This is a genomic window from Haliscomenobacter sp. (assembly GCF_033763495.1).
Lineage (GTDB): Bacteria > Bacteroidota > Bacteroidia > Chitinophagales > Saprospiraceae > Haliscomenobacter.
Map to the genome: position 1 here is coordinate 1 of NZ_JANRKL010000152.1, position 57,671 is coordinate 57,671.

Genomic DNA, 57,671 nt, shown 5'->3' on the forward strand with positions numbered 1-57,671 from the left:
GAAACGCTTTACCTTGCCGGATCCAGTCACCTTGAAACGCTTCTTGGCGCTGGAATGTGTTTTCATCTTTGGCATGGTTCAACAGTTTTTATGAACGAGGTGCAAATGTAGGAAGAACATTCAGTTTAATCTAGTTTTTTACCAAAAAAAATCTGGATACCTTTGGGGAAATTTATAACCCATGGATCGTTTCTGCGCCTGCCAGGCTGGTAAATTTATCTTGTTAGGATTGATAAATCTCGTCACAATCATCACTTTATACGCCCAACCCAGCGATTTGATTATTTCCGAATACGTGGAAGGTTCTGGCAACAACAAGGCCATCGAAATCTACAATGGAAGCAGTGCGACCATCAGTTTGAGTACCTACGTGATTCAATTGTACTCGAATGGGGCAAGCGAACCTACTGTTTCCTTGACTTTATTTGGTACCCTGGCAGCGGGTAAAGTTTTTGTCTTGGGGCGCACCGATGCCGACCGAGCCATCATTGCCGTGATGGATGTGGGATCGAGCAATCTGGTGGCTTTTGATGGAAACGATGCTATTGTACTGCGCAAGGGGGGAGCCAATGGCACTATCATTGATGCAATTGGGCAAATTGGTTCGAATCCGGGTAATGCAGGTTGGGGAACTGGCGGCATAACAACTACAGACAAAACCCTGCGGCGGCGCAAAGACATTTGCAAAGGGGATGTCGATGCCAACAACCCTTTTGATCCAGCAACTGAATGGGAGGCTTTTGCCAGCAACACCTTTGACGGATTGGGGAAACACGCCGTGATTTGTGGCCAACTGGATCAGGGACCACAAGTATTGAATACCCAACCCTTGAACAAAGCCAATGGTGTAGCTGCGAACACCAATATCTCAGTCAAATTCAGTGAAAAAGTAATTCTGAATGTCAATGCGCTGAACCTGACTGGTTCACGCAGTGGAGTACACGCCTTCACGCTCAGCCAGGTGGCGACCAATGATACTACGGATACATTTATTCTTGATCCTCAAACTGATTTTTTGGCCGGAGAAATTGTGCAAGTGAGAATCCAGGCTTCGGGAGTTCAAGACCAGGACGCCAATGACCCACCCGATAATTTGCCAGCGGATTACCTCTTTGGGTTCAGCATTATTAGTTCAACCACCTGCAACACGGAGGCCACTTGGATTTCGGAAGTGCAAGGCAGCGGGTCAAATTCGCCACTGGAGGGCCAGACCGTTGACGTGGAAGCCATCATTACGGCGGAATTTCAGGAACAGGAGGATGGCAGTTTGTTGGGCTTTTTTATCCAGGAAGAATTGTTCGACTACGATGACAATGAGCGTAGTTCAGAAGGCCTTTTTGTGTACAACAATGGTTTTGGCCCTCGCGTCAGCATTGGAGATCGGGTGCGCATCCGGGCTCAGGTAGCAGAGCGGGATGGGGCCACGATTTTGACCCAGGTAAAAGATTTGAAGGTTTGCGCCAGCAAACAGGATTTACCTCCCGCCGCGGTGATTCAGTTGCCTCAGGATTCAAGCACCGCCTTGGAAGTTGTAGAAGGTATGCGGGTCAGCTTTCCGCAAAAACTGACGATCGTGTTCAATCACGACCTGGGAGAAACGGGTGAATTGAGCCTTTCCTCCAGTGGGTTGCAATTGCAATACACCGAATTGAATGCACCCAGCATCAAAGCATTTGTGCCGTACCAGGCGCAAAAATTCAGCGAACGAATCATTCTCGATGATCGCTATACCAATACTTATCGGGTTCCCATTTACCACCTACAAGTGAACAAAGGCAATATGCTGCGCTTGGGCAACTCGGTAGAGGGGCTCAGTGCGGTCTTGGATTTCAGTAGTGGAAATTACCGGGTACGTCCTTTAGCCCCGGTTGCTTTTACCAATGACAACCCTCGACCTGCGGCACCCCGTCCGGCGGGCGATCTCAAAATTGCTACCTTCAACCTACTGAATTTTTTCAATGGAGATGGGACTGGCGGTGGCTTTCCTACGGCACGAGGTGCGCGTACCTTACCCGCCTTTCGCTTGCAAATGCGGAAAATTCTTCAGGCCATCATCCAACTAGACGCTGATATCCTGGGCCTGCAAGAACTGGAAAACGATGGCGGTGGCAACCGCAGCGCAGCCCAGGAACTGGTGGACTCCCTCAATGCCCTGCGTGGGCCGGGTACCTACGCTTTGAGCAGCCCGGGCATTCGCTACGGTGCCGATCAAATCGTAGTAGGGATCATTTACAAAACGGCCAAAGTAAGACCTGATGGAGGCCCGGTTTTTTTGAACTCTAGCAATGGTATTTTTTTACAAAACCGTCTGCCTCTTGCTCAAACCTTTATTGATCGACGAGACGAACGTTTTACCCTGATTGTCAATCATCTGCGATCCAAGCTAGGCGACGGAACCGGATTGAATGCCGATATTCTCGATGGCCAAAGCGCCTTTAATCAGGTGCGTACAGATGCCATTCAGGAAATATTGGGCTGGGTGCAAGGCGACCCAACCCGCTCAGGTGACCCCGATTTTGTGATGGTCGGCGATTACAATGCTTATGAACAAGAAGATCCTCTACGATTGTTAGAGGCGGCTGGTTTTGTGAACGTGGTTCCGGCCGGTCAGAGCAAGGATTTTGATGGGTTTTTAGGCGACCTCGACCATATTTTTGCTTCACCCAGCATGGCCCGACAGTTTTTGCAAGGAGCCAAATGGAACATCAACTCGGTGGAATCGCTGAGTTGCTTTCAGTACGATGCTGAGGACTTGTTGCCTGGTACTTCCGAAGATCCTATAGGTGATCCTTTCCGCTGTTCGGATCACGATCCGGTGGTGGCTGGTTTTACCCTAGGTTTTACCCGCAGTATGATCAACGGGGCGATCGTTAAACGCAATGGAGAACCATTTGCTGGTGTAAATGTGGCCCTCAGTGGCGCAGCTCAAGCGCAAAACAGCACCCTAATCGATGGCAATTTTACCTTTAGCAACCTCAATGACGGCACCTATACCTTAACTCCAGCTTTGGATGTTCAAGCGTCTGAAGGGGTGAGCATCAAGGACATCATTGCCTTGCAAAAGCATATTTTAGGGATAAAACCCATCCAAAATCCTTATCAGTTATTGGCCGCAGATGTGGATAATTCAGGGTCGATATCGGCACTGGATCTGGTGTTGATGCGGCGCTTGATCATGGGACTGGATACCCGCTTCAAAGGGGTGCCGAGTTGGCGTTTTGTGGATGCAGGGTATGTATTCAAAAATCCAGGTAGCCCCTGGAAGGAGGGTTATCCGACAAGTGTGCGGTTGAACAATTTGGCAGGGCAGGCTAAGGTGAAGTTTGTTGGGGTGAAAATGGGGGATGTGGAGTGAGGTACAACAAGAGAACGATTGAGGCATAAAAGGTCTATTCTCCAAATAATAAAACATTAAACATGAAAGCATTCACCCTTTTTGTTGAGCTGAGCACTTGAGTAGATACCCCAAAACCACTATTTTCCATTTTTTACCCCTCCCAGTACACATTTTCCCCCTTTCATACGTTATCATTGCAATGGTTTTTTAATCACTTTACACATAGTCCCATGCAACACGTTTTACCCAATCACCGATTTGGGCATTTTATGCGTTTATTCCTGTTTACGCTATGCCCCGTGTATTGCCCCCTGCAAAGCGCCACCATTTACCTGCCTCCACGTAGCTTTCTTCATGTTGATCCAAGGTTGAACTATCATCGGCCACAATTCTGGTCGGACAAACGCTAACCTGAGGGCTTGAATAAGCCCAATAGTTTACCTTTGTCCTTTTTTACATTCAGCTCTTTTGTGTTTTAAGAGGCTTTTTAACATACCAATACACCATGAGAGAAACTATACGCACCATAGTCCTATGGGCGATTTCTATATTTTGGGTCGGTACACAAATTCAGGCGCAGAGCTGTACGGCTTCAGCAGGCCAATTTTCCCCGGCCACATTAAGTCATTGCCCTGGTGATTCCATTCAGGTGAATGTGAATGGCGCGTTTGTGGGGGTGGGGTATACCACTGAATATTGGCTGACGGATACCAATCGGGTATTTTTGGCCAAGGCCAGTTCTACCGGAAAATTTGGCCCCCGAACCGCTGGAAAGTACTTCGTTTTTGCCTTCAACCACCAATTGAACAATTCCGCACAATTCCCACCGCAGGTGGACAGTACCGTGGCCAGGGTTCGATTGTCTACCACAGGATGTTTCGCCCTAAGTGATTCTTTGATCCTTAATTTGGAAGACCTCATCCCCCCGGTGGTACGCTGTAAAAATGTCACCTTGTACCTAGCTGAAGAAGGGACTGCCGATTTATTGGTGGCCAGTATAGAGGATGGCAGCTCTGAAGAATGTAGTGAAATCCGCAACCCAAGGCTGCGCAAAACTCAGTTTACTTGTGCTGATCTGGGTGAAAATACCAATACCTATTACCTGGAAGACGCCAGTGGCAACCTCGATAGTTGCAATTTTACTGTAACAGTGATCGACAACATTCGCCCGGTAGCCAATTGCCGCAATGTGACCATTTACCTGAATGCCAATGGCGTGGCGGTACTCAACGTTGATTCACTTAACCTGAACAGCTACGACAATTGCGGTGGAATCAAAAGCATAGAGGCCAGCCCCAATCGTTTTACCTGTGCCGATCTGGGGACAAACCTGGTCATTCTGACCGTAAAAGATTCCAGCAACAATGTGGGCTTGTGCTCGGCAACGGTTACGGTGCTGGACACCCTTCGTCCCACGGCCAATTGTAAAAACATCGAGGTGTTTTTGGATGAGGAAGGCCAGGCCAGTATTTTGCCCAGTGCAGTGGACAATGAAAGTGTGGATAACTGCGGCACCATTGCCAGCTTGGATTTGTCTCAAACCAGCTTTACCTGTGCTGATTTGGGGGAAAAGAGGCTCACGATGACGGTTACAGACCGCAGTGGAAACCAACAAACCTGCACCGCTATTGTTACGGTCCGGGATACCATCAAACCCCGGGTGCAGTGCCGCACGACCACCATTTTTTTGGGATCAGACGGGCAAGCCGTTTTAGTCCCCTCCTTAATCAATGCAGGTGGTAGCGACAATTGTGCAGGGTTGAGCTATCGCCTGAGCCGGGATCGTTTCTTTTGTGCCGATCGGGGGCAAGCTGAAGTAACCTTGTACGTTACTGATGCCGCAGGGAATACCGATAGTTGCAGCACCTTGATCACCGTGGTAGACCAGGTTAAACCACAAGCCCGCTGTAAAAACATAACGGTATACCTGGATGCGAGTGGAAAAGCGGAAATTACACCAGCAATGGTCAATAATGGGAGTACCGACAACTGTTTTGTAGACAGTTTGGCCTTGGATAAAAGCACCTTCAGCTGTGAAGACATCGGTGAAAATGCGGTATCACTCACGGTGTACGATGAAGAAGGAAACAGCAGTGTTTGTTTGGCGGCAGTGATAGTATTGGATACCTTAAACCCCAGTTTTCAATGTTCGGCCGACCTGATCATCAACTCCAATGCTGATGGTGACCAGGATTGCGGCTATACGGTAACCAACCGCCGTCTTAATCCCATCAACCGCAATGACAACTGTGGTATTAGTCGGGTGTATCACAATTTTACTGCTGCTCCCAGTGATACCACCTTGCTGGGCGCTACTTTTCCGGTAGGGCTTACCCAGGTGCTTTGGACCATCGAGGATGCCAATGGCCGCTACCAAACCTGTACGGTAAATGTTACAGTAAATGATGTGTTGCCCCCTGTGCCCGTTTGTGCTGATACGGTATTGGTGCAATTGGGGGCAAATGGCAGCCTGCGCATCGACTCCTCAACTGTGGATGCGGGCAGTTATGACAATTGTAAGATTGTAACTTTTGCTTTAAGTAAAGTGGACTTTAACTGCAATGACATAGGTTTCCACCGCATCACTGCAACCCTGCGGGACGCTTCGGGAAATACTGCGGATACTGTGGTGGTGGTGGGCATTATCGCTGGAGCTGCCTGTGGAAGCCCCAAGATCAGTAATGCTAAGGGGCCAAAAATTGGAGACCCCTGCTCTTGCCGAGGCAATGGCGCTTTTGATGAAGAAATTGTGATAGGACCTGCACTCCCCAATCAAATCTGGCGGGTGAAGAACACCACTTTGCGCGATTCCCTCAACCTGAATGTGTACCCAGCAGGTACCCAGTTCCGGGAAGTGAAAATTAAACCCGATTCCAGCATCTATGTGCTGCGTGGGGTGCACCTGGATGGGCAAGGCTATACTCTGGAGGCAGAGAGTCCACTCTTCCCTTCCACCTTGAGTATTTCCAACCTCTGCAAATACCCCAAACCTCAGGTGTTTGACCTGGATAACCCCATTTGTTTGTTTACACCAGCCATCACTTTGACTGGAAATGGGGGCACCGGAGTGCAAGGAACGGGTAGCTTCAAAATCAATGGCCAAACTGCCAGTACCTTTAACCCCAAAACCTTGGGCACAGGAACCCATCAGGTCACTTATACTTTTGACGCAGGAAACCCGGCGGGAAAACTGGAGCCCAAAGACGTAGGTTGTACCAGTACCTTGACCAAACAGGTGGTGGTCATCAAAAACGAACCTGTCTTTGCTTGCCGCTCCGACCTGAGCATCAATGTCAACAGCTCTTGTGAAGTGTTGATTACTCCAGGCATGCTGATGGTCAATAAATTTGATTGTTATGATGACTTCGAGGTGATTTTGAACTACAACGGAACCTTGGTGCCCAATCCTGTGCCAGGTAGTTACGTGGGCAAAACCATCACCGGGTACATCCGCTTCAAGCCCACTCCAAACATCATTTCTTGCAACGTGAACATCGTTTTGCAAGACATTACCGGACCTCAGATTATTGCTTGCCCGGAGGACAAAACAACGGGGCTCGTATGCACTGATTTTGACTCCATATTTAACAATGTCAAAACCATTGACCCCGCTTTCCGCAATTTTATGGGAAGACCCTTGGTCGAAGACAATTGCGGCGGAACCACAATTACCTTTAGTGATGCGATTTTTAATTTTGCAAATTGTCACCCCAGTTATGCCAAGGGAATCATTCGCACTTTTACGGTAAAAGACAAGTTTGGCAATGCCAGCACCTGTGTGCAGCAGTTCTTTTTCCGCCGCCCTGCGGAGATTTTTTTCCCAAAAGATACCCTGGTCAAAACCAATTGTGAACAAGCCGCGTTGCCAACGGATACCCAGGGCAACCTGAGCCCGACCATTTCCGGCAGGCCCTGGTTCATCAATGGTTTTGGTAAAAAAGTATACCTCGATAACAGTGCCAATACTTGCAACTACTCTGCGACCTATTCCGATCAACGGGTGACCGTATGTGGGACGCGATATGCCCTCATCCGCAACTGGAGACTGATCGATTGGTGTGACCCCAGTCGCATGCTAGAAAAACGCCAGTTGGTGGAAGTAGGTGACTTTGATGCACCTATTGTGAGCAGCCCGGAACTGGACCTTGACCGCAATGGGGTGATTGATGATACCCTACGTTATGGCGTAGCGCCCTTCAATTGTTTGGCTGCTTTTGCATTGCCGAGCCCCAAAATCGTGGATTGTTCAAGTACCACTTTAACGACTGAAATCTACTCCTGGCAGCCTGAAACCATCTCTGGTTTTCCAACTGGACGGATCATTTGGGTAAAACTGGATTTACCCGTTGTGAATGGCCAGGTACAAAACGTACCGTTGGGTACCCATTACTTTATTTTTACCGTTCGTGACATTTGTAACCAGGAAACCAAAGATACCGTGGCGTTCAAGGTGTTGGATCGCATTGCCCCAACCATGGTTTGCAATAGCGAGTTTGCAGTGTCCCTGGGCGGTGGTGGTATGGCCAGAATTACCACTGCCGATGTCAACAAAAGTAGCCGGGACAATTGCGACAATTCCCTGAAGCTGGAAGTTCGGCGTTTGATTCCTGCGGAATGTGCCCCAGATAGTGTGCCTGGATACAGCCTCTGGGATGCTTTTGTAGATATTTCCTGCTGTGATGTGGGGAAATTGGTCACCATCGAGCTGCGGGGCAGCGACAAATACGGCAATACCAATACTTGTATCACCCGCTTACAAGTGGAGGATAAATTGGCACCTTTCTGTACGCCTCCACCCAATCGGACCATCAATTGCAACGATATCCCTGATGGTTTGGATATCAGCAGCCTGGCGGTTTTGCAGCGCAACTTTGGTTTGCCCACTGTAGAAGACAACTGCGAAGTGACCTGGGAAGAATTGTCCCCGATTGTTGACCTCGACAATTGTGGGGTGGGCAGCATTACCCGAAAGTTCAGAGCCAGGGATGCAGCAGGAAACCTTTCCGAAAGCATTTGTGAACAAGTCATCACCGTCAATCCGGTCCACAATTACGAAATCAAATTCCCCAAAGATGTAGTAAGTTATTGTGGTACCCCATTGCCTGATACTTTGTTGTTGGATGAACTGGCTTGTGATGTGCTGGCCATAAATGTGGAGGATCGGCAGTTTACCATTCCCGGGGGCGGTTGTTATCAAATTTTCCGTACCTATCAGGTGATGAACCTTTGTGAATACGATGATATTTCGGCTCCGATCATCCTGAGCAGGGATTTGGATTGTGATTTGCTGCCAGGGGATGAAAACCTCTGGTTGATGGTTCGCCCCAATGGCGTGACCTACCTGGACAAGGACAACAACGAGAACAACGTTTTTCCCCGCAACAACGAACGGGGCCGCTCCTGCGATGGCCTTGGCAACCCCATTGGCCATTGGAGCAGCAGCAACATCAACCAATCGCTGAAATCGCGTGGTTTTTGGCAATATACCCAGCAGATTACAGTGATTGATACCGTCAAACCCGTGATCAATTACACCCAGGGCGCGCCATTTTGCAGCAATGACAACAGCACTTGTAATGGTAGTGTAGACTTGTTGTACACCGTTTTTGAAAACTGCACGCCAAATGGTTTGCAGCTGAGTGGCGGCGTCGACTTGAATAACAACGGCAGCATTGATCGGCAATTGAGTGCCAGTGAATTACAGGGTATCTACCCCAATTACCGCATTAGGGGCACTTTTCCCATTGGCACTCATAGTTTTGTAGTGCAAGTGAGAGATGCCTGTGGAAACATTGGTACCCGCAGTTTGACTTTCCGGGTGGTGGATTGCAAAGCCCCATCGCCCATCTGTAAAAGTGGGATCACGGTGACCCTGCAGGCGCTGAATCCGGTACGGGACATCAATGGGGATGGCAAAGAAGATCTGGCTTATGCGGTGGTCAAAGCAGCGGATTTTATTGCCAGCCCAACGACCGATTGTTCCGGTCCGATCCGCTATTCCATCAACCGTGAAGGCGCCATACCCAACATCAATCAGGATTCCCTCCTGTTGACCTGTACCGATGAAGGAACCGTAATTGTGGAAATATACGCCTGGGACAGCGCGAACAACCCCACTGCGATGCAGCCCGATGGTCGCCTGGGTGGACCGAATCATGATTTTTGCCTCAATTTTGTCACCGTACAAAACAATGGGGATATTTGTATTCCACCTCCGCAAGGCGTGCTAGGAGGCCTCATCCAAACTGAATCAAGGCAAGGTTTGCCCAATGTGGAGGTTACCCTCAGCGGGCAGGCTTCTAATCGCACGACTTCGACTCCAACGGGCAATTACGTTTTTCTCAATTTGGTAGAGGGCAATGATTACACCATTACCCCTCGACTCAATACTGACCACGTCAACGGGGTGTCGACCTTTGATTTGTTGTTGATCCGCAAACACATTCTGGGGGTTACAGCCCTGGATTCTCCTTACAAGTTGATCGCGGCGGATGCCAATGCTTCCAAATCGGTTACTACACTGGATTTGATCGCCATTCAAAAACTGATCTTAAACCTGGATTTGGCGTTTAAAAACAATACCAGCTGGCGTTTTGTCGATGCCAACTATCGTTTCCCTGACCCGGCGAATCCCTGGGCGCAACCTTTTCCTGAGTCCCATAGTGTGAATGACCTTTTCGGCCAGAAACTTGCCGCCAATTTTATTGCGGTGAAAATCGGGGATGTGAATGTTTCGGCAAATTTGGGCTTTAAAACGCCTGAAATTCGGTCGGAAAATGACCCAATGTGGCTAGAACTGGAAGATCAAAACTTACAAAGTGGGCAACTGCATACTGTAGCCATTCGGGTGAAAGATTTAAGCAACATCCAGGGCTATCAAATGGCACTAAGCTATGTTAACACGAAGGCCGAACTGGTCGACATCCAATACGGACTGGCCAAAGCGGAAAACTTCGGCATCTTCAAATCTGAAGGTTTGATTACAACAAACTGGTACAGCGATCAACCAAGCCTGAACCCGGATGCGGTTTTGTTTACCTTGGTATTTCGGGCAAAAGCCGTGGCGAAATTGAGCGAAATCATGCAGCTGAGCCCCGGACGTATGCAAATCGAAGCTTACAACTTTGCCGACGAACGCCTACCAATTCAAATGCGCTTCAACAACACTGAAATTCAGACACCCAATTTTGAATTGTTCCAAAACGTACCCAATCCATTTCAGGAAAGTACCTTGATCCGTTTTTATTTGCCTGAAGCGAGTGAAGGGAGGCTGCTGGTGTATGATGCAGCCGGGAGGTTGTTGAGGGAGATCAAAGGTGAATTTATACAGGGCCTGAACCAGGTTGAATTGAGGGATGAGGAGTTGCCGAGTGGGGTGATGTATTATTCGTTTAGGAGTGGAAGGTATGCAGCAACGCGGAAAATGGTGAAAAAATAAACGTAGGGGCAGCCCTTTGCGACTGCCCCTGATTTTTCGACAGGTGACCGAATGAGACGCCCACACAGGGGCACCCCAACAATCATTTCTCTGTAAACCACACTGGTTTGGTGTGGTAATTGGCATCATTCCCGCCAATGGTATTCAACGATTCCCGGTTCCATACATACTCAGAGTTAAATCGTGGACGGAAACGCTGAGCCAGCTTGCCACTGTTGTCGATGTACAGGGTAGTTGGAGGCGTAAAACCAGTATATACATCTGTACTGTAGTTGTAACGGCGCATATCCGCCCAGGTTTCAACGGCACCAATCACCCAGCAGGCAATGTATTTTTGCAACATGATATCGCTTAATTTCAATGCATCAGCTGTTTGTGGAACCGCTGCACTTGCCATATAGGCATCGCGGTTTGCTGCGGTGACTTTGGCCAAATCCATGTGGGCAATGACCCCTTTTTTGTATGCATCATAAGCGAGGGCTTTGTCTCCTTTGATAAAGGCAGCTTCAGCCTTGATGAACTGCATTTCAGAATAGGTAATCAGTGGGTGATCCGCCTTATCTGTAAAGAAATACTTGCCGGTAATTGTGGTAATCGCAGCGGATGGATTTGCCCCCCACATATTTGGAATACGCTTGGGATCCGTGTTGCTGGTGGTTGGGTCACCTTTACCAGCAACAACGCCACGGAAAGTACCATCTGCGGAAGCGGTAATCATTAAAGGCATCCGAGGATCAACCACGCCATTGAACACGGTACCGTTCAGCAAATTCAAAATATAGGTAGTAGGACGGAAAGACCCCAGGTTGTTACGGGTAGGACCGTAGAAATTACCATCCAAGGAGTTGGTTCCTGCATGGGGTACGTTAAAATTGTCCGCATTACTAGCGAGTGACTTGTCGCAGTATTCAATCACCTTATTGGGATCATACGTAGATTTGTTGGTCAGGCGATGAGCATTGTGGGCTAAAACAGCATAGACAAATTTTATCCACTTGGTGCGATCACCTTTGTAAGTCAAATCTCCACGGCCCAAATTGGCAGTACTTACGTTTCCATCGGTCCGATTGAGGTCTGCCAATGCCTCGTTAGACAAGCGAACTACTTCGGCATAAACATCCTGTTGTGAATCAAAATCAAATACATAGCGGTTGGGCTCCCAAGCTTGTTTGAAGATAACTTCGCCATGCACATCAGTCACCATTTGCCAACTCCAGGCACGAATGGCTTTAGCTACACCCACATAATCCCACTGTTGTTTGGCAGTTGCTTGTTCAATGATGATGTCCACATTTTTGCCAATCGACCAGTAATGGCTGCGCCAAATTTCACCACCTGCATCGCTGGCAGGAACGTAGCCATGTAAGTCCCAGGCATTGTTGGCAGAGACGAGCGCCCAATTTTGAGTGTATTGACCAGCAAAACGGGAATCAAAAGAAATTCCGCGGGCCATTTGGCTCAACATCGGAGGTAGAATTGCAAACCCTTCGGCAACCTGTGGGTTGCTGGGGTCAAAGTTGACGTCCAGGTAGTCATCACATGCATTGAAGACGAACAAACCCATCAACCCAATAAATGCAATAATGATTTTATTTTTCATGATTGAATGCACTTTTAAATGAACATTAAAACGTAATGCTGAGGCCTGCAGAAACCTGACGTGGCAAGGATGTTTTACCAAAGTCAATCCCGTAACCTCCGGCACCCCCTGTTGCAGGGCTGGTAATGCTCACGTAGGGGTCAGCACCGGTGTAATTGGTAATCAGGAAAAGGTCAGTTCCATTCACAAATATGCTCAACTCCTTGATGGCTTTACCACCTTTAATTGGCATGTTGTAGCGCAAGGTTACATCGCGTAAGCGCAACCAGTTGATGTCCCTTTCCACAAATTCTTCTGGTGCCAAAACGGTAGTGTAGTAGGTTTCGTTAGCACTGGGGATGATCTCCTTGGTGTTGACGGTTGGTGTTTCACTTTCCTCTTTTCCGTCACGGAGCACTCCAGGGAAAACGATTGGTTTGTCGCGGTCCAAAGTTCTTTTGCTCAGGCCATTCCTGGTCAGGTACAACTCATTTCCGTTGATGATGTCCCCACCTTTACGGATGTCCAACAAGAAGGAAAGGGAGAAATTTTTATAGGAAAAACTATTGACAATACCTACGGTGAAGTCAGGGTTGCGGTCTCCAATGGGCAAGAAGTTGGAATTCATGATCGGATAACCTGTTGTAGGATTGATCAAAATCTGTCCCTTGCTGTTACGCAGATAACTGAAGCCACCAATCGCAGTAGCAGAACCTGCACCACGGCTATTCAACTCAGGGTAAAAGCGGTTTGCCGCCTGGTTGAAACGAGCTGCCAAAAGATCGGCAGGGGCAAACGCACTGGCACGCACGTTGTCTATGGCCCAGGTATCAGAATTGTAGTATTCAGACTGATTTGCTGGTAGGCTAAGTACTTTGGTGTCGTAGTGGGTAAAATTGACATTCAATTCCCATTCAAAATTGCGGTTGCGCACTGGAATCAAGCCCAGTTGAATTTCATAACCAGTAGTGTTCATTTCGCCACCATTGAGCAAACCGAAAATAAACCCGGTACCATAGCTCAAGCGTTGAGAAATAATCTGGTCGATCAAGGTCTTGGAGAACCAACTTCCTTCGATGTTAACCCGGCTTTTAAAAAGAGCGATTTCTGTGCCGAATTCATAACTCCTTACGGTTTCTGGTTTCAACCCTGGGTTGTCACCAAAGAAGTCATACAAAAATCCTCCACCAGTAGAAGATTGAGGAACCAAACGTGCGCGGATTTTATATGCGGGTGCAGGGTTCCCTACTTCGGCAAAAGTAGCCCGCAATTTGAGCGCGTTGATAACTTTTGATTTCACCTTAAGGAATGGCATTTCCATAACGTTCCAAGCCAAACCTGCTGAAGGATAGAAGTAAGAACGGTTTTCAATAGGTAGGGTAGAAGACCAGTCGTTTCTTCCTGTTACATTCAGCGTCAGCCAGTTATCGTAGGTGAAGTTGGCTTGTCCAAAAGCGCCCAACAAACGGGTGCGGGTTAAAATGGTCTTGTTTCGCATGGTAGTAGGGTCAACGTTGTTGATGCTGTTGAAATCAGGCAAGAACAATTTTTCCCCATAAACAGAAGTCGTTTCATAGCTACGGTCATCCAGAGAACCCCCAACCTGTACGGAAACAGCTAATTTTCCAACTGATTTATTGACGCTCGCAAAGAAGTTGCTGTTGAGCAAACGACCAATGTCGGTGTAGTTTTCAATCCATCCGTTGCGGCTAAATCCGATGTTGGAGAATGGATGGAAAAAACGATTTGCTTTAGTGGTGTAAATATCGGCCCCGAAACGACCAGTGAAGCTCAACCACGGAGTGACTTCTGCTTTCAGAGTGATGTTCCCGTTAGTCCGGTCGGTTTGCTCCTCTCTGGCGCTGTTGTTAACGTTGAAAAAGGGGTTGTCGTTATCCGCACCAGGGTTGGTAGAGGGTAAAGTCAGAATCCGGGTGCCATCTGCGTTTTCATACAAGCGAGCATCCTTATCTCTGGGAAAACGCATCAAAGCCGTCAGATAACCTTGTGCACCTCCAGGAGGAAGAATATTGCGGTTTCGAGCATAACTGAAGCGGCTGGTCATTTTGAGCCATTTCAATACCTGAGCATCAGTATTCAAGGCTGCGTTGACTTGTTGGAAGCGATTGGTAGGGATGATCCCTTTACTGTCCAGATATGAAGTAGACATCCGATAGGTCAGGCGTTGAGTGCCACCTTCGAAAGCCAGGTCGTGGCGTTGATTGCTTCCTCTTTGGTAGAAATTACTTACGTTGTCGTAAAAAGTAGTACCATCAGCGTATTTGGGACCGAAAAAATCAGGGTCATTGGCTTCTACGGCACCGTTTCTACCACGACCATAAATGGTTTGAATTTCAGGGAAAAGGTACAATTCGGATGCAGCCAAACGGCTGGTATAGGTCAATTTACCAGTTCCTTCTTTTCCTTTCCGGGTTGTAATCAGGATAACCCCGTTGGCACCTTCATTGCCGTACAAGGCTGCCGCTTCCGGCCCTTTTAAAACGGTGATGTTTTCAATGTCGTTGGGGTTCAACTCCGCCAAGCGGCTACCAATGTCGTCGCGGTTGTTGTTGACGTTGCCATTGACACCCGTTGCATCAGAATGCAGATTGTGTTGGTCCAGGGTCCCACTATTGATGGGCAAACCATCTAAAACAATTAAGGGTTGATTGCTACTTCCCAGAGAGTTTACCCCTCTTAAGTTGAGCACAACAGATCCCCCGGCTACACCCGAAACAGGTGTCAGGCTCAGGCCTGCTACCCGACCTTGTAAACTCAAAAAGGCGTTATCGCGCTGGGTGCTGCGGATCTGATCTCCATCTACTTTTTGAGAAGAATAAGTGAGTTTCCTTTTGTTCGTTTCAATTCCAAATGCTGTGACGGTAACTTCGTCCAGGAGTTTGGTGTTTTCCAGCAGAGTCACATTAATAACGCTGCGGTTGTTGATGGATACGGTTTGGGTAGAAAAACCAGTATAACTGAATTCCAATACACCATTGCCAGGGACGTCCAGGTTGAATTCACCATCAACTCCGGTAATTGTACCACGAGAGGTCCCTTGTAGCAGAATATTTACCCCCGGTAGCGCACCACCTTCGGAGTCGGTCACTTTACCGCTTACTTGCACTTGTGCTGTAGCGGAAACCAGGAACCCGGTCATGAACAATAAAACACCCAACATCTTGCGCAACAAGACGGGTGTACTAGTGAGGTAATACTTGAGCATACTACTACTGTTTTAAATGATAGACATGTATTTGAGTCGTGCTGGCGAGTAGTTGTGAAGCCACTCACCTGGCGGCTAAGCTCTTGTTGAGATGCAGGTAAACAAACTTAGGGATTGAATGCAGTAGTCTGTAAGTTTTGTCTATCTATTTGCCAGCACAATGAGAAGTGAAAAACTGCATGGGATAAAGATATAAGCTTTTGGTATATTATTGCGCAAAAGGGTAAATTTTATTTGGCGCGCCGGGGTGTAATTCCAACGGTTTATCCCAAAATCATGTCTTTAGCGTAAAAAAGGGATCTGATGAAAAACTTGTTACTCATTAGTTGTCTTGCCTTTGGATGTTGCTCTTGCGCGAGCATTCTCAACCCAAGTTACAAGACCATGACGATTTACACCCCTGGCCCCAGCAAAATCATTCTCAAAAAAGACACTTTACATACGGAAGCCAATGAGGCTCATTTTTTGGTGCCGCGCAGCAAGGAAGCGCTTAGTTTACGTGTGATCGCGGACTCAAGTGATCAATCCCTGACGGTTAATGCCAAAAACTCCTTTGCCTACTACCTCAACCTGGCCTACAATTTTGGTTTGGGGATGTTGGTCGACCAAAACAACCGCAAACGGTATACCTATCCTCGCCGGATTTATCTGGACAGTACAGCCATAAGTGGGCTTAGGTATCAGCCTAGCCTAGGAACCCAAAAAGGGGAGGTCAATGTGCACCTTACCATGCCATTCCTTAATTCATTTGTGCAAAAGCCAACTCAAGATGGTTCCAAGGTTGGCATTGGACTTTTGGGCCTTGGGTTTGGTTTAGATTATTACCATCAGAATGACCAGTATTTAAAACTTGGCTTTTGTACGGTAAGTGATTTTTTTTCGCCCTTTCCTGCTCCTGTATATGTTGAAGGAGGGCGAGATTATTTGAACTCAGCCTTCGGATACCTAAGCAATCATCATCGGATCAAACGCTTGGATTGGGGGTATGGCATTATTTTGGCTGAAAACAAATGGACTGTGGATAATTACATCGATCAACCCGATAGCAACCCACCTCAGATTTCACAACGAAAAAGAAGTGTGTCGGCTGGACTGATCTTTTCAGGGCATTATTTTACTGGGCCAAGTTTCCACATGGGGCTTCAGTATTGTCCCAGCCTTTGGCGATTGTATGAGAATCCAGGTTTTCGTTATGAACATGTCATCGGTGTGGATTTGGCGTGGAAGATCAGGTTGTAAGTGAGATTGAAGGACAAACCAAAGCGACAAAAACTAGCACAAAGGACACCAAGGCAGCACAAAGGGCACAAAGTTAGACGTTGACGAGGCTTTTGCCCAAAATGAGATTTGATTAAAAACAAATTTCGAGCGCGTCGCTTTGTCAACGTCTAACTCTGTGTCCTTTGAGTCCTCTTTTTTTCCTTTGTGCTAATTTTTGTCGCTTAGGCATTGTGTCTTAGTGCCTTTGTCGCAAAACAAAAACACCTCACTCACTCCGCAACGAATCCAGTGGATTGCTCAATGCACTGCGCAAGGCCTGAAAACCAATCGTGAGCACCGCCAACAAACTCACTGCAACTCCTGCCAACACAAACACATCCCAACTTATTTGATAGCGGTACGCAAAATCTTTGAGCCATTCCTGCATCAGGTACCAGGCCAGGGGCGATGCGATCACCAAAGCCAATAAAACTAGTTTGAGGAAATTTTGTAAGAGCATCCCCAGAATACTGCTCACTGATGCTCCCAGTACCTTGCGAATCCCGATTTCCTTGCTGCGTTGTTCTGCCAGATAAGTAGAAAGGGCAAACAAACCCAGGCAGGCGACAATGATGGCCAACAACGCAAAATTGGTACAAATGCGCCCGATCCGTTTTACATCATTGTACATCTGGGCAAAACTATCGTCAAGAAAAGTGTAGCGAATGGGTTGGCTGGGGGCAATTTCTTTCCAGGTAGCACTGATGTCCTGCACTGCTTTTTGCAGCTTGTTGCTCTGTAGTTTTACCGCAATCATGTTCGGGCTACTGCCCAATACCAGGCACATGCCCTCGATGTTCTCACGCATGGATTCATAGTGAAAATCTTCCACCACCCCAATAATGGTCAATTTCAGATAACCATTGGTGATGCGCTCACCTAGGGGCTGAGCAAAATTGAGTTTTTTGGCCAGAGCCTGATTGATGATCACCCCTTGGGAATCGCTGCGCATGCCTTCCATAAAATTTCTGCCCTGGACTATTTTCATTCCCATGGTATGAATGTAATCGTAGTCAATTTGCCAGATTTGAGACCCGAAAGAATTGCCATCCTGCTCTTTTTTTTCATCCCACATTTCTGTACCATTTCTTTTTGCACCATTGATGGGCAAATAATCACTCACCGTCACAGCGTCCACTGCAGGCAACTGCTGCAATTGCTCTTTCAGGTTCGGGAGTTTGTCTCCCAACGTTTGGGTGCCTTGTAGCAGTATGACCTGATCTTTTTCAAAACCCAGTTTTTTGTTCAGGATGTAATTCATTTGACGGGTTACGACCAAAGTGCCAATAATCAGCACGATGGAAGTGGTGAACTGAAAAACCACCAAAGCACTGCGTAAACCACTGTTTTTGCTGCCTTTGCTCAACTTGCCCTTGAGTACCTGGATCGGTTTGAAAGAGGAAAGGTAAAAGGCCGGATAGATGCCCGCCAATAAACCCACCAAAATGGTTGATGCGGCAATACTTGGTAAAAACCACCAAGCGAGCCAGGGTAGCTGCAATGATTTGCCGGAAAGCAGGTTGAAGTAGGGGAGGAGCAACCAGGCGAAAACCAAACCTAGTAAAAACGAGAAGGCGCTGAACAAAAGGGATTCGCTCAAAAATTGCCCAATCAGCGATTCGCGGGTGGAACCCACCGTTTTGCGTAAACCCACCTCCTTGGCCCGATTGGCCGAACGGGCAGTAGACAAGTTGATAAAATTGATGACTGCAATGAGCAAAATAAAACCCGCAATGGCCCCAAAGAGCCATACAAAGCGGATATCGCCGTGGCTCATCCCGTCCTGAATGTCGGCGGAGTGCAAATGGACGTCTGATACGGCTTGTAAATACAATCTTCCACTTTTTTTGATGCGTTCTTGCTCGGCTTTGGAAAGATTGGCACCCAGGTATTTTTCAACAATGACTGGCATCAACTTTTGCTCCAGTTTGACAAGGTCGGTTCCCTGGCGGAGCAACACGTAGGTGTGGTAATTGCTGGCGTTCCAATTATTCCCTTCCCCAGGGTAAAATTCCAAACCTTTCATCGTGAATAAAAAATCGTATTGCAGGTGGGAATTGGGGGGGAAATCGGCGATGACACCCCCAATTTTGATCGGGTTGTCGGTATTGTTGTTGGCAATGAGGGTTTTGCCTACTGGGTTTTCATTGGGGAAGTACTTGTCCGCCTTGCGTTTGGTAATGACGATGGTATTGGGTTCGTCCAGGGCATGTTTGGGGTCGCCGTAAATCATCGGAATTTGTAGAATGTCCAACAGTTCCTGATCGGCAAAGGTGAAACCCTCTTCGTAGGTGTTTTGGTTGGACTCAGCGCGGCGAATGGGATTGCCCCCTCCGGTGAAAAGGCTGTTCGGATTGATGCGGGCCACTGTTTCAAACTCGGGGAATTCATCCTTCAAGGCCTTGGCGAAAGGGGCCGGAAAATTTACTCCTTTACCTGCAAATTCTCCCTCGGTCATCTCGCCGATCACGCGGTAAATGCGCCCTGTTTCGGGGTAATGGCGGTCGTAATTGAGTTCATCGAGGATGAACAAGGCGATCAACAAACAGGCTGCAATCCCTATGGCAAAGCCGCCAATTTTGATGCTCGAATACATTTTGTGCTTGGCCAGGTTGCGCCAGGCGATTTTGAAATTGCTTTTGTACATGTCGGGTGAAAATTGAATGGTGATTTTACGAATGGTAGACAGTCGGAAAGAACGCAAGACATCCCACACAAAGGCACGGCGGGCCACTCTTGACCCTTTTTCCGCGCAGCGTACATCGAATAATTCATAAGCATCGCCCTGGATTTCCTCCAGCAACTCGGGTCGGCAGTACCATTCCAAAAAGCGGTCGGCCCAGCGGGGCGGTCGTGGTGGCTGGGCTGCACTCATGCCATATTGGTTTTGGGTGCAAAACCGGGAATTTGATCCCAAAGCTTCAGGTAGGTATCCCGCGATTGCTCCAGCGCTGCCCGCCCGGCTTGGGTGATGTCGAACAGGCGTTTGCGGCGGCCCCCACGTTGGGTGGTGGCTTCGCTCCATTCCGAGCGCAGGTAGCCTTTTTCTTCCAGGCGGCGTAGGGCGGCGTGCACCGCACTGATGTTGACTGAACGCCCGGTTTGTTGTTCAATTTCTTCCATTACGGATACGCCGTAGGCATTGCCGTGGAGCACGGCTACAAGTAATAAAACGAGTTCTTCAAATTCGCCGAGATGGATGCGGTACATGGTGGATTTGTTTTGCAAAAGTAAAAGTAATGGATATGTTTCAGATTTGCAAATGAAATGGGTGGGAGTGATGAATTATGAGTGATGAATAGGGTGGGTGTGTAGGGGCACTACTCGCGGGTGCCCAAAATGTGGTAATGAATGAGGAGCGATGAATATAAAGTTCTTTTGAAAGTCAACAGAGTAAATAAGTAATCAGCAAGCTAGGCTGATTAAGAAACACCGACAAGCGGCTCTGCCATTGATCGCAATGCCTAAGATTAACGAATTGCTTGCTTTGGAGCAGCGCGATTCAATTGCCACGTGCTTTAGCGCGTGGTAGGGAGATTAAAAAATTTATGGGCTTTAGCCCTATTTTCAAATTTATGCCAGGGCTAAAGCCCAGTTTTAAAAAATCCTGCTAACCACGCGCTAAAGCACGTGGCAATTGAATCGCATTGCTCCTGAAATACTTTGATGAAAGGATGATTTCCAAAAGAGCGCTTATTTTCAAAAAAATCATCAATTGCTTGATATTCAAATCGGCTCAAGTCTAATAAAAAATCTTATATTTACTCTTGAAGCCTGCACTGCTTTTCAGCGCGGCTTACCAGGACCTAACTGATCACTGCTAGACCTTGTGCATTTTATGAACCAAGCTTTATCCCTCATCGCAGCCGCTAAAGCCAGCCGCGCCAGCCGCCTCGACCTAGGAAATTGTGGACTCAGGGAGCTGCCCGCTGCCTTGTTTGAACTCAGCGACTTGGAAGAGTTGATGCTGAGCGATGAGTGGCTGGAATATAACCCGGTAAAAAGGCGCTGGGAAAGAATCGAAAGCCAAAACAAAGGCCACGCTAACCACATCACTTCCCTAACAGGGGTGGAGGCTTTGGGCGCTTTGAAAAAATTGGTGGCCGATGGGGAGAAATGGGAACTTAAGGATTTGACGCCCTTGGCGGCCCTTATCCAATTGCAGTCGCTGAACTGCGCCAACACCAAAGTGCGCGATTTGGCACCTTTGGCGGCCCTGACCCAATTGCAGGTGCTGAACTGCGCCTCCACCCAAGTGCGCGATTTGGCGCCACTGGCGGCCTTGACCCAATTGCAGGTGCTGAACTGCGCCAACACCCAAGTGAGCGATTTGGCACCACTGGCGGCCCTGACCCAAGTGCAGTCGCTTTTCTGCTCCGCCACCCAAGTGAGCGATTTGGCGCCACTGGCGGCCCTGACCCAATTGAAGTTGTTTTACTGTTACACAACCCAAGTGCGCGATTTGGCACCACTGGCAGCCCTGACCCAATTGCAGTCGCTTGACTGCGCCAACACCCAAGTGAGCGATTTGGCACCACTGGCGGCCCTGACCCAATTGCTGTCGCTTTCCTGCGCCTCCACCCAAGTGAGCGATTTGGCACCACTGGCGGCCCTGACCCAATTACAGTCGCTGCACTGCTACGACACCCAAGTGAGCGATTTGGCACCTTTGGAAGGCTTAGTCAACATGTATGATCTGGTAATTGATGGAAACAGCATCAAGGAAAAAAAGGATTTGAAACGGCTGATACAACTTCCCAACATCAAGGAACTGCGCATAAAAAACACGCCAGCGCTTAATAATCCCTCCCTTTTTAGTGAAGATGGTCATGAAAATGTTTTAGCCGAGGCAAAAACCTACCTGGCATCCTTGCAGGGTCAATCGTCGATTGTTTATGAGACCAAAATGATTCTGACGGGTGAAGGGGAGGTAGGAAAGACCAGTGTACGCAATAAATTGGTCATGGGCAATGGGCAATTTGCGGCAGTACCAAAGAAAGGAAGTTCTACGGAGGGTTTTGAACTGGATAGTTATCAGGCCACGATTGATGTGAAAGGAGTACCCCAAAAGGTGATCGTCAACATCTGGGATTTGGGCGGCCAGGATGTACAGTTGCCTACCCATCAATTTTTTATGCGACATAGTTCTTTGTACCTGTTTGTATTTAAATCAAGATTCAATGACGAACAAAATCGATTTGAAAAATGGCTTTATTTGATTCAAAAGCTGAGTAATAACCCCCGCAATCCTGCGGCGGTCTGCCCGGTCATAGGGGTCATGAACCAGTTTGACGAACAAAACAAACTGGCCTCCGCCAATTATTGGCTGGAGGCTTACAAAGGACAGTTGAAAACATTTGTTACCGTCAATTGTACCCGATTGAATGATCCCGGGATTGAAAACTTGAAGCGGGAGATTGAGCAACAACTGTCCAATATTGAAGGTTTTGGCAAATTTGAGATGAACGACGACTGGATCGCAGTCAGAAATGAATTAAAAGCCATCAGCCCTCAGGATAAAATCATTTCCTACACTCGATACAAGCGCATTTGTGAACAAAAAAAGGTGCTGGATACCCTGGCACAAGAATCCTTGCTCAATTTGTTGGACAAATTGGGTGCTTTGTTGTGGTACGAAGATGGAGTGGTCCATTTGAGCCCATCCGAAAATGAAAAATTAAGGAATGTGGTGTTTTTAGACCATCAATGGGCCTCACAAGCCATCTACCAATTGTTGATTGACAAAAACCAATTGATCGACCATGAAGCCTCGATGAGTTTTGATGAACTGAAACTTCTTTGGAAAGGCAAGTATTGGGACTACCATGAACACCTGATTTTGATGATGAAACGTTTTGGCTTTTGTTTTGAAACCCAGGACAAAAACCATTTTATACTGACCCCGCTGCTCACCCTGATCAGACACCCAGAAGCCGATGCCTTCAAAAATCAATTCTACCGTGCTACCAACAAGGTATTGCGCTTGCGTTTGGACTACGTGGATAGCAATAAAGAGGACATCATGCCGCGTGCCCTGACCGCGCGCTTAATTGCCATTAAGCACAAAGATATTTTTAAATGCGCCGATGAAAAACGATTGTACTGGCGACATGGCGTGGCTTTACACAATAAAAGAACCGATTCAAGGGCTTTGATCGAAGAGAATACCAAAAGAGGCGTGATTGACATCACAGTAAGCGGGGAAAAGGCGAGAGAATACTTAGGTGAGTTATTGGCTGCTTACGATGATTTGCATGATTCTTTGGGTGGTTTGCGCCCGAACTATTTAATCCCCTGCAATTGTTTGGTTTGTGCCCATAACCCTGAACCGCACTATTTTGAAAAAGAAGGCGAACTGGAAGAACGTTTAAAAAATGGCAGAGATGACATCGAATGTAAGCGGAAGCCTTTTGAAAGAGTACTGATCAGACCGATGATCAGCGATGTGATTGATATCGACCGAACTAGAGGAATTGAAATAGGAGGCCATTTAGGTGGGCACTTTGATCGAATGGATTTGGGAGGAACGGGCAAAGATGGTGATTTCTTTTACATTGATAATCGAGGGGCAACAATTGATACGTTTGGGGGCAAAGTAGTAAAACCAGAAGAGCCGAAAGGCACGCAAACAATCGACATACCAGCTCCGGTGTTGCCCCCTCCGCCCAAACCTTTTTTCGAAACCCATTTTGGCAAAAGTACAATCAAGGGGCTTATTGTGCTGGTGATTGGAGCTGTTGCGGGGAGTGTATTGGATTATTTTATTGATTTTCAATTTATTTGGCAAACTGCCTTGGTGAGCGGCTTATTCTATTTTCTCCTTTCATTCAACAATGATCCCAAATACCGCTTTTCACGCTATGCAGTATGGATATTGGGGACATGGCTGGTAATTGGAACCATTTTACCCAATATTGAGGCTTGGGCCAATATTCAAAACGACGTAATCAATGGTTCAATTCACTTCGTCAGTGATAACAATGTTGTACTGACTATTGCGGCATTGGTTTTGAGTGGGGGGCTTTTTTGGTTGGATTTCAAACAAAATAAATAGCTGCTTAATAAAAACACAGATATTTCCCCCTTTTCTCTCCCGCTTTCCCAGGACTCACGATTAAGGTTATGGAGTGGGGCGGTGGGGTGGCCTCCCACGGATAAATCCATGTGTGGCGAGGTGGTTCGGGCCGTGGTAGGTTAATACGAGCAAAGAGGGAGTACGGGGATAATGATCAAATAAATCCATTATTTTCGTTTGATACAAAACCACAAAACTATGTCCGAAGCATTCAGACCAAGACTCTCTGAAACCTTTTACAAGAGTGATTTTAATGGATAAGATGCTGTAAATTAAGTGAGTAGAGACAGCTCCAGCCAAGTGAAGTTGTACATTTTGCGCTAGTTAATGCCTGAGATTAACCCATCCCTCAGTACCTCCAGCACCCAATCCACCTCCCCCTTCGTCACCACCAGCGCCGGCTTCAAATTCAAAATATTCCCCTGAATCAGCTTAAAAGAAATGCCCCGCTCCATACAGAAGCCCATCAATTGATTGGCTTCTTCGATCGCCCGGGTTTTGGTTTGACGATCTTTCACCAAGTCCACCGCCAAATTGAGGCCAAGACCACTGACATTGCCGATAATTGGAAACTCGGCCTGCAGTTCCAACAAACCAGCCTTGAAGTGTGCCCCCAGCTCATGCGCATGCGCAACCAGCTCTTTTTGCTCCACCTCTTCAATCACCGCCCTGGCCACCGCTGCACAAAGCGGATTTTTCTCATGGGTATAATGGCCAATGGACTTGTGTTCCAGCACGTTGAGCCCTTCGCGGCCAATGATGCCTGCATACGGGACAATTCCGCCACCAAATCCTTTTCCTACGACGACAATATCTGGCGTTACAAAATGTTCACTGGCGAACATTTTGCCCGTACGACCAAAGGCGGTATAGATTTCATCAAAAATGAGCAGGATGTTGTGGGCTTTGCAGAGGGCTTGCACCTGTTCCCAATAGTAGCGGGTGGGCACGGTGGAATTGTAAAAAATGGGTTCGCTGATCAGCGCGGCAATGTCGGGATTGAACTCAATTTGGGAACGCAACTGCCGCAGGTATTCGTCGTCGATTTGCTGCTGATCGGTCCAGCCCCAGGGATTGCGGTAGTAATCCGGTAATTCAAGGTGAATGGCTCCGGGAATCACGGGGCCCAAACCTTCCCGAAAATGGGCATCCGCCCCTAGCGAAACCGCCTGAAATCCAGCCCCGTGGAAAGTGCCATAATAGGAAAGGGTCTTCCATTTGCCCGTATACAATTTGGCCAGCATTACCGCCATTTCAATGGCTTCGGAGCCGCCGGGGCAAAAAAGGACACGGGTGAGGCCTTCGGGGGCAATGTTCACCAGTTTTTCTGCCAATTCAACAGCAGGCTCATTCGTAAAGCGGCGAGGAGCAAAAGTTAGGCTCTCCGCAATTTGCTGCTGAATGGCCTGGATTACCCTGGGATTTTGATAACCCACCGTATGGACGCCATTGCCATGCAGATCGAGGTATTTTTTGCCTGAACCATCGTAGATGTAGGCACCTTCGGCCCGGGTGATGGTGTTGAAGACGGGGGTGGAAAGGGTTTGGTGAAAAAAGACTTGGGCATCGCGATCGAGCAAAGCTTGGGTAGCGTCGTTGTTTTCGATGGCGAGGGAGCGGATGTTCTCGCCTTGGTTGACTGGTGCTGGCATGATTTTAAAAGACTAATTTCCGGTGAAGCTAAAGCCAAATTGCCGGAATTCTCGGACTACTACTTTAAGCTTTTGTTACCTCTGCTGACGCGCTATAACTTTTTCTCATAAAACACACTCAAACCCGTAATTGGATAATCCCCAAAATGATCAACTACATAGTAGCCCAACTTTCGGTACAATTGTTGCGCAGCCGTATGGTACACGCCCGTTTCTAGATTCAACTGCATGATGCCTTTTTCCTGAGCATAAGCCTCCAGTTGGGAGAGGATGTTTTCCGCGATGCCCATACCCCGGTGGCTTTCTTCCACGTACATGCGTTTGATTTCGGCGTAATCGCCCATGATTTTTACGGCACCGATGCCAACCAGTTGCGAGCCGGAGTAGGCACCGAGCATGTGGGCGCCACTTTTGAGCAGGACTTCGATGGAGTCGAGGTGGCAATTTTCCCGGCCGTACAATTCGATTTGGAAGGCATCCAGTTTGGCGATGAGGGATTGCACTTGCTCATCGGCGGGGGAGACGGTTGTGATGGTAATGGGTGTCATATGTATAAGATTGAGGCTTGGGTTTGAGTTATCTACTCACGTTACGCATTTTATTTACCACAGAGTTTCACAGAGTACCCGCAGAGTTTCACGGAGTTTTTTTAGGGGCACCTGCGGTGCGGAGAGGCCACGGAGGTCGCCTTTACTGAAGCTTGGGTCTTTCACTTTATCAAGTACCATTTATTAGCTTGATCTTGCAAGATTTTCCTGGAGCACAAACTCCAGCCACCGCAGGTGGCAAACTCCTTAAAACTTAAAAACTCCGCGAAACTCAGCGGGTACTCTGTGAAACTCTGCGGTAAAAAAAACTAAATGAACTCATATTATTTTTTATTCGCCCGCTCGTACTCCTCGTATCCTTCCGCTTCCAGTTTGCGGTATTTGACAGCAACTTCTTCTTCCAGTTCCTGCTTGTATTGCACTACCTTATCCAGGACGGTGGAATGATGTGCCCCAATGATTTGAGCGGCCAGAATCCCTGCATTTTTAGCCGCATTTAGCGCCACGGTTGCCACAGGTACTCCATTGGGCATTTGCAGGATGGACAAAATGGAATCCCAACCATCGATCGAGTTGGAAGATTTGATTGGTACCCCAATTACCGGTAGGGGCGACAAGGAAGCCACCATTCCAGGCAAATGTGCTGCGCCACCCGCCCCGGCAATAATGACCTTCAAACCGCGCTCATGGGCATTTTTGGCGTAGTGAAACAACCGTTCGGGGGTGCGGTGCGCCGAAACGATGGTCACTTCGCACGGAATGTCGAAGTATTTGAGCATTTCGGCGGCTTGCCGCATGATCGGTAGGTCTGAATCCGATCCCATAATGATGCCAACCATATGAATTGTTTGAGTTACAGCATTAAACGTTAAAATTGGAATTGGTGGTTCCAATTGGTTTGCACGAAAGTATATTTTTTACCTAATTTTGCGCAAGTTTTCGGAGCTAGGGCATTACTTTTTATACCATTGTACGTCTAACTGCCGAAACCTTTGACAAAAACAACACCAAAGCATTGAGCACCGTTTCGCCATCTCTTCCCGTATTTAATGCAACACCCAAAAAGCGGATTGTTTTCCTGGATGTACTGAGGGCTTATGCCATCATGATGATGTTACAAGGCCACTTCGTAGATACCATGCTCGATGACCGCTATCGCGATCTGACCAACCCCATCTATTGGACCTGGCATTTTATGCGAGGACTTACCGCGCCGATCTTTTTCTTTGTGAGTGGCGCGATTTTTGTGTTTTTGATGCTGCGCGACTCGGGACCCTGGTACCAGAATGTACGCATTCAAAAGGGGCTGCGCAGGGTTTTGTTGTTGTTGTTTTTGGGCTATATCCTCAAGTGGAATTTTCTTTACGTATTTAGCTTCAAATTCTTTCCCTCCTTCTTCTTTGTGGATGTATTTCACATCATTGGACTGGCCATTTTTACCGTTATCGCGGTATTCATATTGCATCAATATACCCGCATTCCTTTGCCCTTGATGTATTTTGTGTTGGCGTTGACCGCTTTTTTGATTTCACCAGATGTCAAAACCTACGATTGGTCGGGTTTGCCGATTGTGTTGCAGAATTATTTCATCAAGGATCACGGCTCAACTTTTACCCTTTTCCCCTGGATTGGTTTTTCCCTCTTTGGAGGGGTGGTAGGTTGGCACATGAATCGTTGGCCCAATTTTTACCATACCCACTGGGCACCATTGTTGTTCATCAGTTTGGGGATCTGGATCCATTATTCAGTGAACGATATCCTGAATGGGTTGCACTACCTCACCACCATTGATCATTTTAGACTGGCCACTTACAACAATGCCTCATTTTGGCGGCTGGGGCACGTGTTCATTGTCTTTTCCATTTTTATCTGGATCACTAAAATTTTCAAAAACATCCCTCCGTTGGTGATGAAAATAGGCGGGGAAACGCTGGTGATTTACAGTGTTCATTACGTGTTGTTGTATGGTACCTGGTTTGGTCTTGGGGTACGATCATTGGGGAGCCATTCGTGGACTCCCTGGAGCGCGGCAATAGGTGCAGTGTTGTTCCTGGTCTTTTTTGCGTATTTGATTTACCGCATCGAAGAGATTCGTTACTTCCTGTACCACTTGCTACCACATTACAGCAAACTATACTATCGATTTTTTCGACTCAAATTGCGGCGTTTTTACCTGGATAAAAAGGGGATTTCAAGCAATGTGCCGGCCAAAAAGGTTAGGTAAAAGTGGATGCAGCCCTAGCCGATGATCCTAAACCCTTTTTCCCTTACACTTTCATAACCAGCCTGGTCAAATGAATACAGGAAGGAGCCTTTTTTGGAACTACCGCGCAGCTTTTCGTTGGTTTTGAACAAAATACCCAGGGAGAGCATCTTTTTGCTGAAATTACCTTCGTCAAAATCACGATCGTAAATGGCTTCGTACAAGCTAAGCAATTGTTTCATGGTGAACTTTTCGGGCAACAATTCAAACCCAATGGGTTGATAACCTGCTCTTCTGCGCAAACGGTAAAGTGCCGCATCCACCATTTGTTCATGGTCAAAAATGAGGTCTGGCCGGGCTTTGATGGGAAACCAGTGGGCATCGTGGCTTTTGCCCAACTCTTCATCGTAATCTTCCAATTTGATCAAGGCGTAATAACATATCGAAATTACCCGTTCAACCGGATCGCGATGGATGTCCCCGAATAAATAAACTTGTTCGAGATAAATGTCCTCCAAACCAGTTAATTGGAATAAAATACGTTTGGCACCGTCATTCAGGCTTTCTTCCTGACTCAGAAAACCTCCCATCAAAGACCATTGACCTTTGGCCGGTTCCATGTTGCGGTGAACCAGCAATAGTTTGAGCTCCTGTTTGTCAAATCCAAAAACAATGCAGTCAATGGCTACCTTAAAAGAGTCTGCATTGTAGGTGAAAGGTACCTTAGTCATTGATGTAACTTAGTTTTAAAAGGGTAAGTTAAAAAAAATGTCCAACATACAGTTATAACCCTGCGTGTTGGACATTTTTTCATAAAAAAAGGTGCCGAGTTAAGGCTAAGTAGCGGGGCAAAACGAGCACTTGTGTTTTATGCCCCTTAGCGCTTATACCATTTCGTAAATGCCTGCGATACCTTGACCACCACCTACACAGGCCGTGACCATACCGTATTTTTTATTTTGACGGTGCAATTCGTGGAACAATTGAGTGGACAATTTTGCTCCGGTACATCCCAGCGGGTGTCCCAGTGCAATGGCACCACCATTGACATTGACCTTGTCTTTGTCCAATCCGGCTTCCTGAATTACAGCCAATGCCTGTGCACCAAAGGCCTCATTGAGTTCGATTAAATCAATGTCGCTGAGCGAAATCCCCGCTTGTTTTACCGCCTTGGGAATGGCAGCACAAGGGCCAATGCCCATGTACATAGGGTCCACTCCACCAACAGCACAGCCGATCATCCGGGCAATTGGTTTCAACCCCAATTGTTTGACCATTTCTTCACTCACCACGAGGACAAAGGCAGCCCCGTCAGAAGTTTGAGAAGAATTACCTGCGGTGACCACTCCACCATTGGCAAAAGCGGGTTTAAGCGCAGCCAAACCAGCCAGGGAGGTATCGCGACGAACGCCTTCGTCCATGGCTACGGTGAATTCCTTTTCAACGCGTTTGTCGTTTTGAACAAACACTTCTTTGACCTTTACGGGCACAATCTCATCATTGAACTTACCTGCGTCGATGGCCTGGCCTGCCAATTGGTGGGAGCGCAAAGCGAATTCATCGGCTTGCTCCCGACTGATCCCATATTTATGAGCCACCGCTTCAGCCGTATGCCCCATGCTGGCCAGGTAGTTGGGGGTAGTGCTGGCTACGGAGTACGCAGGAGCCAGCTTGTACCCGGTCATCGGGATCATGCTCATGCTTTCGGTTCCGCCAGCAAGATAAATGTGCCCCATGCCCGCGCGAATCTTGGAAACGGCCATCGAAATGGTTTCCAGCCCGGAGGCACAGTAACGGTTGACGGTTACACCCGGTACTTCCTGACCCAGAGCGCGAAGTGAAATTTGACGCCCGATTTGAAAACCTTGTTCACCTTCAGGATTGGCACAACCTACGAACACATCGTCAACCAATTTAGGGTCAACTTCGGGGACCTGTGCCATCAGGTGTTTGATGATGTCTACCGCCAGGTCATCGGAGCGGTAGTTTTTGAAGCCGCCGCGTTTGGATCTGCCAACGGCGGAGCGATATGCTTTGATGATGTATGCTTCCATAGTCTTCGACTAGCCCACGATTAAAGTCATGGGTTGGTGATCTATATGGCCTCCCACGGATAAATCCACGGGGTGGCTGGTTTTATTTAGGAGTTCCTTAGTTGCGCAGCGGTTTGTTGTTCTGCAACATGTATTGGATGCGTTCCAGCGTTTTTTGCTCACCACAAAGGCTGAGGAAAGCTTCACGCTCCAAATCCAGTAAGTATTGTTCCGAAACCACTTGGGTTCCCGTGAGGTCACCACCGCAGAGCACCCAGGCAATTTTTTTGGCAATTTTGATGTCGTGTTCGGAGGCGTAGCGACCCAGTTTGAGTTCATTGGCAGCCACATAGAGGGCGGCCAAACCCGTCTGCCCCAGTACAGTTACCTTTTTGGGCAAAGGTTGGGTGTAGTTGGGCGCGAGCTCCAGAACCTTTTTCTTGGCTTCGGCGATGGCGCGGTCTTTGTTCATCACGATTTCGTCGCGCTCGGGCAACAGGTAGCGGTAGTTGAAAGCTTCAGAAGCAGAGGTACTTACTCCAGCCGTGGCGATGGTTTTGAAACGATCCACCAGGGTGGGGATCAACACTTCACCTTCTTTGAATTCGTCTGAAGCACGTACGGCAAACTCTTTGGTGCCGCCGCCACCAGGAATGACTCCAATGCCCACTTCCACCAAACCGATATAAGATTCTGCCGAAACGGTAGCCGCATCAGCATGCATCAACAATTCACAACCTCCCCCAAACACGTAACCTTGGGTAGCGACCACCACAGGGATGCTGGAATAGCGTGCCCGCAAGGTCGTTTGTTGGAAAATGTTGACGGCCATATTCAATTCCTCAAACTCGCCCTGGTAAGCCAGTTGGGCGATCATAAAAATATTGGCGCCTACACTGAAGTTGGTCCCATTGTTGCCGATAACCAAGCCGTTCCAATTGCCATCTTCCGCAATCTGGATCGCTTCATTGATTCCGCGTAATACCCCCTCACCGATGGAGTTGTGTGGACTGGTGAATTCCAGGCAAAGCACCCCATCGCCAATGTCATGAAGGATAACTTCATTGTTTTTAAACACTGGAGACTGATCGCGGTAATTGTCCAGGACAATCAGGGATTCGCGGCCGGGGATACTGGCATAGGCTTTTTTTGCCGGATCGTAGCAGAGGCGTTGGCCTCCTTCCCGTTTGTAAAAGCGGGTATGTCCGGCAGCGAGCATTTCTTTGACCCAGTCGGCTATTTTTTCACCTTGGGCTTCAGCACTTTGAATGCCTTTTTTCAAACCAATCAAATCCCAATATTCAAATGGACCATACTCCCAGCCATAACCCGCCTTCATGGCATCGTCGATGCTATAGAGTTGGTCAGTGATTTCTGGAATGCGGTTGGAAGAGTAGGCAAAAAGGCCATTGAGCGACTTTTGTACCAACTGCCCGCCTGCATCGGGCGCATCGTACAATGCACAAATGCGTTTGGGTAGGTCATCGATGTTTTTGCTCAATTTCAGGCTGGCCAGATCCGATTTGCTCGATGGCTCATATTCCAGGGTGCTCAAGTTGAGCGCCAGTATGACCGGGCGGCCTTTTTCGTCCTTATCAGCGGTTTTTTTGTAAAAACCTTGTCCGGTTTTGTTGCCCAAAAACTTGTTGTCCAGTAGGAACTGCAAATAACCAGGTACACTAAATGCTCCTGCTTGCTCGTCGTTGGGGCAATTGGCCTTGATTCCTTTGATGACATTGGCAGCAGTATCGTGCCCGACCAGGTCACCCAAGCGGAAAGTACCCGTTTTGGGGCGTCCGAGGGAAGGACCAGTCAAAACATCCACATCTTCGATGCGCAGCCCCAGTTCAGTAGTCAACTGGTAGATTTTTGCCATGGCGTATACCCCCACGCGGTTGCCAATAAAGGCAGGAGTATCCTTACACAAAACGGTTTGTTTACCCAAATGGATGTCACCGTATTGCATGAAAAAATCCACCACCTCCGGCTTGGTTTTGGGCGTTGGGATGACCTCCAACAAGCGCAGATAGCGGGGTGGGTTAAAGAAGTGGGTACCGCAGAAATGTTGCTGAAAATCTTCACTACGATCTTCCAGCATCAAATGGATCGGGATACCTGAGGTATTGGAAGTGACATAAGACCCGGCCTTACGGTACTGGTCTACTTTGTCAAAAACCTTCTTTTTGATGTCTAAATTTTCGACAACAACTTCGATGATCCAATCACAATCCACGATTTTGGGCATGTCATCATCAAAGTTGCCGGTTTTGACCCGACTGGCAAAGCTTTTGTCAAACAAAGCGGCAGGCTTGGATTTGAGGGCATTATCCAGAGCTTGATTGACGATGCGATTGCGGGCGGCAGGGTTGTTTTTGTCCTCGTCTTTGAGGTCAAAAGGGACAATGTCGAGCATGAGTACTTCCAAACCAATGTTGGCCAAATGGCAGGCAATACCAGCACCCATTACTCCCGAACCCAATACCGCTGCTTTTCTGATTCTTTTCATGTTAAAAGCGGCGTTCTGATAGGTTGAAATTGGCGTTGTCAATTTTAGCGAATTTTCGCTAACTGCGCAAATTTAGGAATTAACTTGGAAGGGAAAAGGGAAAGCGGAGAATTTTTTTATTTAGTTGAGGAGGTTGAGGAGTTGAGGCTGGTCACTGAGCGAAGCCGAAGTGCTGGTCTCAACTCCTCAACCTCCTCAACTAAAAAAGGCCAAAATCCAGAAAGTTGACTCCTGAAAATTGGCCCTTTTATCTTACAATTTTTTTGTGATTATTGCTCAACCACAAATACTTCTTTAGCCATCATACGTCCATCCTCCTTGGGTTCAAGAGAGAAAGATACATTATCGCCGATTTCAAGGTCATTGAAATCATAATCGATCAGGCTGCTAAAGTGAAAAAAGACGTTGTTGGGTGGAAATTTAATAAAGCCATAGCCTTCCTTAAGAGAAAGAATGGTACTCTGATGAAATTCATCATCCCCCGAAGATTCTCCACCTGGTTGCCAACTGGTGCCCTGTTTGTGTGAAACCTTTGCCTCCGTTTTTGGAACAAACAGACTGCTTACTATTGCTTCACTTTTGGGAGAGAAATCATCAATGATCTCATGCATGGCAATTGGGTAAGCACAACTGGTTACCAAATCGTTAGAGGTACGGGTGCTGAAGCGATTGCCTTCTTCGTCGGTGTATTCAAAGTTCCAGTGCAACAACATTACCCGGCTACCCAATGAGTGCAATTTGCGCACGAGTGGAGCATAGTCGCCATCTGCTGCCAGGATTACTACGACATCGAATCGTTTGTAAAAGGTCATTTCAAAGGCTTCCAGGGCGAGCCATACGTCAATCCCTTTTTCTTGCCAACGTCCGTGAAAGTTGCGTACAGGTAGGTAGTGTACCGATACCCCTTCGCTCATCAGAATGTCGTCGAAAGCGCGCTCAAAATACAATAAATTCCCGCGTTGACTGGCTTCACTGGCACTCAGGCGGCCACGGAAATAATGGGCATCAATGATTTGGCAGCGGTGAAATTCTTCATCTTCTTCAATGGCCACTTGTTTGCGTACAAAATCATGTAATCCACGAATGCTGATCCGGCTACGGCGTTCGTGTACATAATTGTAGTAGTTGCTTACCTGTAAAAAATAATGGCCATCATAAAACACGCCAATTCGGATTAACCCGGCTTTTGAATTTGGAAAGTTTGTCATCTATCTTATCTGTTTTCAAAAAAAGTATTTAGTAATCGTTTCAACTGGATTTCGCAATGTTGGGAACTTATTCTGATTTAACGGGCCTGGGAATGAGGCAGTAATACTTTTGATGTTAAGGAAACTTTAATTAGAGGTTTACTTTGTGTTCATTTAGGTCGCGCAAGATCGTGTATTTTACTAAAAAACAAAAACAAATTCCTTAAAGTTTTGGATTAAGGAAATCTTAAATTGTTAAATTTGGGCGCGGTTAAAATACTTATCCGCGAAAGTACTTCGTTTTGAAGCGAAAATACGAACTAATCTAAAAACATCTTTTTCCATGCTACTGAACTTTCTGCTACTGCAAGCTGGTTTGGATACGACTACACAAGAAGCTGTGTCTGATACAAGTGTTGCTTCTCGAAGCACCCTCGACTTATTGATGGAAGGTGGCCCTGCGGGGGTAATCATCAGTTTTTTGATCATCGTGATGTCCTTTATTGCCGTATACATTTTCTTTGAGCGCTATCGAATGATTAAGCGAGCTTCGAGAGTGGACGAAAACTTCATGAACAACATTCGAGCCAATGTAAAAAATGGTAATGTGGCAGCAGCAAGAGCGCTCTGTCAGGCCAGCGGCTCGCCTGTTGCAATGATGGTGGAAAAGGGGATCATGCGCATTGGTAAGCCAGTACGCGACATTGAACACGCCATCGAGAACGTGGGCAAGGTAGAATTGTCCAAAATGGAAAAGAACCTCAACATCCTCAGCATCATTGCGGGGGTTGCCCCCATGTTCGGTTTTTTGGGAACCATTGCGGGTATGATCCAGACTTTCTCCTCTTTGGCCGAATCCAACAACCTGACTATCGGGGTTATTGCAGGTGGTATCTACGTCAAAATGTTTACTTCTGCATTGGGATTGGTCGTTGGGATTATGGCTTTTATCTTCTATAATCTGCTCAATGGTATGATTGACCGGGTGGTGGACAATATGGAGTTGAGTACTTTCGACTTTATCGATATGCTTCAGGAGCCAACCTAGTCGCCTGCGGAGGCACTATTTTTTGTTCTTGTTCATCAGCTTTATACTTATTATTATGGCGATACGCACCAGAAAAAAGGCATTAACAGAGGTGAATCTTTCCTCGATGACCGACATTATTTTTATGTTGCTCATCTTTTTCATGCTCACCTCTACGCTGATCAGAATCGTTCCCTTTGAGTTGCCGAAATCCTTTTCAAGGGCCAAAGCGCCCATCAAAATAACCGTTGAAATCAGGGCTGGCGATTTGGGCTATGAAGTGAATGACAATCCTATCACCGAAGAAGAGTTGAAAGACGTGATTGCTCGGACCATTCAGGAAAAAAAAGCAGCCAACGAGGATGTAACCGTAACCATTATTGCTGAAAAAGGGGTGAAATTTCGCAAAGTGACGGACGTGATCAAAATCGCCAACAGCCTCGGAACCAAGGCCATTCTGGCAACTGAACCCCACACTTAAACCACACGGACATGAACTTACGCAATAGAGACCGGGAAGGAAAAGGTGAACATGGCATGAACTCCATGACCGACATCATTTTCATCCTCTTGATGTTTTTTATGATGACTTCAACTTTAACGGCTCCCAGTGCTTTGAATTTGATGCTGCCCGGCAATTCAGCTACTACAGCCAATAAAGCCAAAGACAAGCTGATTGATGTAGGCATTGAGGAGGATGGAACTTATTCGCTGAATGGACGCCTGGCTAGTTTACTGCTGGTACAGGAACAATTGAAGTCGCTGCGCGAAAACAGTTTGGAAGAAGTATTTGTTACTGTTTCTCCATCGCCAGAAGCACCAGTGGAAAACGTGGTTGAAATCATGGACCTTACGTATCAACTGGGCATTAGTGCGATATTGAACACACTGGAGTAAGCATTTGTTTATAAGGTAAAGTACGATCATCATGGCTATGAAAATATCGGCATTTGAGCGCAAAATAAAAAACCAGGGCTTGGTCATCAGTACAGTCATTCACATTGTGCTGATCTTACTGATGTTGATTGCCCATACCAAAACGCCAACTCCACCTCCTCCTCCAGTTGAAGGGGTTTTGGTCAATTTGGGCTTGCCAGACGTTGGGCAAGGGGAAGAAAATACACCCGGGCCGCCCGTTCCAACTCCTGCTCCACCCAATGTGAAGCCTGACCCAACGGAAAAAACGCCTGCACTGCCAGACAAAAAAAATCCGCCACCCCCAAGCAAACCCAATAAATCTGAGCCTAAACCTTCGGTAACTACCGAGGACCCCGCTGCCATTGCCCTGCGCGAACGCCAGGAAAAAGACCGCAAAGCCAGAGAAGAATCGGACCGGATTGCTCGTGAAAACACGGAAAAGCAACGCCTGGCCGATGAGGAAAAACGCCGTAAAGAAGCGGAAGCCAAAGCAACCAAAGACCAAATTGGTGGCTTGTTCGGTGGCGGAGGCAAAGGTACGGGTAAAGGCAATACGGGAAAGCCTGGTAATCAGGGTGATCCTGATGGTGACCCCAACTCCAAGGTCCTGGAAGGAATTACCACTGGAACGGGCTCGGTCGGCGGAAGTTTAGGCAATCGAAGCGTGGTAACGGCACCCCGAATCACCGACAACTCTTCACTGGAAGGTACTGTCGTTATTGCCGTATGTGTAGACCCCAATGGTTCTGTTGTTTCTGCTGATTTCACCCAGAAAGGATCAACCACCACCAATAGTACTCTGGTCAACCTGGCCATCAGCAATGCGCGCAAATGGAGATTCTCCGCAGGTGATGCAGATCGGCAGTGTGGTACAGTAACTTATCGATTCAAAGTACAATAATATAGTCTAAGAACCTCCTAACCCTGAAGGCAGGGTCGAATGGTTAGGATTTGAACCCCGAAGGGGTGACATGATTATAGAAAAATAATCGCGTTTATTCCATCAAGAGAAACCCCGAAGGGGTGGTATGATGAAGTAAAAGGTGAGGGTAAATAATGTCACCCCTTCGGGGTTCGAACACATCCTCATCCTGTTTTTTCTATAATCCTGTCACCCCTTCGGGGTTCAAATTAGTCCTCAATTTAGAATCAATCGATCCTAGTTTGCAGGGGCAGAGGCTCTTAGGCGTAGCTTGATGCTAGCTGAAATCTTTAATGATTCCCATCTAGCCCGCCCGAACGCTCATGTCCTACCAACAAATCCTCGATTTCCTCTACGCCCAACTCCCCATGTTCCATCGCATTGGAGCAGCAGCTTACAAAAAAGACCTTGGCAATACCTTGGCCCTGCTGGAATACCTGGGCAATCCACAGCAAAAATTCCAATCCATCCACGTTGGTGGTACCAATGGTAAGGGCTCTACTTCCCATATGTTGAGCGCTATCCTGCAAGCCAAAGGATTTAAAACAGGCTTGTACGTTTCGCCGCATTACCGCGATTTTCGTGAGCGCATCAAGATCAATGGCCAGTACATTTCGCGCCAGTATGTGATCGATTTTGTGGAAAAAATGAAGCCCATCATCGCGGAGGTGCAACCCTCTTTTTTTGAACTGACCGTAGCGATGGCTTTCGATTATTTTGCCCAACGCAAAGTAGAGGTAGCGGTCATAGAAGTTGGTTTGGGCGGCAGGCTGGACAGCACCAATGTGATTACCCCGGTGCTCAGCGTCATTACCAACATCAGTTTTGACCACATGCAATTCCTGGGAAACTCCTTACCCGAGATTGCTGCGGAAAAAGCAGGCATCATCAAACCTGGCATACCAGTAGTAATTGGTGAAACCCACCCGGAGAGTGCCCCGGTATTTGAAGCCACAGCTAGGGCAAAAAACGCTCCGATTAGCTTTGCCGATCAACACATTCAAGTAAGGTTATTGGCAGAAAATGTAAGCCACAGTTATTTTGAGGTAAAAAAAAATGAGCGAGTATGGTATCCTGAATTGGCGGCCAATTTGCACGGGGATTATCAGATGCTGAATGTACAAACCGTTTTGGAAGCCGTTTCCAAGCTGCCAAAAGCCTGGGAAATTAATGATCTTGCCATCATCACTGGCTTAAACGATCTTGTTCCATTGACCCGTTTTATGGGGCGCTGGCAATTGTTGGGGGAAAATCCGACCATCATTGCCGACAGTGCCCACAATGAAGCGGGAATTCAAATGGCTATGCAGCAATTGGCCAAAATTCCCCGGCAAAAACTGCACCTGGTTATTGGGGTGCTGCGAGATAAAGATTTGGTGAAAATGTTGCCGCAATTGCCGATTGATGGCGTTTATTACTTCGCCAAGCCAGATATTCCGCGAGGACTAGAAGCGGAGGTACTTCAAAAAACAGCAGCAGAGCAAGGTCGCAAAGGAAGAGCCTATAGCTCGGTCAAAAATGCGTTGAAAGCAGCCCGTCGTCAGGCACAAGCAGAAGATGTGATATATGTAGGAGGCAGTATTTTTGTATTGGCGGAGGTTTTATAACGACATTCCAAAAAATAAAAAAGGTGCTCCTTTAAGGAGAGCACCCACATAAACTATAAACAAACAAAAAACATTAGCAATCTTGTGATCAGGATCAAAACGTAGATAATCCCGATTTCGTTCAACGAAGTACGTAAATTTACCATTTATTCCCGCACTTTTTGGATAAAAAGCCCGAAATAAACCGCAAATATACAGCAATGAATCTTGCAATACGCATTTCTACCCATTTTTCCAATCTTGCAGACCACATGCCTGATTTACCTCCGGGGGTAGAATGGTTGAATCCATTGGGTGAAATTCAGGAATCCAGAGCTATTTTTCAAATTTTTTTAGAAAAATTCTATGCGGATACTGAGCCTCGCCACCTGATTTTGGGCATTAACCCGGGCAGATTTGGCGGAGGCATCACCAATGTTGCGTTCACCGACCCTCTTCATTTGGAAAAAGAATTGGGTATTTCCAGTACTTTCCCTAAAAAAGCAGAACTCTCTGCTCATTTTGTGTACCAGGTTATTCATGCCTATGGTGGCCCTAAACTTTTTTATGACCACTTTTTCATCAGCTCTGTTTGCCCTTTTGGTTTTGTCAAGAATGGCAAAAACTACAATTATTATGACGAAAAACCTTTACAAAAAGCCGCCACCCCTTTTATTGAGTACCATTTGGAAGCGATGATTGAACACTGCCAAATGCGTAGGGACAAATGTTTTTGCCTGGGCGAAGGGCAAAATTATGCTTTTTTGCAACAGCTCAATGCACAGCGCGGCTACTTTCAGGAAATTATTCCCCTGGCACACCCCCGTTTCATCATGCAGTACAAACGTAAGGCTGTAGATTTATACGTGCAAAGCTATTTGGCGTCACTTTGTGATCGCTAAAGGAGTTTTGCCACGAAGACACGAAGGCACAAAGAGGTCATTTTCCTTAATCCTCTTTGTGCCTTCGTGCTTGTTAGGCTAATTTTTATTGCTAACGCTCTTCACGTATTGCTCATACGTTTTACCATTGTAATGGCCTTCTCCAACAAACTTCAATTCAGGCATAATTTGCTCTGGCGTTTTGTAACCAGGAGAGATGGTCACCCTTTGGAATTTTTCATCCAGGTAAACAAAAGCGGGATAACCCAATTGTCCGTCCAGCAACGCATAAGCCAGCTCATGCACACCCCGCGATCCACTGGCTATGTACTTGAAAGTATGGTTGTCAAAAACGATGTTTTCTTTCTGCTCAGCATCAAATTTGACTGCATAAAAATGTTTGTTCATCAACTCGGCAACCTGGGGATCCTTAAAAGTAGAAGCGTCCATTTTTTTGCACCAACCGCACCAATCGGTATAACAGTCGATGAAAATTTTCTTTTTTTCTTTTTTGTTGGCCTCAACTGCCTCTTGCCAGCTCATCCATTTGATGGCCACTGCCTTACCAGTTGATTGAGGTGCCTGGTCACCTTTTTTAAGGGGCGAAAAAGCATACATAGCCAGCGCCAGACCAACTACTGAAAACACCCCAAACAAAACTTTTTTCATGTTTTAATCATTTAAGCGTTACCAACATAACGAGAAAATCCTTTGAAAGTTGGATTAACCTACATTTTCAAATGACTACGTCCGGATGCCTACAAATGTACAAAAAATAGTCCTAGCAATTGGTGGTTCCAGTGGGGCGATTTATGCCAAATTGTTGATGGATCGGCTCCAACAAATGCCCGAGCAATGGGCTAGGGTAGGGGTGGTGATGAGTGGTAATGCCAAATTCAACTGGGAGTACGAGCTGGGTAATCGGGATTACGAGCAATACCCTTTTGATTTTTACGACAAAAATGACTTCATGGCCCCCTTTGCTTCGGGCTCGGCGCGATATGGTACCATGATCGTTTGCCCCTGTTCGATGGGGCTGTTGGGACGAATTGCCACAGGGGTATCCAGCGATTTAAGCACCCGTGCAGCGGACGTAATCCTGAAAGAGCGCCGCAAACTCATCCTGGTTCTGCGCGAAACGCCCTACAGCCTGATCCACATCAACAACATGAAGACTGTGACGGAAGCTGGAGGCATCATTTGCCCGGCTACGCCTTCGTATTATTCAAAGCCGGCTACGATAGAGGAATTGGCGCTGACAGTGGTGGATCGGGTGCTGGATTTGGCGGGTTTTGATCCGCCAACGTATCGCTGGAATGAGTAAGCAATCATTTATTCCAATCCCCAACCCGCAAAACGGCACATTAATCAATATTTTTTACCTTTGTGCGTTCTTTTTCCCAGCTTCATTCAATCAACCAAAAAACATGAAAAAGATCACGATTCTAAGCATCGTATTTTCCTTGTTCATCAGCGGCCTTTGGGCGCAAAATCAAATGAGTAAAATGGATTCTGTTAGTTACAACCTGGGTATCTTGATTGCCCAAAACCTCAAGCAACAAGGCTTGGGCGACGTAAACCCTGCCCAATTGGCCAAAGGTGTGGCCGATGCCCTTGCTGGGGTAAGTGTAGATCTGGCCAAGTGCAACGAGTCGGTATCTCAATACATTCAGGCTCAGCAAGCCAAAAAATTTGAAGGCAACATTGCTGAAGGCAAGAAGTTTTTGGAAGAAAACAAAAAACGCCCAGGTGTAGTAACAACTGCCAGCGGCCTGCAATACGAAGTGATGAAACCAGGCACAGGTGCAAAACCTACCACCAGCGATAAAGTCACCGTACACTACCATGGTTCCTTGTTGGATGGTACCGTTTTTGATAGCTCAGTGAATCGCGGCCAACCAGCTACCTTCGGTGTTACCCAAGTAATTCAGGGCTGGGTAGAAGGCCTGCAACTGATGCCATTGGGATCAAAATACAAGTTTTTCATCCCTTATAACCTGGGGTATGGTGAGCGTGGAGCGGGTGGCGACATTGGCCCATATGCAACTTTGATCTTCGAAGTTGAATTGTTGAAAATCAACTAAATAAAGATGAGAGAGGAAAGATGAAAGATAAGAGATGAAAGATGCTACCGCAGAGACTTAGACAAGGTCATCGTCAAAAACGCCGTGGCAACATCTCTCATCCCTTATCTTTCATCTCTCATCATTCATTATTCATCACTCATCACTCATCATTTCTGTTTATCGTGCGCATCGACATCATCACCGTCCAACCGGACCTCCTTGACAGCCCCTTCGCCCACTCGATCATGAAAAGAGCTAGGGATAAGGGTTTGCTGCAAGTTGAAGTCCACAACCTGCGGGAATATGGGCTCGGCCCACACCGGCAGGTGGACGACTATCAGTTTGGTGGTGGTGCAGGTATGGTCATGATGTTGGAGCCGATCGTGGCCTGTTTGGAAAAACTCCAAGGGGAACGTACTTACGATGAAGTGATCTTCATGACCCCCGATGGCCAACGTTTTGACCAAAAAACGGCCAATCGCCTGTCCATGCAGGAAAACCTGATCATTCTTTGTGGGCATTACAAGGGCATTGACGAGCGCATCCGGGAACATTTTATCACCATGGAAATTTCTATGGGCGATTTTGTGCTTTCAGGTGGTGAGTTGCCAGCCGCACTGGTGGTTGATGCCATCGGGCGCTTGATTCCGGGGGTGCTCAACGATGAAACTTCGGCCCTTTTTGACTCCTTCCAGGACGATCTATTGGCACCGCCCGTTTATACCCGCCCCGCTGAGTTCAGAGGCTGGGGCGTACCGGAAGTCCTGCTTTCCGGTAACTTTAAAGCCATCGACGACTGGCGCTACGATGAGGCTTTGCGCCGAACGCAAGAGCGTCGCCCTGATTTATTGGAAGAATAGCCCAACACTAGTATCCAGCCACATGAAAATCGACATCATCCTACCTTGTTACAATCCCATCTCCGGCTGGTCAGACAATATCATCCAATCCTATCAACACATTTTGACCTTGGCACCCCAATTTCAAATCCGCATCATTTTGGTCAATGATGGGAGCCTGCGCAATGTCAGTGAACAGGATTTTGAAAAATTGCACCAGGCATTGCCTTATTTTTACCCAATTCAGTATACCCCAAACCGTGGCAAGGGCTATGCCATTCGCAAGGGTGCAGAAGTTGCAGATGCTACTTGTGTTTTGTTTACGGACATTGACTTTCCTTACCGCGATGAGGATTTGATCGGGATGATACAGCGGCTTCAGGAGTCCAAGGCAGACATTGTAGTAGGGACTCGGGCGGATAATTATTACCAAAACGTGCCCGTTTGGCGAGCTTTTATTTCCAAAATGCTCAAATTGATGATCCGAACCCTGTTAAGAGTGAAAATTACGGATTCCCAGGGTGGCTTAAAGGGTTTTTCTCAAAAGGGTTTGAGCGTGTTAAAATCGACCCGCATCGATCGCTATTTATTTGATCTGGAATTAATCAAACTGGCCTCAAAGCGCAAAGACATTGATTTGCAGCCAATGGTCGTCCATTTGAAACCCCATGTCGTTTTTGCTCCGGTTGGTTTGGTCATATTGCGTCGGGAGTTTAGCAATTTTTTGAAAGTTTTATTCATGCGCTAATAATGCAGAATTTTTTTTGTGTCATATTAAGCTACTGGATAGCGCTTTGAACAAATGCCCATCTTTGGAAATACGAGCTCCGTTTTCAATCATTCTAAACAACTCTGCCTCCCTGTCCCCATTTTGATACCCTTTTTCGGCAGTATAGACTTTGGCTTTGATTGCACCACTTTCAATTTTTTGCAAAATTTCAGCCGTGTTTTCTGGCCCAAAAACGTCAGATTCGCTTGCTCCGTCGAGCGTCAATCCCACTAAAACGATTTTTTCCTTTTGGCAATGGAAGGTCTTGATATCTTTGGGGCTGTGAAATTCAAGAAAGGTCAGCTCCTGAAGGGTGCGTTCAAAGATGGCATCGCTGAATTGTTCAACCAATTCGTCCACTTTGGGGGATTGATCGGCCTTGAGTTGAACCCAATCGCTGGCAGGGATGCCATTGAGGGCCAAAAAACGGGTGAAATCAGACTCAAGGCCCTGCAGTTCCTGACTGGTAAATCGGCGATACTTCATGGTAGAAAAAATTTGTAAGGCAAAAGTCCGTAAAAATTCAATTTCTGCCCACAGAATTTCACTAACATTGCAAAAAACACAGTAGAGCCAATATGGAATCAACTACACTCTTAATGCCGAATTTTGCCGATCCCCAAGTTTGGATCAGTCTGCTCACCCTTACTTTTTTAGAAATTGTATTGGGGGTAGACAACATCATTTTTATTTCGATTGCAGCCAACAAATTGAATCCCAGTGATCAAGCCAAAGCCCGTAACATCGGGATGTTGTTGGCCATGGTTTTTCGGATTATTTTGCTGTTTGGTATATCTTACCTGATTGCCATGCAAAATCCCATCCTCAACTTTCATGGATCATTTTTCCACGCGGGTTTCACGGGGCAAAGTTTGATTCTGATTGCAGGGGGCTTGTTCCTTTTGTATAAGGCGACCAGCGAAATTCACCACAAACTGGAAGGTGCGCATGCTGTGGACGATGATATGAATCAAGGCTCCAAAATTTTTGCCTCTTTACCCAAAGTCATCATTCAAATTGCCCTGATCAATATTGTTTTCTCATTTGACTCGATTCTGACAGCCGTAGGTTTGACCAAGGATTTGACCATCATGATTGTCTCCGTGGTCATCTCGATCCTGATCATGATGGCCTTTGCCGGACCCGTGGGTAGTTTTGTCAACCGTCACCCGACGATTCAAATGTTGGGCTTGGCCTTTTTGATCATGATTGGATTTATGTTGATCGCTGAAGGCGCACACCTTGCCCACCTCAGCATCGCTGGCTCAGAAGTAGGTACGGTACCTAAAGGTTACCTCTATTTCTCCATCGCTTTCTCCCTCTTTGTAGAGGCATTGAATATGCGCTTGCGCAAAAAACAAGACCCCGTCCAATTGCGTGGCTATCAGGAAGAAGCCATTCAGGAAGGGGTGATGAAACCTTAAACTTAAAGATGAGAGATGAGAGATGAAAGATGAAAGAAGGGGATTACCACTTTTTTACCTTTCATCTCTCCTCTTTCATCTCTCATCTCTATGAAAAACCTCTATCGTTTTCTCCATCCCCGGTTTCAAAGCCTTTTTTTAGAGTACAAAGTTGCCTTTCAGCCGCGGTATGGTCATGGCAAGCCTCCTCATGATTTGTTGTACCAGCACATCAATGCCCGCCGGGGAGAATATGGCGTTTTGTTGGCGCAGGTGATGCAATACCAAAGCCAAATTCAGGCAATTCGCCCCTTGAGCCAGGAAAAGGACCTCAGCCAACCGGGTTGGAACAATGGCTTTTTGCCCGGTTTGGACATCAGCATCCTTTATGCCTTTTTGCCCATTTTTCAACCCAAAAAATATGTGGAAATTGGCTCCGGGAATTCAACCAAAGTGGCTCGTCGCGCCATTCGGGACAATGGCTTGAGCACGCAAATCATCTCGATGGATCCGATGCCACGGGCTGAAATAGACCATCTGGCGGATCAGGTCATTCGTGCTCCTTTTGAACAAACGAACTTTGATTTCCTCTTTGACCTCGAACCTAATGATATTCTCTTCGTGGACAACTCCCACCGCATCCTGCCCAACTCGGACGCCATGGTGTTTTTTATGGAAGTTTTACCAAAACTCAAACCAGGAGTGATTGTCCACATTCACGACATTTATTTGCCTTACGATTACCCGCAGTTCATGTGTGATCGCTTTTATTCGGAACAATATGGCTTGGCCGCCTTCATTCTGGCCAATCCAGGCCGTTTTGCCACGCTGATGCCGAATTATTTTGTTGATCAAGACCCCGAATTGCGGAAAATTCTGACACCACTCTGGGATCATCCAAACTTACAGGGGGTCGAGCAGCATGGGGGATCTTTTTGGCTGCAAATACAGAGATGAAAGATGAAAGATGAAAGATGAAAGATGAAAGATGACATTACCGCTTTCATCTCTCATCTCTCATCTTTTATCTCTTTTTCCCTATTTTGCGCCCAAATTCACTAATCAACCATTACAATCATGTTCAAATCGAGTTTATTGACCTTTGTTTTGGGTTTCGCCATAGCATTTAGCCTCTCTTCGTGTGGAGGCAAGGGTGGCGTAAAAAATGAAAACGTTTATTTGAATGATTTTGAAGCGTTTTATGGCTTCAATGAAAAAGTAGACAAAGGCAAAGCGCACAGTGGAGAGTGTTATTACGCCATTGATTCTACCTTGGAATACAGCATTGGCTTCATTCGGAAATTCAACAAAATTTCATCCAAGAAATACAAAAAGGTAAAATTTTCTGCTTTTGTATTGTTGCCAGCGGCCAATTCTTCAGTTGAAATGGTGATTCAGGTATGGGATCCCAAGGTTACACCACTCAAGGTACAATCGGCACCAGTTACAGGCCAGTTGGGCATCAACAAGTGGATCGAAGTTTCCCTGGAACTGCCGCTAACGGGCAATTTGTACAATCCTGAAAACGACCTGCGTTGTTTTTTCTTCAATGCCAACCGCAATCAAATTTTTGTAGACGATTTCAAGGTGGAGCTGTTTGAATAATGTATTTTTTGGAGATTAGTCACAAAGGCTCAAAGGCACCAAGCACAAATTTATTAATTAACAGTGCTTTGTGTCTTCGTGCCTTTGTGGCTGAAACATTATTGTCTACGCCTCTTTCTTTTTAGAAAAATATCCCTTCACTGCCTGAAAGACAATTGGCAATACACTGATCCCAATCACACCCAATACAACCAGGCTGAAATTGTCCTTCACCACCGGCACATTGCCAAACCAATAGCCTAATAAGGTAATTGGCACTACCCAAATAAAAGCACTGAAAATGGTATAAAACATGTAGCTCCCCCAACTCATCTGCCCAACTCCGGCAACGAAAGGGACAAAGCTGCGCATGATGGGCACAAAACGACTCAACACAACCGCCATTGCACCGTATTTGTCATAAAAAGCCTTTGTCCGCTCCAGGTATTCCGTTTTGATCCAACGGCTTTTGATTTGAAAAATGCGCGGGCCGAAATAACGGCCAATGGCATAGTTTACGGTATTGCCTAATACCGCAGCAACAAAAAACAGGATGATTAAAAGGACGATATCTAGTTTTTGGGCGCTGGCAGCCAAGGCCCCAGCTGCAAACAGAAGGCTATCCCCAGGAAGGATTGGCGTGACGACCAGCCCTGTTTCAGCAAAAACAATGAGGAACAAAATGATGTAAACCAGATTCCCGTACTGGTTGACCATTTCCAGGAGGTGATCGTCGATATGGAGAATGAAATCAATCAATTGGCCGATGAAAAGGAACATGTCGCGTGATTTTAATGCTGTCTGATAATTGCGCTGCAAAGGAAAGAATAAAATTCACAATATCTTCATCTTGAGCTTTGTTTTTGTCATAAAAAAATATAATTATTTAACGTTTAAGTAATGTATAAAATATTTTATTTCAGTGAATAAAACTTATTTTCGCAAAACTCAAATCAAGTCTAAAGATCACCCATTTCAACTTAACCGCAGTATTTGCCACTTCATGTTAAATCCACAAATAATCATTGCTCATGACAATTGCTTACCTGTACACAGAATCTGCCCTTACCCCATGGAAAGAAAACGTAAGTTACAAAACTTTACAATTTCTAGTCGACCACACCCCCATTGAATTTAGCCCTTCAATTGTGCATTTTGTTGATTTTACCCCGGCATTTGCGCTGGCATTGAAAAAATTTGATCTGGTCTTTAACCTCTGTTATGGTTACCAAAATGCTGGACAAGTTGAAGTAGCCGATTGGTTAACCCAAAACGGGATCCTTCACACCGCTTCACCCACCAGCGCCATGTTGATGGCACAAGACAAAGCAGGCTTGGAAAAAATTTGTATCGACTTGTCTATCGGTACGCCTAAACTCATTCATGCGCCTGACCAAATCCAAGCAGAGCAACTGTATTTGCGCAAACCTCGCCTAGGTAGTTGTCATCGCGACATTCAAATTGAATCAGGAAACTGGTTCCTTCAGCATTGGCAAGAATTGGAAGGGGATTTTATTTTACAGCCCTATATTTCAGGTCGTGAGTTTTCAGTGGCAATAATTCCAAGCTTTGACGGATCTGACTTTGAAGCATTGCCCCCAGTCGAAATTTACCCCATAAAAAAACAAGAGGTTTATACCGCTGGAAAAAGTTTCGGAGCCACCGCACGCTGCTTTTCACCCGATTTGCTGCCAGGACTGGTTGATGAATTACAGGCTGCTGCGCTGAATATTCATCAACGCATGAAACTGAGGGGAATGAGCCGGACCGATTTTAGAGTAGACGCTCAAAATCAAATCTACGTCCTAGATGTCAATGCGATGCCTAATCTAGATCCTGACCTTTCCTTGATGCCGGCTATTTGCAAACATGCTGGGATATCAATCGAAATGCTCATCCAACGAATCATCCAAAACACGGTAATCAACACCAATGTACCCATGTACGCTTTTGACAAATAACCTAAATTTTACAGAAACTTCACCTTTATTTTTGGACAATCCATTGGGCCATTTGTATTTTCAACAAAACATCGCTTTATGTTGCGCAACCTCTTGATTTGCTCGATCTTGCTGCTTCCTTTTTTGGCTTGCCAGAAACCAAAAGCCGGATTTAATTCCCAATTGCCTCCCCGCCGCATCGAACTACCTGATGGCTGGAGTATTAGCCCCATTGGGAAACAATTGGTATTGGGTGATCTCCCACTACAAGTGTTACTCAGTTCCGATGGCCGTCGCGCGGTCGTGAGCAACAATGGCCAAAGTGGGCACTCCTTGCAATGGCTTGACCTGGAAAAAGATACGGTACTGCATACGCTGGAAGTACCCAAGGCCTGGTATGGTTTGGCGCTTAATGCCAAAGGGGATGTATTGTACGCTTCAGGGGGGAATGACAACAATGTGAGGCAATACCAGATCGTCAAGGACAGATTGCAGCTCAAAGATTCGATTTCCCTTGGCTTGCCATGGCCCAAGGCCGCCATTTGGACAGCAGGGCTTTGCCTTGATGAAGCCAATCAGACCTTGTATGCACTGGGCAAAGATTCCAAAATGCTTTACATCCTGGATGTGCAGCAAAAAAAACTGAGCCAAAAGATAGAGCTCGGGGCACAACCCTATGCCTGCTTGTTGTCGCAGAACAAACAGGAGCTCTACATCTCGCTCTGGGGTGGCAAATCCATTGCCGTTTACAACCTTGCCCAGCAAAAAATCAGTACCCAAATCGCCACTGGCTTACATCCAACGGAAATGGTACAAAGCAAGGACGGCAGGCGTTTGTTTGTAGCCTGTGCTGACGACAACACGGTTGAAGTAATCGATTTGCCAAAACGGCAAGTGACTGAAACTTTGGTTGCCGCCTTGTACCCGGATGCGCCAACTGGTAGTGCACCCAACTCGCTTGCCCTTTCTGAGGACGGAGAAACCCTCCTCGTTGCCAATGCCGACAACAACTGCCTGGTGGTTTTTGACATCGGAAAAGCTGGCGAAACCGAAGTTGAGGGCTTTATTCCCACTGGCTGGTATCCCACTTCGGTACGGGTCAAAGGCAATACAATTTATGTGGCCAATGGCAAAGGCAGCATCGGTTCCCTGGCCAATCCTAATGGCCCCCAGCCAGATGGGGAAGGCCATGGAGGTGGAGAATACATCGGCGGATTGTTCAAGGGCTCTTTGTCCATCCTTGACCGGCCTAATGAGGCGCTTTTGAAGCAATACTCCCGTTGGGTGTATCAAAATACCCCTTACACCAAGGCCATCGAGCAAAAAGCCGCGGGTGAAGCGGGAAACCCCATTCCAAGAGTAGTAGGAGAACCTTCGCCCATCCGGTACGTGTTTTACATCATTCGGGAAAATCGGACTTATGATCAGGTTTTTGGCGACCTCAAACAGGCCAATGGTGACCCTTCCCTCTGTTTGTTTCCCGACAGCATCACCCCTAATGCCCACAAATTGGCTCAGGAATTTGTGTTGCTCGACAACTTTTATGTCAATGCCGAAGTAAGCGCTGATGGGCACAGTTGGTCGGTGGGGGCCTACGCCAACGATTACCTGGAAAAAACCTGGCCAACCAATTACGGTGGTAAAGGTGGAAGTTACGATTACGAGGGACAAAACCCCACCGCAGTACCCAAAATGGGCTTTATCTGGGATCATTGTTTGCGCAACAAGGTCAGTTTTCGCAATTACGGCGAGATGGGCTACGGCTTCAATCCAGTCATTCCGCCCTCGTTGCGGCCCTACACCTGCCGAAAATACCCAGGCTGGGATTTGAATACCAAAGATTCCCTGCGTTATGAGCGTTGGAAAACGGATTTTGATTCTTTGCTCAGCCAAAATGCAGTACCAAGGCTCAGTATTATTGGTTTGGGGGGAGATCATACTTCTGGTGCTGCCCCTGGCGCCCGTACACCTGCTGCGATGGTAGCCGACAACGATTGGGCTTTGGGCAAAATCATTGAACACATCTCCCACAGCCCAATTTGGAAGGAATCCGCTGTTTTTGTGATTGAAGATGATGCCCAAAATGGCCCCGACCATGTGGATGCTCACCGCTCCGTGGCACTGGTTGTTAGTCCTTACACCAAGCGCAAGCATTACGAACGTACGATGTACTCCACTGCAGGGATGGTACGTACCATTGAGCTGATCCTGGGGCTCAAACCAATGAGCCAATATGATGCCGCAGCCACTCCGATGTATGCATGTTTTGCCAAAAAGCCGAATCTACAAGCGTATACTGCTGCCCCATATCGTATCTCCCTGAACCGTATTAACCCCAGCCGGGGCAAACTCTCCCAGCTTTCGCGCAATTTGCCGCTGGATAAAATGGACCAGGTGCCGGATATGTTGTTCAGTGAAATTGTCTGGAAAGCGGTAAAAGGAGAGCATTCGGTGATGCCCGCGCCGCGGAGAGGAGCATTTATTCGTGCAAGGGAGGAAGAGGAGTGATGCGTTAAGGATATTCAGGTGATGAAGAATGGCTTGTTTGACTTTCTTCATCACCTGAATATCCGCTGAAAAACTACTCAAAAAGGGTTGTAACCAATCAGCGTGCACAGCGAAATCCCGTGGTCCCGTTCCGCTCAAAACCCGGTGCAATCCGCATCAATTTTTGGGTGTAATTCAATTCCCGTGGTCCCCCTTCCACGTACCACCAACTGCTGGCGGGTAAATAATAGCTCCCCCCTTTGAGGATCAGGTATTGGTTGGTGCCATTGCTGTACACGTCATTGGTCATTTGCCACACGCAGCCCACTAGGTCTTCTAGTCCATAGGGGTTAGCCCCTTTGGGATAGGAGCCCACCGGATACAATTTGCCATTACCCGTATTGCACAAGGTAGAGTCAACTTGCAATTTGGATACAGTGAGGGTTTCGGTAATCACCTGTTGTTCCCTTTTTACTTGAGCATCCTTGCTCCAGGGCCATTCCCGCAAATCGGAAGTTTGGGCTGCATATTGCCATTCAATTTCGGTAGGCAGGCGTTTACCCGCCCAACGGGCATAGGCCTGAGCGTCTTCATAACTCACGTAGATGACCGGAAACTGTTCCTGCCCTTTGGGAATTTTGCCACCTTGCCAATGGCGTAGAAAATTGGTGGTATCTTTGGGTCGGTATTTGGATTGTAACAAAAACTGGGCAAATTGAGCATTGGTCACGGGGTGTTTGTCCATCAAAAAAGCAGGAATGTTCAACTCCTCTTTGGGGTATTCCCGTGGATTTGGAATGAAATCGTCGCCATATTTTACCTTCATCCGAAAACTACCCCCTGGGATTTGCACCATACCCGTTGGAATGGTTTTGTTGGGAAAAAAAGTAGCTTTTTGGCTAATCAAGCGGGCCAAACCGGTTTCCACCACAATCACCTTTTCATCCAACAACTCCCCATGGTCAAAAAGTTGAATGACGAACTTGCCTTCGGGCCGTTCAAATACCTTGTGTAAAGCAATTTGTTGGGCACTAATGCCAAAGATTTTGGGCGTTTGATCGTAAGCCGGATGCCCTGACCAGATGCGGATTTCTTGCCCGCGCGCCGCCGAGAAACTCAATACATCACCTTTGCGTTCTACTTCCAAAATATTTGGTAATACGGCAATTGCCCCTACCGCTCCTTCATTGTTCGTACCCTGCCATTTTTGGGAGAAGGCTTCCAGATCAACTGAGACTTCCCAGCTTCCATTTTTTTCACTTGGTTTTAACTCCTCGTGGTTCCAAAGATCGATGAGGTGAAACCCTGCTTTTACAGGTGTTTCAAACAAAGTTCCCCGATAACCTGCTGCTTGCAAACTAAACAGGGTGAACAGCGTTTTTTCTGTTCCCGGCCATTGATTGATGTAGATGCTGTCGCGTTGACTGGGCCAAAGCGGCACGTATTGTTTTTGGGAAAAAACGGCGGCATTCTCCCGCAATATCCTTAGGGTTCGGCCCCAAAAACGATAATCCTCTTCTACCCAATTCGGATGGCCGGGGCGAAATTGGTTGACCTCTGTTCCGTAGCCATTGAACATCGAAAGGGCATACTCTCGTCGAATTGGCTCAAGGTAGATTTCGGCCACCCGCAAAATGGCAAAATCTGGGCGAATGAACTTGTTCAAATTAAGCAGGGGAGGGTAGTACAAGGCATTGTGCACCCGGCCCGACACGATGCCGGGCATATCACGGGGTACAGCCATACCTTCGCTGTACATGATGACTCCGGGGCGAACTTTGTCGGCAGCAGCCTGGCGTTCGGGGGTGGATTTGCCTTCGGTATCCAGTACCACTCCATCAGCACTGATGGCTTCGATCATTTCGGCCATCCCCGTGTGGTGATCTACCCAACGGGTGCTTTCATCCCAGGGGTTGTAGCTAATGAAAAATTTGGTTTGATATTTTTTGCGCCCCATTTCCGCCAATTGCTTTAAGGCTTTTAGCCCGCCCGGCAAGGCGCGGTACATGTCCCATTGGTTGCGTTGATCCAGCCCCAACATCGGCCAATTGGGCCAAATGCCTACTACCTCATCGCCTCCGTAGAGCGTTTTGGCTTTTTTCAAAAAGTCGTCGTAGCGGTATTTTTGGCTTTGAGGATCATAAAAGTCTTTGTCCCAGGCCATGATCAGGTGCATGGCGTAGGTTTTGCGGATCCATTGCAGGTCGGAGCGTTGGTAGAGGGTTTCGTCAAATTGTTTTCCCTCCAAATCAAACAAGTAATGCTCCTGGAACATGCGCCGCAAGCCCTCTTGCCACCCCCCCTGGTAAGGCATGACCCAATACTGGTAAGTGGTACTTCCTCCCGGCAATAAGATGCTTTCAAAACGACGGCGCTGGATTTTTTGATTCCAGGCCACCCGGCGGGCGAGGGCACAGTAGTTTTCCCCATTGGCAGTTTTGGCATCCGCATAGCCCAGGTGCCAGGCGTTGTCGGGTACGATTACGTTAACGGGTTTTAGGCCCGGGCGAAAAAGGTGAGTGCGGGAAAGACCGTGTTTGCCCAGGCCTGTTAGGTAAGTGCGCTCTTCACTTACCCCAAAAGGGACTACATTCTCCAAAGTGAGGGTATCTCCAGTGTTGTTGTTTTCAAAACGCAGGGCGTATTTCGAGTATTCACCCAGTGCTTTTTCAGGCCAAAATGCCAGGTTGAGCTTGCCCACCTGATAATAAGTGGTATCCTGGACTTTGCGTTGAAAAACGGCGTCTTTACTGAAAAACGTTTTCCCATTGAGAACAAAAGAGCCTAGCTCAAATTCTGCACCTTGATGGCGCAACTTTGGTGTGCTTTGGGTAAAAATAAACTGGGGGAGCAGCAGAGAGAATAGCAATAGGATACGTATCATTTCGCGCTGGTTTTATTGGTACAATTAGAGGGGATTTAAAAGAAATAATTTACTTTTGAATAATCTACTTTTTGCCAAAAAAACATCACCTTGAAACACTTCGCCCTATTATTACTCTGGCTTATTTCCGCGCTTTTTGGTTGCAATAACCGTAATTCCAAAAAGCCGGAGCAGGACCTTCCCTGGTTTCCAAATACCGATAATTCTGCCCTGCAAGTCATGGAAATACCCCTGGACAGCGGTTACACGGTGCAAACCTTTTTTGTTTCTCCTGTGCGGAAGGAAGTGTTTGTTGTTGCACACACCAAAGTTGTGATCAGCGGCCAGCACAAACTGGAGGATCGTTTTCGCACTGATTATTTGTTGCTGCACCTTGATGCCAATGGGCAGGTGTTGCAACGCCAGGAATTGCCCGGGTTAAGGCATAGTAGCTCGGCTTGCTTATGGCTGGAACACCAAAATCTGGTGTTTTATCTGGAGGACAAAGTTCGTTTGTACGATGCCGGGAGCATGAGAATTACGGAAGAGATTCCTTGTTATGTACAACATGATTTTCCTTCCACCAAGAACCTAGTGGAATTATTCCCGGAGGAGCAATTGGAGTTGTACCTGCCCGCCCGGGAAAAGGCCCTTAAAAAGAGTGTTTCAACCAGAGTGCTCAGTTTGCCGGGTACCAGAGCTTTGGTTCTGCTGGTAGAGGAGGCGAAGCAAAAAAGAAGCATTTGGGCTATTTTGGATGCTCTGGAGATTGATCAGTTTACGCGAAAATACGGACAAATTGAGCCTCCCTCTAACCCTGGCTGGAATTACAACGCTGAAACCGGCCTTTTCCGCGTGGAGGATGGAAGCATCGTTTTGGAAAGCACCAAAGAAGTCTCGATGGGCACCCAATTGGACTACCCCAATTACAAGTCGCGTTCAGCCATGCAGTACGAATTACTGATTGGAGGCAAAAAGGCTCGTTTTGCAACTACCAACCGCTCGCGCAAACCGCTTTATGTACTTTGTGCACAAAACGATTACCTGAGTGCAAGCGGGGCAGAGGCCTGGATTGCGTATGATGGGACCTTGTATCGCTTAGAATAATCTACTATCCATTTTCTACCAAATAAACAACCATGCAAAAAACATTTACTTTTTGCCTTCTTTTATTTCTGACTAGTCTTTGGGCACAGGCACAAAATACCAACCCGCTCTACCTGCAAACCAGCGAGATGGCCAACCAAATGGTACAATATGACGCCGACAAAGGCAGCATCATGCGTTTTTATGCGACTAGCAACCCCATGGAGTTTCGCGGCCAAGGCTCCAGCTACAACTCGCCCGAGCGGCGTCAACGTTTGCTTAGCCTGATCGCGGCTAACCTCAAACAATTGGAAGCGATCGATTTTGACAAAATGAACATCAATGGCAAGGTCGATTATTTGTTGTTCAAGCGCAACCTGGAAGATGAGCAATACCAGTTGCAGGCCGAGCAAAAGAACTACGACCAAATTGTCCATCATTTGCCCTTCTCTGATCGGGTGTATACCCTCATCAAGTCCCGCAACCGGGGGCAAAGCGTAAACGGGCAAGAGGTGGCCAAAGCCATGAACGACATCCTAAACGAGGTCAAACAAGCCAATGGCAAACTCAAAGCGGTAGAACCATTTGACCAAAACCTCGCCAATCTGGCCTCAGAGGCCGTAAAAGGTATGCAGGCCATCCTCAAGAGTTACTACAACTTCTATAATGCCTATGATCCTTTGTTTTCCTGGTGGGTACCCAAAACCTACACAAGCCTGGATGCCGAACTTGAAACTTACGCCAAGGGCCTCGCTGGCAAAGGCAAAAGCACCAGCACCCAAAAAGACGACGGCAGTGGCATCGTGGGTAAACCAATCGGGAGGGAGGAATTAATCCGCCAGCTCAAGCTTGAATTTATCCCCTACACCCCGGATGAATTGATAGACATTGCCAATAAGGAGTTCGCCTGGTGCGATGCGGAGCTACTCAAGGCCAGCCAGGAAATGGGCTTTGGAAACGATTGGAAAGCGGCGCAAGAGAAAGTTAAAAATAGCTATGTTGCTCCAGGTCAGCAGCCTGAAGCGATGTTGGAGCTGTACGACCAATCCGTAGCTTTTTTGAAAAAATACGACTTGGTGACCATTCCTCCTATTGCTGAAGAAACTTGGCGGGTCAACATGATGTCGGCTGAACGCCAACTGGTCAGCCCTTTTTTCCTTGGCGGAGAATCCTTGATCATTTCTTACCCAACGCCAACCATGAGCTACGATGAAAAAATGATGAGCATGCGCGGCAATAACCCCCATTTTTCGCGGGCTACGGTACACCATGAATTGATTGCCGGGCACCACTTACAGGGTTTTATGAACAACCGCAACAAAACCTACCGCAAGTTTGGCACTCCATTTTGGCATGAAGGTAACGCTCTGTATTGGGAGTTTCTGCTCTGGGATATGAAATTTCCCCGTTCCCCAGAAGATCGCATCGGCATGTTGTTTTGGCGGATGCACCGCTGCGCCCGCATCATTTTTTCCCTGAAATACCACCTGGGTGAATGGACGCCGCAGCAATGCATCAACTTTTTGGTGGATCGGGTAGGGCACGAACGGGCCAACGCGGAAGGAGAGGTGCGCCGCTCCTTTACAGGCAATTACGGCCCGCTTTATCAATTGGCGTACATGGTGGGCGGCCTGCAATTTTATGCCCTCAAAAAAGAACTGGTCGACAGCAAAAAGATGACGATCAAACAATACCACGACGCCATTTTGCAGGAAAATGCCCTGCCTGTGGAAATGCTTCGGGCCATTTTGACCAACCAAAATCTGAAAAAAGATTTCAAAACCCAGTGGCGATTTTATGACAAAACCAAGCCCTAATTGATTGATTTTTGTTACAACAGTGTCCGCATTTGAACAAAATTATGTTCGAATGCGGACACCGTTTCCGGTTGTTCGTTTCTCAAATGCCTGTAAATCAATATTGTTAAAAAATGGCACTTTTTTAGCTTTTCTGCATCTATAAGCAAGAACAATCCTATCCTATGTTGCAAAACTATTTGAAAATCACCTGGCGCAACCTTCGGCGCAATCGTGTTTACGCCTTACTCAATGTAGTGGGATTGAGCCTGGGCATCGGCTGTGGACTTCTGGTGTTTTGGTTCATCCGTTTTCACACTACCCACGATGCATTTCACAAGGACATCGATCGGGTGTACCAAGTCACTACCGAGTTTCATTTTGATGGCACCAGTTATTCGCGGGGTGTGCCTCCACCAACCTGGAAAGCGGTGCGGGACGAAACTTCGGCTACTGCGGCCTCGATCTGTATTGAAGGATATGAAAAACTCATGGCTTTGATTGACGCCGATGGGCGACCAGTCAAAAAATTCAAGGAAGGTCCTGGCCCAAAACTGGCTTACGTGGCCCCATCCTACTTCAAGGTTTTTGACTACCAATGGCAGGTTGGTTCGGCTAATTCCCTGGCCAAGCCGAACACTTTGGTCATTAGCAAAAGGATGGCCGAGAAATATTTCGGGGATGAAGACCCGATTGGCCGCATCATCAAACTGGAAAATCAACTCAACCTGGAAGTGACCGGGATAGTAAATGATCCACCCGACAACACAGACTTGCCATATGAATTTTTTGTCTCCTTTGCTACCCTGGAGAACAACAAAGATTTCACCTACGGCGGCCCACCATTGGACACCTGGAGTGGGGTCAATTCCAATACCTACTGTTTCGCATTGTTGCCAGCCGAAGTGACCGCTGCACGTTTTCAAAAGGAAATTGATGCCATCAATAAAAAATACCACGGGAAGGATTACAAGTCCTATGCTCACCTCGTCAACAAGTTTCGGGAAATGCATCATTCCGAGCGCTACTATGGGCCTGTGCCCTACAAGTGGATTTACATCATGGGGACAATTGGTATTTTCCTCATCGCTACAGCCTGTTTCAATTTCATCAACATGGCTACTGCTCAAGCCGTGCGAAGGGCCAAGGAAGTGGGGATTCGCAAGGCAGTGGGCGGCCAAAGAGGGCAGGTCTTTTTCCAATTTATTGCTGAAACCGGTGTAATCACTGCAGTAGCTTTGGTGTTGGGTTTTGTTATGGCCACATTGGCTCTACCTTCCCTAAACAAGTGGTTGAACCTTGGCGGCGGCTGGCCTAGCCACGTAAATTGGAATGATACCATGCTTTGGGTGTTTATCATTGCAATGTTTGTAACGGTTGTATTTTTGGCGGGGTCTTATCCTGGATTAATTTTGGCGGGTTTCCGCCCGGTAGTCGCTCTCAAGGGAGGCCTTAATCAA

At 47.1% G+C, this 57,671-nt stretch carries 40 protein-coding genes (1 of these 40 running past the window's edge); 24 read left to right on the top strand and 16 right to left on the bottom strand.

All coding sequences use genetic code 11. From position 1 onward, the window contains the following. On the bottom strand, positions 1–75 hold a 75-nt coding region (locus SFV55_RS30230), incomplete at its 3' end, for a large ribosomal subunit protein bL35 (protein WP_413776712.1). Positions 76–181: 106 nt separating this feature from the next. Between SFV55_RS30230 and SFV55_RS15730 the strand changes: the two genes are divergently transcribed. The 3 genes from SFV55_RS15730 to SFV55_RS15740 all read left to right on the top strand — a co-directional run bounded on the left by SFV55_RS15730 (position 182) and on the right by SFV55_RS15740 (position 10,775). Beyond that, on the top strand, positions 182–3,355 hold the full coding sequence (locus tag SFV55_RS15730; protein WP_320030478.1) for an ExeM/NucH family extracellular endonuclease: 3,174 nt from the start codon (positions 182–184) through the stop codon (positions 3,353–3,355). A gap of 212 nt (positions 3,356–3,567) precedes the next feature. Further along, positions 3,568–3,747, top strand: a complete 180-nt coding sequence (locus tag SFV55_RS15735; protein ID WP_320030479.1) for a hypothetical protein — start codon at positions 3,568–3,570, stop codon at positions 3,745–3,747. Positions 3,748–3,842: 95 nt separating this feature from the next. Continuing rightward, positions 3,843–10,775 carry an HYR domain-containing protein gene (locus SFV55_RS15740; protein ID WP_320030480.1) on the top strand — a complete coding sequence of 2,311 codons (6,933 nt, stop codon included), beginning with the start codon at positions 3,843–3,845 and terminating at the stop codon, positions 10,773–10,775. An 82-nt stretch (positions 10,776–10,857) separates the two neighbouring features. Here the strand turns inward: SFV55_RS15740 and SFV55_RS15745 are convergent, their stop codons facing one another. Continuing rightward, entirely contained in the window at positions 10,858–12,375 is a 1,518-nt protein-coding gene (locus SFV55_RS15745; protein WP_320030481.1) for a SusD/RagB family nutrient-binding outer membrane lipoprotein, read from the bottom strand. 25 nt (positions 12,376–12,400) lie between these two features. Then, positions 12,401–15,580 carry a SusC/RagA family TonB-linked outer membrane protein gene (locus tag SFV55_RS15750; protein ID WP_320030482.1) on the bottom strand — a complete coding sequence of 1,060 codons (3,180 nt, stop codon included), beginning with the start codon at positions 15,578–15,580 and terminating at the stop codon, positions 12,401–12,403. 384 nt (positions 15,581–15,964) lie between these two features. On the opposite strand from SFV55_RS15750, the gene SFV55_RS15755 reads away from it, so the two are divergent. Continuing rightward, a complete protein-coding gene (locus tag SFV55_RS15755) occupies positions 15,965–16,819 on the top strand; it encodes a hypothetical protein (protein WP_320030483.1) in 855 nt (284 codons plus the stop codon). Positions 16,820–17,066: 247 nt separating this feature from the next. Here the strand turns inward: SFV55_RS15755 and SFV55_RS15760 are convergent, their stop codons facing one another. Both SFV55_RS15760 and SFV55_RS15765 read right to left on the bottom strand, forming a co-directional pair. Further along, positions 17,067–19,715, bottom strand: a complete 2,649-nt coding sequence (locus SFV55_RS15760) for an ABC transporter permease (protein ID WP_320030484.1) — start codon at positions 19,713–19,715, stop codon at positions 17,067–17,069. Then, a complete protein-coding gene (locus SFV55_RS15765) occupies positions 19,712–20,050 on the bottom strand; it encodes a PadR family transcriptional regulator (RefSeq protein ID WP_320030485.1) in 339 nt (112 codons plus the stop codon). Before SFV55_RS15765 ends, SFV55_RS15760 begins: the two co-directional genes overlap by 4 nt. A 628-nt stretch (positions 20,051–20,678) precedes the next feature. Between SFV55_RS15765 and SFV55_RS15770 the strand changes: the two genes are divergently transcribed. Beyond that, on the top strand, positions 20,679–23,894 hold the full coding sequence (locus tag SFV55_RS15770) for a leucine-rich repeat domain-containing protein (RefSeq protein WP_320030486.1): 3,216 nt from the start codon (positions 20,679–20,681) through the stop codon (positions 23,892–23,894). Between the two features lie 341 nt (positions 23,895–24,235). Here SFV55_RS15770 and SFV55_RS15775 read toward each other — a convergent pair whose 3' ends face one another. The 3 genes from SFV55_RS15775 to purE all read right to left on the bottom strand — a co-directional run bounded on the left by SFV55_RS15775 (position 24,236) and on the right by purE (position 26,954). Then, positions 24,236–25,567 carry an aspartate aminotransferase family protein gene (locus SFV55_RS15775; RefSeq protein ID WP_320030487.1) on the bottom strand — a complete coding sequence of 444 codons (1,332 nt, stop codon included), beginning with the start codon at positions 25,565–25,567 and terminating at the stop codon, positions 24,236–24,238. A 92-nt stretch (positions 25,568–25,659) separates the two neighbouring features. Beyond that, positions 25,660–26,115 (bottom strand): GNAT family N-acetyltransferase, encoded by a 456-nt coding sequence (locus SFV55_RS15780; protein WP_320030488.1) that lies wholly within the window; start codon positions 26,113–26,115, stop codon positions 25,660–25,662. A gap of 323 nt (positions 26,116–26,438) precedes the next feature. After that, positions 26,439–26,954, bottom strand: coding sequence for a 5-(carboxyamino)imidazole ribonucleotide mutase (gene purE, locus SFV55_RS15785; protein ID WP_320030489.1), 516 nt, complete (start codon positions 26,952–26,954; stop codon positions 26,439–26,441). A gap of 176 nt (positions 26,955–27,130) precedes the next feature. Between purE and SFV55_RS15790 the strand changes: the two genes are divergently transcribed. Then, entirely contained in the window at positions 27,131–28,339 is a 1,209-nt protein-coding gene (locus SFV55_RS15790; protein WP_320030490.1) for a heparan-alpha-glucosaminide N-acetyltransferase domain-containing protein, read from the top strand. Between the two features lie 14 nt (positions 28,340–28,353). Here SFV55_RS15790 and SFV55_RS15795 read toward each other — a convergent pair whose 3' ends face one another. The 4 genes from SFV55_RS15795 to SFV55_RS15810 all read right to left on the bottom strand — a co-directional run bounded on the left by SFV55_RS15795 (position 28,354) and on the right by SFV55_RS15810 (position 34,065). After that, positions 28,354–29,049: an NUDIX hydrolase gene (locus SFV55_RS15795; RefSeq protein ID WP_320030491.1), complete on the bottom strand. Its 696-nt coding sequence runs from the start codon at positions 29,047–29,049 to the stop codon at positions 28,354–28,356. Positions 29,050–29,202: 153 nt separating this feature from the next. Continuing rightward, the gene (locus SFV55_RS15800) at positions 29,203–30,372 is read right to left on the bottom strand and encodes a thiolase family protein (protein WP_320030492.1); all 1,170 of its coding nucleotides are present in this window, start codon (positions 30,370–30,372) and stop codon (positions 29,203–29,205) included. Between the two features lie 97 nt (positions 30,373–30,469). After that, positions 30,470–32,857 (bottom strand): 3-hydroxyacyl-CoA dehydrogenase/enoyl-CoA hydratase family protein, encoded by a 2,388-nt coding sequence (locus SFV55_RS15805; RefSeq protein WP_320030493.1) that lies wholly within the window; start codon positions 32,855–32,857, stop codon positions 30,470–30,472. Positions 32,858–33,126: 269 nt separating this feature from the next. Continuing rightward, on the bottom strand, positions 33,127–34,065 hold the full coding sequence (locus tag SFV55_RS15810; protein ID WP_320030494.1) for an NYN domain-containing protein: 939 nt from the start codon (positions 34,063–34,065) through the stop codon (positions 33,127–33,129). Between the two features lie 322 nt (positions 34,066–34,387). Here SFV55_RS15810 and SFV55_RS15815 point away from each other — a divergent pair, with 322 nt between their 5' ends. From SFV55_RS15815 to SFV55_RS15840, 6 genes are all read left to right on the top strand, one after another. Further along, complete coding sequence (locus SFV55_RS15815; protein WP_320030495.1) at positions 34,388–35,092, top strand: MotA/TolQ/ExbB proton channel family protein; 705 nt, start codon at positions 34,388–34,390, stop codon at positions 35,090–35,092. Between the two features lie 55 nt (positions 35,093–35,147). Then, positions 35,148–35,552 (top strand): biopolymer transporter ExbD, encoded by a 405-nt coding sequence (locus SFV55_RS15820; RefSeq protein ID WP_320030496.1) that lies wholly within the window; start codon positions 35,148–35,150, stop codon positions 35,550–35,552. An 11-nt stretch (positions 35,553–35,563) separates the two neighbouring features. After that, complete coding sequence (locus SFV55_RS15825; protein ID WP_320030497.1) at positions 35,564–35,968, top strand: biopolymer transporter ExbD; 405 nt, start codon at positions 35,564–35,566, stop codon at positions 35,966–35,968. A gap of 31 nt (positions 35,969–35,999) precedes the next feature. Further along, complete coding sequence (locus SFV55_RS15830) at positions 36,000–36,890, top strand: hypothetical protein (protein WP_320030498.1); 891 nt, start codon at positions 36,000–36,002, stop codon at positions 36,888–36,890. Between the two features lie 344 nt (positions 36,891–37,234). After that, positions 37,235–38,518 (top strand): folylpolyglutamate synthase/dihydrofolate synthase family protein, encoded by a 1,284-nt coding sequence (locus SFV55_RS15835; RefSeq protein ID WP_320030499.1) that lies wholly within the window; start codon positions 37,235–37,237, stop codon positions 38,516–38,518. Positions 38,519–38,718: 200 nt separating this feature from the next. Beyond that, positions 38,719–39,399 (top strand): SMUG2 DNA glycosylase family protein, encoded by a 681-nt coding sequence (locus SFV55_RS15840; protein ID WP_320030500.1) that lies wholly within the window; start codon positions 38,719–38,721, stop codon positions 39,397–39,399. A 78-nt stretch (positions 39,400–39,477) separates the two neighbouring features. Here the strand turns inward: SFV55_RS15840 and SFV55_RS15845 are convergent, their stop codons facing one another. Then, positions 39,478–40,047: a thioredoxin family protein gene (locus SFV55_RS15845; RefSeq protein WP_320030501.1), complete on the bottom strand. Its 570-nt coding sequence runs from the start codon at positions 40,045–40,047 to the stop codon at positions 39,478–39,480. 85 nt (positions 40,048–40,132) lie between these two features. On the opposite strand from SFV55_RS15845, the gene SFV55_RS15850 reads away from it, so the two are divergent. The 4 genes from SFV55_RS15850 to SFV55_RS15865 all read left to right on the top strand — a co-directional run bounded on the left by SFV55_RS15850 (position 40,133) and on the right by SFV55_RS15865 (position 43,031). Continuing rightward, entirely contained in the window at positions 40,133–40,702 is a 570-nt protein-coding gene (locus SFV55_RS15850) for a UbiX family flavin prenyltransferase (RefSeq protein WP_320030502.1), read from the top strand. A gap of 103 nt (positions 40,703–40,805) precedes the next feature. Further along, on the top strand, positions 40,806–41,462 hold the full coding sequence (locus tag SFV55_RS15855) for an FKBP-type peptidyl-prolyl cis-trans isomerase (RefSeq protein ID WP_320030503.1): 657 nt from the start codon (positions 40,806–40,808) through the stop codon (positions 41,460–41,462). A gap of 164 nt (positions 41,463–41,626) precedes the next feature. Then, positions 41,627–42,304 (top strand): tRNA (guanosine(37)-N1)-methyltransferase TrmD, encoded by a 678-nt coding sequence (gene trmD, locus SFV55_RS15860; RefSeq protein WP_320030504.1) that lies wholly within the window; start codon positions 41,627–41,629, stop codon positions 42,302–42,304. A gap of 22 nt (positions 42,305–42,326) precedes the next feature. After that, a complete protein-coding gene (locus SFV55_RS15865) occupies positions 42,327–43,031 on the top strand; it encodes a glycosyltransferase family 2 protein (RefSeq protein ID WP_320030505.1) in 705 nt (234 codons plus the stop codon). A 21-nt stretch (positions 43,032–43,052) separates the two neighbouring features. Here the strand turns inward: SFV55_RS15865 and SFV55_RS15870 are convergent, their stop codons facing one another. After that, a complete protein-coding gene (locus SFV55_RS15870) occupies positions 43,053–43,538 on the bottom strand; it encodes a DUF6495 family protein (RefSeq protein ID WP_320030506.1) in 486 nt (161 codons plus the stop codon). Between the two features lie 92 nt (positions 43,539–43,630). Between SFV55_RS15870 and SFV55_RS15875 the strand changes: the two genes are divergently transcribed. From SFV55_RS15875 to SFV55_RS15885, 3 genes are all read left to right on the top strand, one after another. Continuing rightward, complete coding sequence (locus SFV55_RS15875; RefSeq protein WP_320030507.1) at positions 43,631–44,476, top strand: TerC family protein; 846 nt, start codon at positions 43,631–43,633, stop codon at positions 44,474–44,476. Positions 44,477–44,566: 90 nt separating this feature from the next. Next, positions 44,567–45,412 carry a class I SAM-dependent methyltransferase gene (locus tag SFV55_RS15880; RefSeq protein WP_320030508.1) on the top strand — a complete coding sequence of 282 codons (846 nt, stop codon included), beginning with the start codon at positions 44,567–44,569 and terminating at the stop codon, positions 45,410–45,412. Between the two features lie 120 nt (positions 45,413–45,532). Beyond that, a complete protein-coding gene (locus SFV55_RS15885) occupies positions 45,533–46,060 on the top strand; it encodes a hypothetical protein (RefSeq protein WP_320030509.1) in 528 nt (175 codons plus the stop codon). A 105-nt stretch (positions 46,061–46,165) separates the two neighbouring features. Here SFV55_RS15885 and SFV55_RS15890 read toward each other — a convergent pair whose 3' ends face one another. Beyond that, positions 46,166–46,819 (bottom strand): DedA family protein, encoded by a 654-nt coding sequence (locus tag SFV55_RS15890; protein ID WP_320030510.1) that lies wholly within the window; start codon positions 46,817–46,819, stop codon positions 46,166–46,168. A 251-nt stretch (positions 46,820–47,070) separates the two neighbouring features. Here SFV55_RS15890 and SFV55_RS15895 point away from each other — a divergent pair, with 251 nt between their 5' ends. Together SFV55_RS15895 and SFV55_RS15900 are read left to right on the top strand one after the other, a co-directional pair. Beyond that, complete coding sequence (locus SFV55_RS15895; protein ID WP_320030511.1) at positions 47,071–48,000, top strand: hypothetical protein; 930 nt, start codon at positions 47,071–47,073, stop codon at positions 47,998–48,000. 78 nt (positions 48,001–48,078) lie between these two features. Then, on the top strand, positions 48,079–50,487 hold the full coding sequence (locus tag SFV55_RS15900; RefSeq protein WP_320030512.1) for an alkaline phosphatase family protein: 2,409 nt from the start codon (positions 48,079–48,081) through the stop codon (positions 50,485–50,487). Between the two features lie 97 nt (positions 50,488–50,584). Here the strand turns inward: SFV55_RS15900 and SFV55_RS15905 are convergent, their stop codons facing one another. Beyond that, entirely contained in the window at positions 50,585–53,350 is a 2,766-nt protein-coding gene (locus SFV55_RS15905; protein WP_320030513.1) for a formylglycine-generating enzyme family protein, read from the bottom strand. 90 nt (positions 53,351–53,440) lie between these two features. Between SFV55_RS15905 and SFV55_RS15910 the strand changes: the two genes are divergently transcribed. The 3 genes from SFV55_RS15910 to SFV55_RS15920 form a co-directional block, all read left to right on the top strand. Further along, a complete protein-coding gene (locus SFV55_RS15910; protein ID WP_320030514.1) occupies positions 53,441–54,436 on the top strand; it encodes a hypothetical protein in 996 nt (331 codons plus the stop codon). A gap of 32 nt (positions 54,437–54,468) precedes the next feature. After that, positions 54,469–56,232, top strand: coding sequence for a DUF885 family protein (locus SFV55_RS15915; protein WP_320030515.1), 1,764 nt, complete (start codon positions 54,469–54,471; stop codon positions 56,230–56,232). Between the two features lie 164 nt (positions 56,233–56,396). Continuing rightward, on the top strand, positions 56,397–57,671 hold the 5' portion of the coding sequence (locus SFV55_RS15920) for an FtsX-like permease family protein (protein ID WP_320030516.1). The gene runs 1,134 nt beyond the window's last position; the window shows 1,275 of its 2,409 coding nt (coding positions 1–1,275); the start codon lies at positions 56,397–56,399; its stop codon lies off the right edge, out of view.

Bases quoted from the DNA above. Each gene is read 5' to 3' on its own strand.
- SFV55_RS15840 (WP_320030500.1), top strand. From the start codon at position 38,719: ATGAATCTTGCAATACGCATTTCTACCCATTTTTCCAATCTTGCAGAC.
- SFV55_RS15835 (WP_320030499.1), top strand. From the start codon at position 37,235: ATGTCCTACCAACAAATCCTCGATTTCCTCTACGCCCAACTCCCCATG.
- SFV55_RS15825 (WP_320030497.1), top strand. From the start codon at position 35,564: ATGAACTTACGCAATAGAGACCGGGAAGGAAAAGGTGAACATGGCATG.
- SFV55_RS15900 (WP_320030512.1), top strand. From the start codon at position 48,079: ATGTTGCGCAACCTCTTGATTTGCTCGATCTTGCTGCTTCCTTTTTTG.
- SFV55_RS15855 (WP_320030503.1), top strand. From the start codon at position 40,806: ATGAAAAAGATCACGATTCTAAGCATCGTATTTTCCTTGTTCATCAGC.
- SFV55_RS15805 (WP_320030493.1), bottom strand. From the start codon at position 32,857: ATGAAAAGAATCAGAAAAGCAGCGGTATTGGGTTCGGGAGTAATGGGT.
- SFV55_RS15760 (WP_320030484.1), bottom strand. From the start codon at position 19,715: ATGAGTGCAGCCCAGCCACCACGACCGCCCCGCTGGGCCGACCGCTTT.
- SFV55_RS15880 (WP_320030508.1), top strand. From the start codon at position 44,567: ATGAAAAACCTCTATCGTTTTCTCCATCCCCGGTTTCAAAGCCTTTTT.
- SFV55_RS15830 (WP_320030498.1), top strand. From the start codon at position 36,000: ATGGCTATGAAAATATCGGCATTTGAGCGCAAAATAAAAAACCAGGGC.
- SFV55_RS15740 (WP_320030480.1), top strand. From the start codon at position 3,843: ATGAGAGAAACTATACGCACCATAGTCCTATGGGCGATTTCTATATTT.
- SFV55_RS15815 (WP_320030495.1), top strand. From the start codon at position 34,388: ATGCTACTGAACTTTCTGCTACTGCAAGCTGGTTTGGATACGACTACA.
- SFV55_RS15915 (WP_320030515.1), top strand. From the start codon at position 54,469: ATGCAAAAAACATTTACTTTTTGCCTTCTTTTATTTCTGACTAGTCTT.
- SFV55_RS15810 (WP_320030494.1), bottom strand. From the start codon at position 34,065: ATGACAAACTTTCCAAATTCAAAAGCCGGGTTAATCCGAATTGGCGTG.
- SFV55_RS15890 (WP_320030510.1), bottom strand. From the start codon at position 46,819: ATGTTCCTTTTCATCGGCCAATTGATTGATTTCATTCTCCATATCGAC.
- SFV55_RS15795 (WP_320030491.1), bottom strand. From the start codon at position 29,049: ATGACTAAGGTACCTTTCACCTACAATGCAGACTCTTTTAAGGTAGCC.
- SFV55_RS15735 (WP_320030479.1), top strand. From the start codon at position 3,568: ATGCAACACGTTTTACCCAATCACCGATTTGGGCATTTTATGCGTTTA.
- purE (WP_320030489.1), bottom strand. From the start codon at position 26,954: ATGGTTGGCATCATTATGGGATCGGATTCAGACCTACCGATCATGCGG.
- SFV55_RS15875 (WP_320030507.1), top strand. From the start codon at position 43,631: ATGGAATCAACTACACTCTTAATGCCGAATTTTGCCGATCCCCAAGTT.
- SFV55_RS15745 (WP_320030481.1), bottom strand. From the start codon at position 12,375: ATGAAAAATAAAATCATTATTGCATTTATTGGGTTGATGGGTTTGTTC.
- SFV55_RS15780 (WP_320030488.1), bottom strand. From the start codon at position 26,115: ATGACACCCATTACCATCACAACCGTCTCCCCCGCCGATGAGCAAGTG.
- SFV55_RS15775 (WP_320030487.1), bottom strand. From the start codon at position 25,567: ATGCCAGCACCAGTCAACCAAGGCGAGAACATCCGCTCCCTCGCCATC.
- SFV55_RS15905 (WP_320030513.1), bottom strand. From the start codon at position 53,350: ATGATACGTATCCTATTGCTATTCTCTCTGCTGCTCCCCCAGTTTATT.
- SFV55_RS15800 (WP_320030492.1), bottom strand. From the start codon at position 30,372: ATGGAAGCATACATCATCAAAGCATATCGCTCCGCCGTTGGCAGATCC.
- SFV55_RS15850 (WP_320030502.1), top strand. From the start codon at position 40,133: ATGCCTACAAATGTACAAAAAATAGTCCTAGCAATTGGTGGTTCCAGT.
- SFV55_RS15845 (WP_320030501.1), bottom strand. From the start codon at position 40,047: ATGAAAAAAGTTTTGTTTGGGGTGTTTTCAGTAGTTGGTCTGGCGCTG.
- SFV55_RS15750 (WP_320030482.1), bottom strand. From the start codon at position 15,580: ATGCTCAAGTATTACCTCACTAGTACACCCGTCTTGTTGCGCAAGATG.
- SFV55_RS15885 (WP_320030509.1), top strand. From the start codon at position 45,533: ATGTTCAAATCGAGTTTATTGACCTTTGTTTTGGGTTTCGCCATAGCA.
- SFV55_RS15765 (WP_320030485.1), bottom strand. From the start codon at position 20,050: ATGTACCGCATCCATCTCGGCGAATTTGAAGAACTCGTTTTATTACTT.
- SFV55_RS15770 (WP_320030486.1), top strand. From the start codon at position 20,679: ATGAACCAAGCTTTATCCCTCATCGCAGCCGCTAAAGCCAGCCGCGCC.
- SFV55_RS15730 (WP_320030478.1), top strand. From the start codon at position 182: ATGGATCGTTTCTGCGCCTGCCAGGCTGGTAAATTTATCTTGTTAGGA.
- SFV55_RS15755 (WP_320030483.1), top strand. From the start codon at position 15,965: ATGACGATTTACACCCCTGGCCCCAGCAAAATCATTCTCAAAAAAGAC.
- SFV55_RS15895 (WP_320030511.1), top strand. From the start codon at position 47,071: ATGACAATTGCTTACCTGTACACAGAATCTGCCCTTACCCCATGGAAA.
- SFV55_RS15865 (WP_320030505.1), top strand. From the start codon at position 42,327: ATGAAAATCGACATCATCCTACCTTGTTACAATCCCATCTCCGGCTGG.
- SFV55_RS15870 (WP_320030506.1), bottom strand. From the start codon at position 43,538: ATGAAGTATCGCCGATTTACCAGTCAGGAACTGCAGGGCCTTGAGTCT.
- SFV55_RS15820 (WP_320030496.1), top strand. From the start codon at position 35,148: ATGGCGATACGCACCAGAAAAAAGGCATTAACAGAGGTGAATCTTTCC.